This is a genomic window from Enterobacter sp. JMULE2, from assembly GCF_013337145.1.
Classification (GTDB): Bacteria; Pseudomonadota; Gammaproteobacteria; order Enterobacterales; family Enterobacteriaceae; genus Enterobacter; species Enterobacter mori.
Genome location: NZ_SGWD01000013.1, coordinates 516,903 through 574,573 on the forward strand (window position 1 = coordinate 516,903; position 57,671 = coordinate 574,573).

General features: G+C 55.9%; 53 protein-coding genes and 3 pseudogenes (3 of these 56 running past the window's edge). 40 read left to right on the forward strand and 16 right to left on the reverse strand.

The genetic code is table 11. The features are described from left to right. A protein-coding gene (gene aceK / locus EXW94_RS14715) for a bifunctional isocitrate dehydrogenase kinase/phosphatase (RefSeq protein WP_375336645.1) crosses the window boundary here: on the forward strand, positions 1 to 11 show its 3' portion. 1,855 nt of this gene lie to the left of the window's left edge; only the last 11 of its 1,866 coding nucleotides appear in the window; the start codon falls outside the window, past its left edge; the stop codon is at positions 9 to 11. Here aceK and iclR read toward each other — a convergent pair. Then, positions 1 to 746 carry the 5' portion of a glyoxylate bypass operon transcriptional repressor IclR gene (gene iclR / locus EXW94_RS14720; RefSeq protein ID WP_074136400.1) on the reverse strand. The gene continues 82 nt to the left of window position 1, outside the view, so 746 of the gene's 828 nt are visible here — the first part of the coding sequence; it begins with the start codon at positions 744 to 746; its stop codon lies beyond the left edge, outside the window. The genes aceK and iclR overlap by 93 nt on opposite strands. 193 nt (positions 747 to 939) lie before the next feature. Between iclR and metH the strand changes: the two genes are divergently transcribed. The 5 genes from metH to rluF all read left to right on the forward strand — a co-directional run bounded on the left by metH (position 940) and on the right by rluF (position 7,944). Next, positions 940 to 4,623, forward strand: a complete 3,684-nt coding sequence (gene metH / locus EXW94_RS14725; protein WP_174340392.1) for a methionine synthase — start codon at positions 940 to 942, stop codon at positions 4,621 to 4,623. 201 nt (positions 4,624 to 4,824) lie between these two features. Next, positions 4,825 to 6,456, forward strand: coding sequence for a Na/Pi cotransporter family protein (locus EXW94_RS14730; RefSeq protein WP_126817309.1), 1,632 nt, complete (start codon positions 4,825 to 4,827; stop codon positions 6,454 to 6,456). A gap of 95 nt (positions 6,457 to 6,551) precedes the next feature. Continuing rightward, positions 6,552 to 6,845 (forward strand): type II toxin-antitoxin system CcdA family antitoxin, encoded by a 294-nt coding sequence (locus tag EXW94_RS14735; RefSeq protein ID WP_032666560.1) that lies wholly within the window; start codon positions 6,552 to 6,554, stop codon positions 6,843 to 6,845. Beyond that, the gene (locus EXW94_RS14740) at positions 6,845 to 7,018 is read left to right on the forward strand and encodes a CcdB family protein (RefSeq protein WP_023334123.1); all 174 of its coding nucleotides are present in this window, start codon (positions 6,845 to 6,847) and stop codon (positions 7,016 to 7,018) included. The genes EXW94_RS14735 and EXW94_RS14740 overlap by 1 nt, the downstream gene beginning before the upstream one ends. A 53-nt stretch (positions 7,019 to 7,071) precedes the next feature. After that, on the forward strand, positions 7,072 to 7,944 hold the full coding sequence (gene rluF / locus EXW94_RS14745; RefSeq protein ID WP_042715618.1) for a 23S rRNA pseudouridine(2604) synthase RluF: 873 nt from the start codon (positions 7,072 to 7,074) through the stop codon (positions 7,942 to 7,944). On the opposite strand, the gene EXW94_RS14750 is transcribed toward rluF, so the two are convergent. The 3 genes from EXW94_RS14750 to lysC all read right to left on the reverse strand — a co-directional run bounded on the left by EXW94_RS14750 (position 7,945) and on the right by lysC (position 10,654). After that, positions 7,945 to 8,217, reverse strand: a complete 273-nt coding sequence (locus tag EXW94_RS14750) for a DUF3811 domain-containing protein (RefSeq protein WP_174340393.1) — start codon at positions 8,215 to 8,217, stop codon at positions 7,945 to 7,947. 50 nt (positions 8,218 to 8,267) lie between these two features. Further along, on the reverse strand, positions 8,268 to 9,212 hold the full coding sequence (gene panS, locus EXW94_RS14755; protein WP_174340394.1) for a ketopantoate/pantoate/pantothenate transporter PanS: 945 nt from the start codon (positions 9,210 to 9,212) through the stop codon (positions 8,268 to 8,270). 92 nt (positions 9,213 to 9,304) lie between these two features. Continuing rightward, positions 9,305 to 10,654, reverse strand: coding sequence for a lysine-sensitive aspartokinase 3 (gene lysC / locus EXW94_RS14760; RefSeq protein WP_108418104.1), 1,350 nt, complete (start codon positions 10,652 to 10,654; stop codon positions 9,305 to 9,307). 374 nt (positions 10,655 to 11,028) lie between these two features. Between lysC and pgi the strand changes: the two genes are divergently transcribed. From pgi to psiE, 6 genes are all read left to right on the forward strand, one after another. Further along, positions 11,029 to 12,678, forward strand: coding sequence for a glucose-6-phosphate isomerase (pgi, locus tag EXW94_RS14765; RefSeq protein ID WP_148401249.1), 1,650 nt, complete (start codon positions 11,029 to 11,031; stop codon positions 12,676 to 12,678). Positions 12,679 to 13,044: 366 nt separating this feature from the next. Then, positions 13,045 to 13,287 (forward strand): exopolysaccharide production protein YjbE, encoded by a 243-nt coding sequence (yjbE, locus tag EXW94_RS14770; protein ID WP_126817313.1) that lies wholly within the window; start codon positions 13,045 to 13,047, stop codon positions 13,285 to 13,287. Positions 13,288 to 13,350: 63 nt separating this feature from the next. Beyond that, a complete protein-coding gene (locus tag EXW94_RS14775; RefSeq protein ID WP_089598600.1) occupies positions 13,351 to 13,989 on the forward strand; it encodes a YjbF family lipoprotein in 639 nt (212 codons plus the stop codon). Next, on the forward strand, positions 13,986 to 14,723 hold the full coding sequence (locus EXW94_RS14780; RefSeq protein WP_120159797.1) for a capsule biosynthesis GfcC D2 domain-containing protein: 738 nt from the start codon (positions 13,986 to 13,988) through the stop codon (positions 14,721 to 14,723). Before EXW94_RS14775 ends, EXW94_RS14780 begins: the two co-directional genes overlap by 4 nt. Beyond that, a complete protein-coding gene (locus EXW94_RS14785; protein WP_148401248.1) occupies positions 14,723 to 16,819 on the forward strand; it encodes a YjbH domain-containing protein in 2,097 nt (698 codons plus the stop codon). The genes EXW94_RS14780 and EXW94_RS14785 overlap by 1 nt, the downstream gene beginning before the upstream one ends. A gap of 122 nt (positions 16,820 to 16,941) precedes the next feature. After that, the gene (psiE, locus tag EXW94_RS14790) at positions 16,942 to 17,352 is read left to right on the forward strand and encodes a phosphate-starvation-inducible protein PsiE (RefSeq protein ID WP_000202963.1); all 411 of its coding nucleotides are present in this window, start codon (positions 16,942 to 16,944) and stop codon (positions 17,350 to 17,352) included. Between the two features lie 96 nt (positions 17,353 to 17,448). Here the strand turns inward: psiE and malG are convergent, their stop codons facing one another. The 3 genes from malG to malE all read right to left on the reverse strand — a co-directional run bounded on the left by malG (position 17,449) and on the right by malE (position 21,210). Further along, positions 17,449 to 18,339: a maltose ABC transporter permease MalG gene (gene malG, locus EXW94_RS14795; protein ID WP_042716434.1), complete on the reverse strand. Its 891-nt coding sequence runs from the start codon at positions 18,337 to 18,339 to the stop codon at positions 17,449 to 17,451. 14 nt (positions 18,340 to 18,353) lie between these two features. Continuing rightward, entirely contained in the window at positions 18,354 to 19,898 is a 1,545-nt protein-coding gene (gene malF, locus EXW94_RS14800) for a maltose ABC transporter permease MalF (RefSeq protein WP_174340395.1), read from the reverse strand. A 121-nt stretch (positions 19,899 to 20,019) separates the two neighbouring features. Further along, positions 20,020 to 21,210 carry a maltose/maltodextrin ABC transporter substrate-binding protein MalE gene (gene malE, locus EXW94_RS14805; RefSeq protein ID WP_089598604.1) on the reverse strand — a complete coding sequence of 397 codons (1,191 nt, stop codon included), beginning with the start codon at positions 21,208 to 21,210 and terminating at the stop codon, positions 20,020 to 20,022. Positions 21,211 to 21,582: 372 nt separating this feature from the next. Between malE and malK the strand changes: the two genes are divergently transcribed. The 5 genes from malK (at position 21,583) to ubiA (ending at position 26,735) form a co-directional block, all read left to right on the forward strand. Continuing rightward, entirely contained in the window at positions 21,583 to 22,692 is a 1,110-nt protein-coding gene (malK, locus tag EXW94_RS14810; protein WP_174340396.1) for a maltose/maltodextrin ABC transporter ATP-binding protein MalK, read from the forward strand. Between the two features lie 71 nt (positions 22,693 to 22,763). Continuing rightward, entirely contained in the window at positions 22,764 to 24,107 is a 1,344-nt protein-coding gene (locus EXW94_RS14815; RefSeq protein WP_120159799.1) for a maltoporin, read from the forward strand. 114 nt (positions 24,108 to 24,221) lie between these two features. Next, a complete protein-coding gene (gene malM, locus EXW94_RS14820; protein WP_120159800.1) occupies positions 24,222 to 25,175 on the forward strand; it encodes a maltose operon protein MalM in 954 nt (317 codons plus the stop codon). Positions 25,176 to 25,355: 180 nt separating this feature from the next. After that, positions 25,356 to 25,853: a chorismate lyase gene (ubiC, locus tag EXW94_RS14825; protein WP_089598607.1), complete on the forward strand. Its 498-nt coding sequence runs from the start codon at positions 25,356 to 25,358 to the stop codon at positions 25,851 to 25,853. A gap of 12 nt (positions 25,854 to 25,865) precedes the next feature. Then, complete coding sequence (gene ubiA / locus EXW94_RS14830; RefSeq protein WP_174340397.1) at positions 25,866 to 26,735, forward strand: 4-hydroxybenzoate octaprenyltransferase; 870 nt, start codon at positions 25,866 to 25,868, stop codon at positions 26,733 to 26,735. Between the two features lie 92 nt (positions 26,736 to 26,827). On the opposite strand, the gene plsB is transcribed toward ubiA, so the two are convergent. After that, complete coding sequence (gene plsB / locus EXW94_RS14835; protein WP_174340398.1) at positions 26,828 to 29,248, reverse strand: glycerol-3-phosphate 1-O-acyltransferase PlsB; 2,421 nt, start codon at positions 29,246 to 29,248, stop codon at positions 26,828 to 26,830. Between the two features lie 154 nt (positions 29,249 to 29,402). Between plsB and EXW94_RS14840 the strand changes: the two genes are divergently transcribed. From EXW94_RS14840 to EXW94_RS14855, 5 genes and pseudogenes are all read left to right on the forward strand, one after another. Then, a complete protein-coding gene (locus EXW94_RS14840; RefSeq protein WP_014830281.1) occupies positions 29,403 to 29,771 on the forward strand; it encodes a diacylglycerol kinase in 369 nt (122 codons plus the stop codon). 108 nt (positions 29,772 to 29,879) lie between these two features. Next, positions 29,880 to 30,488 (forward strand): transcriptional repressor LexA, encoded by a 609-nt coding sequence (gene lexA / locus EXW94_RS14845; protein WP_089598610.1) that lies wholly within the window; start codon positions 29,880 to 29,882, stop codon positions 30,486 to 30,488. A 62-nt stretch (positions 30,489 to 30,550) separates the two neighbouring features. Then, entirely contained in the window at positions 30,551 to 31,888 is a 1,338-nt protein-coding gene (dinF, locus tag EXW94_RS14850) for an MATE family efflux transporter DinF (protein ID WP_148401245.1), read from the forward strand. Next, positions 31,885 to 31,959, forward strand: a pseudogene (locus EXW94_RS28515) (hypothetical protein); the annotation flags it as partial. The gene dinF and the pseudogene EXW94_RS28515, both read left to right, overlap by 4 nt. Positions 31,960 to 32,008: 49 nt before the next feature. Beyond that, positions 32,009 to 32,218: a CsbD family protein gene (locus EXW94_RS14855; RefSeq protein ID WP_014830284.1), complete on the forward strand. Its 210-nt coding sequence runs from the start codon at positions 32,009 to 32,011 to the stop codon at positions 32,216 to 32,218. 69 nt (positions 32,219 to 32,287) lie between these two features. Here the strand turns inward: EXW94_RS14855 and zur are convergent, their stop codons facing one another. Further along, a complete protein-coding gene (gene zur / locus EXW94_RS14860; RefSeq protein WP_089598612.1) occupies positions 32,288 to 32,800 on the reverse strand; it encodes a zinc uptake transcriptional repressor Zur in 513 nt (170 codons plus the stop codon). Between the two features lie 114 nt (positions 32,801 to 32,914). Here zur and EXW94_RS14865 point away from each other — a divergent pair, with 114 nt between their 5' ends. The 4 genes from EXW94_RS14865 to pspG all read left to right on the forward strand — a co-directional run bounded on the left by EXW94_RS14865 (position 32,915) and on the right by pspG (position 36,280). Continuing rightward, entirely contained in the window at positions 32,915 to 33,403 is a 489-nt protein-coding gene (locus EXW94_RS14865) for a cupin domain-containing protein (protein WP_089598613.1), read from the forward strand. A gap of 173 nt (positions 33,404 to 33,576) precedes the next feature. Next, entirely contained in the window at positions 33,577 to 34,824 is a 1,248-nt protein-coding gene (gene traF, locus EXW94_RS14870) for a conjugal transfer protein TraF (RefSeq protein WP_148401244.1), read from the forward strand. Positions 34,825 to 34,906: 82 nt separating this feature from the next. Continuing rightward, the gene (gene dusA / locus EXW94_RS14875) at positions 34,907 to 35,902 is read left to right on the forward strand and encodes a tRNA dihydrouridine(20/20a) synthase DusA (protein WP_120159807.1); all 996 of its coding nucleotides are present in this window, start codon (positions 34,907 to 34,909) and stop codon (positions 35,900 to 35,902) included. Positions 35,903 to 36,037: 135 nt separating this feature from the next. After that, positions 36,038 to 36,280, forward strand: coding sequence for an envelope stress response protein PspG (gene pspG, locus EXW94_RS14880; protein WP_148401243.1), 243 nt, complete (start codon positions 36,038 to 36,040; stop codon positions 36,278 to 36,280). Positions 36,281 to 36,464: 184 nt separating this feature from the next. Here the strand turns inward: pspG and EXW94_RS14885 are convergent, their stop codons facing one another. Next, positions 36,465 to 37,448, reverse strand: coding sequence for a quinone oxidoreductase (locus EXW94_RS14885; protein ID WP_120159808.1), 984 nt, complete (start codon positions 37,446 to 37,448; stop codon positions 36,465 to 36,467). A 66-nt stretch (positions 37,449 to 37,514) separates the two neighbouring features. On the opposite strand from EXW94_RS14885, the gene dnaB reads away from it, so the two are divergent. From dnaB to EXW94_RS14910, 5 genes are all read left to right on the forward strand, one after another. Next, positions 37,515 to 38,927, forward strand: coding sequence for a replicative DNA helicase (gene dnaB, locus EXW94_RS14890; protein WP_042718383.1), 1,413 nt, complete (start codon positions 37,515 to 37,517; stop codon positions 38,925 to 38,927). A gap of 9 nt (positions 38,928 to 38,936) precedes the next feature. Next, complete coding sequence (gene alr / locus EXW94_RS14895) at positions 38,937 to 40,016, forward strand: alanine racemase (RefSeq protein ID WP_126546116.1); 1,080 nt, start codon at positions 38,937 to 38,939, stop codon at positions 40,014 to 40,016. 119 nt (positions 40,017 to 40,135) lie between these two features. Then, positions 40,136 to 41,329 (forward strand): aromatic amino acid transaminase, encoded by a 1,194-nt coding sequence (gene tyrB, locus EXW94_RS14900; RefSeq protein ID WP_174340399.1) that lies wholly within the window; start codon positions 40,136 to 40,138, stop codon positions 41,327 to 41,329. A 307-nt stretch (positions 41,330 to 41,636) separates the two neighbouring features. Beyond that, positions 41,637 to 42,350 carry an acid phosphatase AphA gene (aphA, locus tag EXW94_RS14905; protein WP_174340400.1) on the forward strand — a complete coding sequence of 238 codons (714 nt, stop codon included), beginning with the start codon at positions 41,637 to 41,639 and terminating at the stop codon, positions 42,348 to 42,350. Positions 42,351 to 42,466: 116 nt separating this feature from the next. Next, the gene (locus tag EXW94_RS14910; RefSeq protein WP_023310053.1) at positions 42,467 to 42,820 is read left to right on the forward strand and encodes an MmcQ/YjbR family DNA-binding protein; all 354 of its coding nucleotides are present in this window, start codon (positions 42,467 to 42,469) and stop codon (positions 42,818 to 42,820) included. A gap of 3 nt (positions 42,821 to 42,823) precedes the next feature. Here the strand turns inward: EXW94_RS14910 and uvrA are convergent, their stop codons facing one another. Continuing rightward, positions 42,824 to 45,646, reverse strand: a complete 2,823-nt coding sequence (gene uvrA / locus EXW94_RS14915; RefSeq protein ID WP_108418088.1) for an excinuclease ABC subunit UvrA — start codon at positions 45,644 to 45,646, stop codon at positions 42,824 to 42,826. A 250-nt stretch (positions 45,647 to 45,896) separates the two neighbouring features. Here uvrA and ssb1 point away from each other — a divergent pair, with 250 nt between their 5' ends. Continuing rightward, positions 45,897 to 46,427 (forward strand): single-stranded DNA-binding protein SSB1, encoded by a 531-nt coding sequence (gene ssb1, locus EXW94_RS14920; RefSeq protein WP_023310055.1) that lies wholly within the window; start codon positions 45,897 to 45,899, stop codon positions 46,425 to 46,427. Between the two features lie 59 nt (positions 46,428 to 46,486). Here ssb1 and EXW94_RS14925 read toward each other — a convergent pair whose 3' ends face one another. Further along, entirely contained in the window at positions 46,487 to 46,768 is a 282-nt protein-coding gene (locus EXW94_RS14925) for a YjcB family protein (RefSeq protein WP_003860282.1), read from the reverse strand. 648 nt (positions 46,769 to 47,416) lie between these two features. Here EXW94_RS14925 and EXW94_RS14930 point away from each other — a divergent pair. Next, positions 47,417 to 48,772: pseudogene (locus EXW94_RS14930) on the forward strand (EAL domain-containing protein); the annotation flags it as partial. Positions 48,773 to 48,776: 4 nt separating this feature from the next. On the opposite strand, the gene EXW94_RS14935 reads toward EXW94_RS14930, so the two are convergent. After that, positions 48,777 to 49,582 (reverse strand): IS5 family transposase gene (locus EXW94_RS14935; protein ID WP_174339605.1). Its coding sequence is split into 2 segments (ribosomal slippage): positions 48,777 to 49,229 and positions 49,232 to 49,582, totalling 804 coding nucleotides; the frame shifts between segments, so codons are not numbered across the junction. Positions 49,583 to 49,642: 60 nt separating this feature from the next. Between EXW94_RS14935 and EXW94_RS14940 the strand changes: the two are divergent. Then, positions 49,643 to 49,855 (forward strand): annotated as a pseudogene (locus tag EXW94_RS14940) (EAL domain-containing protein); the annotation flags it as partial. A gap of 6 nt (positions 49,856 to 49,861) precedes the next feature. Here the strand turns inward: EXW94_RS14940 and soxS are convergent. Continuing rightward, complete coding sequence (gene soxS, locus EXW94_RS14945; RefSeq protein WP_013095071.1) at positions 49,862 to 50,188, reverse strand: superoxide response transcriptional regulator SoxS; 327 nt, start codon at positions 50,186 to 50,188, stop codon at positions 49,862 to 49,864. Between the two features lie 98 nt (positions 50,189 to 50,286). On the opposite strand from soxS, the gene soxR reads away from it, so the two are divergent. From soxR to EXW94_RS14965, 4 genes are all read left to right on the forward strand, one after another. Then, on the forward strand, positions 50,287 to 50,745 hold the full coding sequence (gene soxR / locus EXW94_RS14950; protein WP_089598624.1) for a redox-sensitive transcriptional activator SoxR: 459 nt from the start codon (positions 50,287 to 50,289) through the stop codon (positions 50,743 to 50,745). 367 nt (positions 50,746 to 51,112) lie between these two features. After that, positions 51,113 to 51,784, forward strand: coding sequence for a glutathione S-transferase family protein (locus EXW94_RS14955; RefSeq protein WP_109492559.1), 672 nt, complete (start codon positions 51,113 to 51,115; stop codon positions 51,782 to 51,784). Between the two features lie 298 nt (positions 51,785 to 52,082). Next, positions 52,083 to 53,432: a guanine/hypoxanthine transporter GhxP gene (gene ghxP / locus EXW94_RS14960; protein WP_042719170.1), complete on the forward strand. Its 1,350-nt coding sequence runs from the start codon at positions 52,083 to 52,085 to the stop codon at positions 53,430 to 53,432. Between the two features lie 152 nt (positions 53,433 to 53,584). Further along, entirely contained in the window at positions 53,585 to 55,231 is a 1,647-nt protein-coding gene (locus tag EXW94_RS14965) for a Na+/H+ antiporter (protein ID WP_042719168.1), read from the forward strand. Positions 55,232 to 55,306: 75 nt separating this feature from the next. On the opposite strand, the gene EXW94_RS14970 is transcribed toward EXW94_RS14965, so the two are convergent. Continuing rightward, entirely contained in the window at positions 55,307 to 56,194 is an 888-nt protein-coding gene (locus EXW94_RS14970) for a LysR family transcriptional regulator (protein ID WP_063624408.1), read from the reverse strand. Positions 56,195 to 56,296: 102 nt separating this feature from the next. Here EXW94_RS14970 and EXW94_RS14975 point away from each other — a divergent pair, with 102 nt between their 5' ends. Both EXW94_RS14975 and EXW94_RS14980 read left to right on the forward strand, forming a co-directional pair. Then, positions 56,297 to 56,707 (forward strand): CidA/LrgA family protein, encoded by a 411-nt coding sequence (locus EXW94_RS14975; protein WP_059312929.1) that lies wholly within the window; start codon positions 56,297 to 56,299, stop codon positions 56,705 to 56,707. Then, positions 56,700 to 57,389 carry an LrgB family protein gene (locus EXW94_RS14980; protein WP_063624407.1) on the forward strand — a complete coding sequence of 230 codons (690 nt, stop codon included), beginning with the start codon at positions 56,700 to 56,702 and terminating at the stop codon, positions 57,387 to 57,389. Before EXW94_RS14975 ends, EXW94_RS14980 begins: the two co-directional genes overlap by 8 nt. A gap of 32 nt (positions 57,390 to 57,421) precedes the next feature. Here EXW94_RS14980 and actP read toward each other — a convergent pair whose 3' ends face one another. After that, positions 57,422 to 57,671, reverse strand: the 3' portion of a protein-coding gene (actP, locus tag EXW94_RS14985) for a cation/acetate symporter ActP (protein WP_063624406.1). 1,400 nt of this gene lie beyond the right edge of the window; the window shows 250 of its 1,650 coding nt (coding positions 1,401–1,650); its start codon lies off the right edge, out of view; its stop codon occupies positions 57,422 to 57,424.

A 57,671-nucleotide genomic window follows, 5' to 3' on the forward strand; every position in this document is an offset into this window, starting at 1 on the left:
GTCATGCGTGAAATGGGGCCGGAGATGGAGATGGCGGCAAACGGCTCGCGGTGCTCGTCAAAAATACAGGATGCCAGGCAGCGCAGGCCCAGCGCATGCTCCTCATCATCAAACGAGTAGCCGCGCTTGCGGGTCAGGGCCAGATCTTCTTTCAGATGCACGGGCGACACCAGCGTGGCGTGGGTATAGGCGTGCAGACCTTTACGGTGCAGCAGCCCCGTCACCTGCTCCTCGCTCAGCTGCGAGAGAAACGCTTTCCCCGCCCCAGAGGCGTGCATCGGCAGCTTGCCGCCAATCGGTGCGGACATGCGCATCAGCTGCGTGCACTGCACCTGGTCGATGATAATCGCCTGGTGGTCGCTCTGGTCCAGCACCGCCAGGTTGACCGTCTCGCCGGAGTCTTCCATCAGCTTGCGCAGAATCGGGTGCACAATCGCCAGCAGGTTGCGGCTCTGCAGGAAGCTGCTGCCGACGATAAACGCATGCGCGCCCACCGCCCAGTGCCCCAGCTCGCCGACCTGGCGGACAAACCCCAGCTGCTGCATGGTGGTTAGCAGGCGGTGCGTCGTGGAGTTCGGCAGACCAGCCTGCTGGGCCAACTCGGTCAGGGCCACGCTGCCGTGCGACTCGGCTATCCACTCCAGCAGCTTCAGACCGCGCGTGAGCGATTGAACCTGTCCGCCGGGTTGTGCAGCGGTGGTGGCAGCAGGCTTTCTGCCGCGTTTGGCGGGAACGGTCGTGACCATGACGATCTCCTTTTTCTGTATCGTGGAAATCATTTTCGTTTTATTTGGTGATTTTGCAACCGCTTTCATGACTGATCGGAGGAGTGATGGTGAACATGTCTCATGTTACCGCTGTGTGACTTTTCCACCCTGCGAGATTGTGCCAGTATGGAACCCAGCCTTTTGGCCTTGTTGAGCGTTGTCGGGAGCAAGTGTGAGCAGCAAAGTAGAGCAACTGCGTGCGCAGTTAAATGAACGAATTCTGGTGCTGGACGGCGGCATGGGCACCATGATCCAGGGCTATCGTCTGAGTGAAGACGATTTCCGCGGCGAGCGCTTCGCAGACTGGCCCTGCGACCTGAAGGGGAACAACGACCTGCTGGTGCTCAGCAAGCCGTCGGTTATTAAAGATATCCACAACGCCTACTTTGAAGCGGGTGCGGATATCGTTGAGACCAATACCTTCAACTCGACAACCATCGCCATGGCGGATTACCAGATGGAATCCCTGTCGGCGGAGATCAACTTTGAAGCCGCAAAGCTTGCACGCGCCTGCGCCGACGAGTGGACGGCCCGCACGCCGGACAAACCGCGCTATGTTGCCGGGGTGCTTGGCCCGACGAACCGCACCGCGTCGATTTCACCGGACGTCAACGACCCGGCGTTTCGTAATATCACCTTTGACCAACTGGTTGCCGCCTACCGTGAATCGACCAGAGCGCTGGTGGAAGGTGGTTCCGACCTGATCCTGATTGAAACCGTATTCGACACCCTCAACGCCAAAGCTGCGATTTACGCGGTGAAAGAGGAGTTCGAGGCGCTGGGCGTTGACCTGCCGATCATGATTTCCGGCACCATCACCGACGCCTCCGGCCGCACCCTGTCCGGCCAGACAACCGAAGCGTTTTATAACTCCCTGCGCCACGCCGAAGCGCTCTCCTTTGGCCTCAACTGTGCGCTGGGGCCGGATGAACTGCGCCAGTACGTGCAGGAGCTTTCCCGTATCGCGGAATGCTACGTCACCGCCCACCCGAACGCCGGTCTGCCGAACGCGTTCGGTGAATACGATCTCGATGCTGACACCATGGCGGCGCAAATCCGCGAGTGGGCCGAGTCTGGCTTCCTGAACATCGTCGGCGGCTGCTGCGGCACCACGCCGGAGCACATCGCGGCCATGAGCAACGCCGTCGCCGGTCTGCCGCCGCGCAAGCTGCCCGAGCTACCGGTTGCCTGTCGCCTTTCCGGCCTTGAGCCGTTGACCATCGGCGACGACAGCCTGTTTGTGAACGTGGGTGAGCGTACTAACGTTACCGGTTCGGCAAAGTTCAAGCGCCTGATCAAAGAAGAGAAGTACAGCGAAGCGCTGGACGTTGCCCGCCAGCAGGTGGAAAGCGGCGCGCAGATTATCGATATCAACATGGACGAGGGGATGCTCGACGCCGAAGCGGCGATGGTGCGTTTCCTCAACCTGATTGCCGGTGAGCCGGACATCGCCCGCGTGCCGATCATGATCGACTCCTCCAAATGGGAAGTCATTGAAAAAGGGCTGAAGTGCATCCAGGGCAAAGGCATCGTTAACTCCATCTCGATGAAGGAGGGTGTTGATATCTTTATCCACCACGCGAAGATGGTGCGCCGCTACGGTGCCGCCGTGGTGGTGATGGCCTTCGACGAAGTGGGCCAGGCGGATACCCGCGAGCGCAAAATCGAGATATGCCGCCGCGCGTACAAGATTTTGACCGAAGAGGTGGGCTTCCCGCCGGAAGATATTATCTTCGACCCGAACATCTTCGCCGTCGCGACCGGGATTGAAGAGCACAACAACTACGCCCAGGACTTTATCGGGGCGTGTGAAGACATCAAGCGCGAACTGCCGCATGCGCTGATCTCCGGCGGCGTGTCGAACGTGTCGTTCTCGTTCCGCGGCAACGACCCGGTGCGTGAAGCGATCCACGCCGTGTTCCTCTACTACGCCATCCGCAACGGCATGGACATGGGGATCGTTAACGCCGGGCAGCTGGCAATTTACGACGACCTCCCTGCCGAGCTGCGCGATGCCGTCGAGGACGTGATCCTTAACCGCCGTGACGACGCCACCGAGCGCATGCTGGACCTGGCGGAGAAATACCGCGGCAGCAAATCGGATGAGGCGGCAAACGTACAGCAGGCCGAGTGGCGTTCCTGGGACGTGAAAAAGCGTCTGGAATATTCGCTGGTCAAAGGCATTACCGAATTTATTGAACTCGACACTGAAGAAGCACGTCAGCAGGCCGCCCGTCCAATCGAAGTGATCGAAGGCCCGCTGATGGACGGCATGAACGTGGTCGGCGATCTGTTCGGTGAGGGCAAAATGTTCCTGCCGCAGGTGGTGAAATCCGCCCGCGTGATGAAGCAGGCGGTGGCGTATCTCGAGCCCTACATCGAAGCCAGCAAAGAGAAAGGCTCCAGCAACGGCAAGATGGTGATTGCCACCGTGAAGGGCGACGTGCACGACATCGGCAAGAATATCGTCGGCGTAGTGCTGCAGTGTAATAACTACGAAATTATCGACCTCGGCGTGATGGTCCCGGCGGACAAAATCCTCAAGACCGCGCGCGAGGTGAATGCCGACCTGATTGGCCTTTCCGGGCTGATTACCCCGTCCCTGGACGAGATGGTCAACGTGGCGAAAGAGATGGAGCGTCAGGGCTTTACCATCCCGCTGCTGATTGGCGGAGCGACCACCTCGAAAGCGCACACGGCGGTGAAAATCGAGCAGAACTACAGCGGCCCGACGGTTTACGTGCAAAACGCCTCGCGCACCGTGGGCGTGGTCTCCGCGCTGCTCTCCGACACCCAGCGCGACGATTTTGTGGCGCGCACCCGCAAAGAGTACGAAACCGTTCGCATCCAGCACGGCCGTAAGAAGCCGCGCACCCCGCCTGTTTCACTTCAGGCGGCGCGCGACAACGATCTGGCCTTTGACTGGTCCAGCTATACGCCGCCGGTCGCACACCGTCTGGGCGTGCAGGACGTAACGGCAAGCATCGAGACGCTGCGCAACTACATTGACTGGACGCCGTTCTTTATGACCTGGTCACTGGCGGGCAAATATCCGCGCATCCTGGAGGATGAGGTGGTCGGCGAGGAGGCGAAGCGCCTGTTTAAAGATGCCAACGACATGCTCGACACGCTGAGCGCAGAGAAAACCCTCAACCCGCGCGGCGTGGTGGGCCTGTTCCCGGCGAACCGCGTGGGCGACGACGTGGAAATTTATCGCGATGAAACCCGCACCCACGTGCTGGCGGTCAGCCGCCATCTGCGCCAGCAAACGGAGAAAGTGGGCTTTGCCAACTACTGCCTGGCCGATTTCGTCGCGCCGAAGCTGAGTGGCAAAGCCGATTATATCGGTGCCTTTGCGGTAACCGGCGGTCTGGAAGAAGACGCGCTGGCGGATGCGTTCGAAGCGAAGCACGATGATTACAACAAAATCATGGTGAAAGCGATTGCTGACCGTCTGGCGGAAGCCTTCGCCGAGTACCTCCACGAGCGCGTGCGTAAGGTGCACTGGGGCTACGCGGCGAACGAAAACCTCAGCAACGAGGAACTGATCCGCGAAAATTACCAGGGCATTCGTCCGGCGCCGGGCTACCCGGCCTGCCCGGAGCACACCGAAAAAGGCACCATCTGGAAACTGCTGGACGTGGAAACCCATACCGGCATGAAGCTCACCGAGTCGTTCGCCATGTGGCCAGGTGCGTCAGTCTCAGGCTGGTACTTCAGCCATCCGGACAGCAAGTACTTCGCCGTGGCGCAGCTGCAGCGGGATCAGATCGAAGATTATGCCCTGCGTAAAGGGATGAGCGTGTCTGAAGTGGAACGCTGGCTGGCACCGAATCTGGGCTACGACGCCGACTAAAATCACTTTTCCTTACAACAAACAGGGCGCTCATGGGGCGCCCTGTCTCTTTCTTACGTTTAAACCCTTATACTCAAATAAGGTTCTAACCTTATTGCCCGGTGGCGCTGCGCTTATCGGGCCAACGCGTAGCCGCTATTCAGCAAGGCAACGCGCAGCGAACCTCAGGAAAATAGATAACGATAAGGAGGAACACCTTCCGTGTTGACGTTGTTACACCTGCTCTCTGCAGTCGCACTGCTCGTATGGGGTACCCATATCGTCCGTACCGGCGTGATGCGCGTGTTCGGCGCGCGATTACGTACCGTCCTCAGCGGCAGCGTTGAGAAGAAGCCGCTCGCGTTCTGCGCGGGCATCGGCGTTACGGCGCTGGTGCAAAGCAGCAACGCCACCACCATGCTCGTCACCTCGTTTGTGGCGCAGGATCTGGTCGCACTCGCCCCGGCGCTGGTGATCGTTCTGGGAGCCGACGTTGGTACCGCGCTGATGGCGCGTGTTCTGACCTTCGATCTTTCCTGGCTGTCGCCGCTGCTGATTTTCCTCGGCGTGATCTTCTTCCTTGGCCGTAAGCAGACGCGTGCCGGACAGCTTGGCCGCGTGGGGATTGGCCTCGGGTTGATCCTGCTGGCGCTGGAGCTGATTGTTCAGGCGGTTACCCCTATCACCGAAGCCAACGGCGTGCAGGTCATCTTCGCCTCGCTGACCGGGGATATCATGCTGGATGCGCTGATCGGTGCGGTGTTTGCTATCGTCAGCTACTCCAGCCTGGCGGCAGTTCTGCTGACGGCCACGCTCACCGCTGCAGGCGCGATCTCCTTCCCGGTGGCGCTGTGTCTGGTGATCGGGGCCAACCTAGGCTCCGGCCTGCTGGCGATGCTCAATAACAGCGCCGCCAATGCCGCCGCCCGCCGCGTGGCGCTGGGCAGCCTGCTGTTTAAGCTGGTGGGCAGCCTGATTATTCTGCCGTTCGTTCACCCGCTGGCGAACCTGATGGACAACCTTCCGCTGCCGAAGGCGGAGCTGGTGATCTACTTCCACGTCTTCTACAACCTGGTGCGCTGTCTGGCGATGGTGCCGTTCGCTGCGCCGATGGCCCGCTTCTGCGAGCGCCTCATCCGCGATGAACCAGAGCTGGATGCGCGCCTCAAACCGAAGCATCTGGACACCTCGGTGCTGGATACCCCGGCGCTGGCTATCGCCAATGCCGCCCGTGAAACGCTGCGCATGGGCGATGCGATGGAAACCATGCTCGAAGGGCTGCAGAAGGTGATGCACGGCGAGCCGCGCGAAGAGAAAGAGCTGCGCAGGCTGGCAGACGACATCAACGTGCTGTACACCGCCATCAAGCTCTATCTGGCGCGCCTCCCGCAGGACGAGCTGGCGGAAGAGGAGTCCCGACGCTGGGCGGAAATTATCGAGATGTCGCTCAACCTTGAGCAGGCGTCGGATATCGTTGAACGTATGGGCAGCGAGATCGCCGACAAATCCCTGGCCGCGCGTCGAGCGTTCTCGGGCGAAGGGCTGAAGGAGCTGGAAGCGCTGCACGAACAGCTGGTCAGCAACCTGAAGCTGGCGATGTCGGTCTTCTTCTCAAGCGACGTACCGAGCGCGCGCCGCCTGCGCCGCAACAAGCACCGTTTCCGCATCCTCAACCGCCGCTACTCGCACGCCCACGTCGAGCGTCTGCACCAGCAGAACGTGCAGAGTATCGAAACCAGCTCGCTCCACCTGGGGCTGCTGGGCGATATGAAACGTCTGAACTCATTGTTCTGCGCGGTGGCGTACAGCGTGATGGAACAGCCGGATGAAGACGACGAGCGGGATGAGTATTAATCGCTGAAAGCGCCTCGCAAAACGGTTTTGTGAGGCGTGACTCCCCATAAAGAGCAATTTATTCTTCAACCCTTACATTTTTAAGGGAATAGGAAGTGCTCAATTATTACGCTACACTTCGCCAATTCATGCGCATTCCAATGGGGGTTCTCATGCGCGGTGCTAATAGCATTAAAAAATCAGTGAATGTTTCCCTGTCGCCCGACATCCTTGAAGAGGCGCGAAGGCTTAAACTTAACCTTTCTGCCGTGCTAACGGCGGCTTTGCAGGAGCAATTTCGTGAACATCGGCGCGCAGAGTGGCTTGAAGAAAATAAAGCTTCGATTGACGCCATTAACCAGTGGGTTGATGAAAACGGCTCCTTTAGTGACTTTCAGAGGTCGTTCTGATGAAGCATGTACTGGTCGCTCCCGCCGTTGAGGTCGCGGGAAAACCCTGCGTGGTCATGATGCACATGATGGCAGGCATATCGCCAAAAGAGTTAGGCGAACGTGTTGCCGATCTTACGCAAAACCGGGCTTCGCTGCGGGATGCACTCGATTTTTTGATCAACGGCTACTAACACTTTTTTGTCAGCCTCAAGGTAAGGTATATTTCGCCTTCACAGGAGAAACTATGCTGCCAACTCAATCAACCCGATTAAACAAATACATTAGCGAGAGCGGGATCTGCTCACGTCGCGAGGCGGACCGTTACATTGAACAGGGTAACGTGTTCCTCAACGGCAAGCGCGCCACCATCGGCGACCAGGTGGTGCCTGGCGATGTGGTTAAAGTGAATGGTCAGGTCATCGAGCCTCGTGATGCTGAAGACCTGGTGTTTATCGCGTTGAATAAACCGGTTGGGATTGTCAGCACCACGGAAGACGGTGAACGGGACAACATCGTTGATTTCGTGAACCACAGCAGCCGTATCTTCCCGATTGGCCGTCTGGATAAAGACTCTCAGGGGCTGATTTTCCTTACCAACCACGGTGACCTGGTCAACAAAATTCTGCGTGCCGGTAACGACCACGAGAAAGAGTACATTGTCACGGTGAACAAGCCGGTGACGGACGAATTTATTCGTGGCATGGGCGCGGGCGTGCCGATCCTCGGTACCGTCACGAAAAAGTGTAAGGTCAAGAAAGAAGCACCGTTCGCGTTCCGCATTACGCTGGTGCAGGGCTTAAACCGTCAGATCCGCCGCATGTGCGAGCACTTCGGCTACGAGGTGACGAAGCTGGAACGCACGCGCATTATGAACGTCAGCCTGTCGGGCATTCCGCTCGGTGAGTGGCGTGATTTAACCGGAGACGAGCTGATCGAGCTGTTCAAGCTTATCGAGAACTCATCCTCCGAAGCGAAGCCGAAAGCTAAAGCGAAACCGAAAACGCAGGCCATTAAGCGCCCGGTGGTGAAGGCGCCGCAGGCGGAAGAGAAAGGTCGAGGCAAACCGGCCAACGGAAAACGCTTTGCCCAGCCTGGCCGCAAAAAGAAAGGGCGCTAATTAGCGCCGTCCACGGGTAGAGGTATTGGCCGACCAGGAAAAGGTCGTCTCGGTATCCGGCTTATAAGCCTGCTGCTTTTTCAGTTTGCGGGCTTTTTTCTCCTCGGCGTCACGTTGCGCCATCAGTTTATCGATGTACTCTTTCTTAACCTGATTGGTTTCGGTGTTCGTCAGCGTGCGGCCATGGGCGATGCGGGCGCGGTCGAGAAGCGTTTTCAGTTCGCGCTGCTCGGCTTCCGTCATGTCTTTCTGGGTCAATCGTGGTGTAGCCATTGCTGAAGCCTCCTGAGAGAGAGGCTTCAGTGTAAAGCAAGCGTGGCAAATTAACCCTGTTTCACCGCATCTTTTTTCGCTTGTTCATCAATCGGTTTGCCGGACCAGTAGCCCGCCAGCAGCGAGCCGGAAAGGTTGTGCCAGACGGAGAACAGCGCTCCCGGCAGTGCCGCCAGCGGCGAGAAGTAGATTTTACCGAGCGCCGCCGCCAGGCCGGAGTTCTGCATGCCCACTTCGATTGCCAGCGTACGGCAGGTCGATTCGTCAAAGCCAAACAGCTTCCCGCCCCAGTAGCCGCCCAGCAGGCCGATAGTGTTATGCAGCACCACCGCGACGATCACCACAAAGCCTACGGAAGCAATGTGCGACGCGGAACCCGCCACCACGGCGCTGATGATGGCCAGAATACAGACCATCGAAAACGCAGGCAGATACGGCTCAACCGCTTTCACCACGCGAGGGAAAAGATGGTGAATCACCAGGCCCAGCGCAATCGGGATCACCACGATTTGCAGAATGCTCAGCAGCATGCCCATCACGTCCACCTGAATATGCGCATCAACGTACAGGCGGGTTAGTAGGGGCGTGGCAACCACGCCCACCAGTGTGGAAACGGACGAGATGGTGACGGAGAGCGCCACATCGCCTTTTGCCAGGTAGATCATCACGTTGGATGCCGTGCCGCTGGCGACGCTGCCCACGAGCACCATCCCGGCAGAGAGATCCGGCGGCATCTTAAAGGCCATTGCCAGCAGCCACGCCGCAAGCGGCATCACCAGGTAGTGGAGGAAGATCCCTGCAGCAACCGGAGCCGGGCGGGACAGCACGCGCTTAAAGTCGTCGATTTTCAGATGCACGCCCATACCGAGCATAATCAGCATCAGCAGCGTGGTGACCCACGGGCCAATACCGGTGAATGTGGTGGGGGTATAATACGCGAGTACGGAGAGCAGCAGCGCCCATAACGGGAACAGCCGCGTGATGGCGGATAACATAGGTATTCCTTGCGATTGTGTTGTGTTGTTTAGTTATGAAAAAGCCGGGTCTGTGCCCGGCTTATAGGTATTGTTTATCGTGCTAACGAATTTTATTCAAACAAATTCTGATGAAGTTTCTGCACCACCTGCTCGGCCTGATCGGCAGGCACCAGGAAGCAGAGGTTATAGCTGGATGCGCCGTAGCAAATCATGCGGATGCTGAACGGGTCGAGCACGCCGAACACTTCTTTGCCCACGCCGCAGGCGCGCGACAGCTTGTTGCCAATGATGGCAACAAGCGCCAGGTCTTCTTCTACTTCCACGCGGCACAGCTCGGACAGCTCAATCAGCAGCGACTGGGTCAGCAGGGTATCACCCTTGGACGTTGAGCCGGTCGTATCCAGCGTCAGCGCAATGCTCACTTCTGACGTGGTGATCAGATCGACGGAGATGTTGTGGCGCGCCAGGATGCCAAATACTTCTGCCAGGAAGCCGCGGGAGTGCAGCATGTTATGGCTGTGCAGTGTGACCAGCGTCTGCTTGCGACGCAGGGCCAGCGCGCGGAACAGCGGCGGGCTTTCGGTTCTCTTACACACCATCGTGCCGCCTGCTTTCGGCTCTTTACTGGAGCCGACGAAGACCGGAATATCGCTGCGCACGGCAGGCAGCAGGGTTGCCGGATGCAGCACCTTCGCGCCAAAGGTGGCCATCTCCGCCGCTTCTTCAAACGCAATCACGTCAATACGTTTTGCCGTAGAGACTACGCGAGGGTCAGTGGTGTAAATGCCCGGCACGTCCGTCCAGATATCCACGCGCGTGGCATGCAGCGCTTCGCCCAGCAGGGCTGCGGTGTAATCACTGCCGCCTCGGCCAAGCGTCGTGGTGCGGCCTTTGGCTTCGCTGCCGATAAAGCCCTGGGTGATCACAATACTCTCTTCCAGGCGTGGTGCCAGCTGTTGGCTGGTCAGCTCGGCCAGCGCTTCAACATCCGGCTCGGCACGGCCAAAGCGATCGCTAGTGCGCATCACTTTACGCACGTCAAACCACTGCGCCTGAATATTACGCTCGCGCATAATCTCAACAAACAGCAGGGTAGACATCAGCTCGCCGTGGCTGACCAGTTCATCCGTCAGGGCCGAGGAGTTTGCCAGAGACGCCGCTTCTGCCAGGGTGGTGATATTTTCCAGCAGGCGTTCTATTTCCTCGCGGATCACATTCGGATTCTGAAGGCACTCAAGGATGTCGAACTGAATTTTGCGCAGCGCGTCCAGCTTCACGAAACGTTCTGTCGCTTCAAGTCCTTCAGACAGAGAAACCAGCAGGTTCGTCACGCCAGCGGATGCAGAAAGCACCACCAGGCGGGTATTCGGATCGGCCAGCACCACATCGGCGCTGCGGTTCATGGCAGCGTAATCTGCCACACTGGTGCCGCCAAACTTGGCGACCACAAAACTCGTCATAACAACCTCGTGTCAGGGAATGAATAAGCGACCATGGCACAAGAATGAAATGAAAACAGGTGCAGGCGCAAAATACGGCCCTATAAATAAAATGCGGGGGAGGTCCTGTCAATGCTGGGATTATGCGGATTTTTCATGGGGGGGTACCCCTGAGAAACAGGACTTATAACAGGGCCATATTTTATGCTCCGTTTTACCCTGTTTTGGGCGACATTTCGCCGCCGCAGGAGGCCACTTCAGCAGCTATACTTTTCGGGTCTTTTCACCTGCGTTTGATGCAGGCCAGGGCAATGGCATAAAAACCATCACAATTTTTATTTGCAGGCGCTACAATCGACCGCAGTCACAATTCTCAAATCAGAAGAGTATTGCTAATGAAAAACATCAACCCAACGCAGACCGCTGCCTGGCAGGCACTCCAGAAACATTTTGATGAAATGAAAGACGTTACCATCGCGGATCTGTTCGCGAAAGATGCCGATCGTTTCTCTAAGTTCTCCGCGACCTTCGACGACCTGATGCTGGTGGATTTCTCCAAAAACCGCATTACCGAAGAGACGCTGGCAAAACTGCAGGATCTGGCGAAAGAGACTGAGCTGGCCGACGCCATCAAATCCATGTTCTCCGGTGAGAAGATCAACCGTACCGAAGACCGCGCCGTGCTGCACGTGGCCCTGCGTAACCGTAGCAATACGCCAATCATCGTTGACGGCAAAGACGTCATGCCGGAAGTGAACGCGGTGCTGGAAAAGATGAAAGCCTTCTCTGAAGCGATCATCTCCGGTAGCTGGAAAGGCTACACCGGCAAGGCTATCACCGACGTGGTGAACATCGGTATCGGCGGTTCTGACCTCGGCCCATTCATGGTGACCGAAGCGCTGCGTCCGTACAAAAACCACCTCAACATGCATTTCGTATCTAACGTTGATGGTACCCATATCGCCGAAGTACTGAAGAAAGTGAACCCGGAAACCACCCTGTTCCTGGTCGCGTCCAAAACCTTCACCACCCAGGAAACCATGACCAACGCCCACAGCGCGCGCGACTGGTTCCTGAAAACGGCTGGCGACAACAAACACGTGGCGAAACACTTCGCGGCGCTGTCTACCAACGGTAAAGCGGTGGGCGAGTTCGGTATTGATACCGCGAACATGTTCGAGTTCTGGGACTGGGTTGGCGGCCGCTACTCTCTGTGGTCTGCAATCGGTCTGTCCATCATCCTGTCCGTGGGCTTCGACAACTTCGTTGAGCTGCTCTCCGGCGCGCACGCGATGGATAAACACTTCTCCACCACCGCGCCTGAGAAAAACCTGCCGGTGCTGCTGGCGCTGATCGGTATCTGGTACAACAACTTCTTCGGCGCTGAAACCGAAGCGATCCTGCCGTACGACCAGTACATGCACCGCTTTGCGGCCTACTTCCAGCAGGGCAACATGGAATCCAACGGTAAATACGTTGACCGTAACGGCAATGCGGTGGATTACCAGACTGGCCCAATCATCTGGGGCGAGCCAGGCACCAACGGCCAGCATGCGTTCTACCAGCTGATTCACCAGGGTACCAAAATGGTACCGTGCGACTTCATCGCGCCGGCTATCACGCACAACGCATTGTCTGACCACCATCCGAAGCTGCTGTCCAACTTCTTCGCGCAGACTGAGGCGCTGGCGTTCGGTAAATCTCGCGAGGTGGTTGAGCAGGAATACCGTGACCAGGGTAAAGATCCGGCAACCCTGGACCACGTTGTGCCGTTCAAGGTATTCGAAGGCAACCGTCCAACCAACTCCATCCTGCTGCGCGAAATCACCCCGTTCAGCCTGGGCGCGCTGATTGCCCTGTACGAGCACAAGATCTTCACTCAGGGCGCTATCCTGAACATCTTCACCTTTGACCAGTGGGGCGTTGAGCTGGGCAAACAGCTGGCAAACCGAATTCTGCCAGAGTTGGGTGACGATAAAGCAATCGACAGCCACGACAGCTCTACAAACGGCCTGATTAACCGTTATAAAGCATGGCGTGCGTAATAAATATGTCATGAAAAATGCCGGCGATATGCCGGCATTTTTTTATCGGATAATTCCTGATGTCTGTTAGTTAACTCAAATTATGGTTCTGAGTTTTATCTGAAAAAGCCCGTTAACCCGTTAATCACTGCGGTTTATTTTAGGAAAATCCGGATAATTAAATTATTAGTGATTAATTATATGTTATTGATTTTTAATCATAATATATTTTAGTCATTCGTCTTATGTTTCGTTTTTATCCATTAGTCTGAAAACTCCCTCCCTATTTATCCGTACGGCAATCCCGCTGCTTTAGTTGTGTATACTCGAATCCGCCTGAATTTCTTTTCGGGCAAATCTCCATTCATTCATTGAAGGGAAATTGTTATGAAAAAAGTACTGTATGGCATTTTTGCCATATCTGCGCTTGCGGCGACATCTGTTTATGCAGCTCCGGTTCCGGTCGGGGAAGCAGCAGGGTCGGCTGCGACGTCTGCGTCTGCGGGAAGTTCAACCGCAGCCAGCGCCAGCACCGTAAGTTCAGCCGTGGGTGTCGCGCTGGCGGCAACCGGTGGCGGTGATGGCTCCAATACCGGAACCACGACCACCACGACGACCAGCACCCAGTAATAGCGGGTGTTTTAATCATAACCACACTTCGGTGTGGTTATTTCGCCCCTTCGGAGAAGAGTCGTGAAGCGACCTGCAATCATTATGATTTGCCTGCTGTTGCAGGCGTGCTCAGCCACTACCAAAGGGCTGGGAAATTCCCTGTGGGACAGCCTGTTCGGTACGCCGGGCGTGCATCTGACCGATGACGAACTGCAGAACATGCCGTATGCCAGCCAGTACATGCAGCTAAACGATGGCCCGCAACTGTTTGTGGTGCTCGCTTTCGATGAAAACGGGCAGCAGAAATGGGTGACGCAGGATCAGGCCACCATCGTGACGCAGCATGGTCGTATCGTGAAAACGCTGCTTGGTGGTGACAATCTGCTTGAGGTAAACAACCTCGCCGACGATCCGCTGATCAAACCTAACCAGATTACCGACGGCGCAAGCTGGACGCGCACAATGGGTTGGACCGAACACCGGCAGGTGCGCTACGCCACGGCGCGTTCTACCTTCCGCTGGGACGGCACCGACAGTGTCAACGTCGGTAGCGACGAAACGCAGACTCGCGTGCTGGATGAAGAGGTCACGACCGACCAGGCGACCTGGCATAACCGTTACTGGATAGATGAAGAAGGGCAAATTCGCCAGTCCTTGCAGTATCTCGGTGCCGGTTTCTTCCCGGTGAAAACAACCCTGATCAAGGCGGCGAAATCATGAAAACGCTCATCCACGTTGCGCTTCTCGCCAGTCTTGCCACGCCGCTGGCATGGTCTGCGGGAACCGTGAAAGTCTACACGCCGGACAACGCGCAACCCAAAACCTTAACTAACGCAGAGCATCTGCTCGATCTCGTTGGACAGCCAAGGCTGGCTAACAGCTGGTGGCCGGGGGCGGTTATCAGCGAGCGTCAGGCAACGGTAGCGGCGGAACAACAACACCATGCCCTGCTGGCTCGCCTGACGGGTTTAGCGGAGCAGGAAGACGGCGATGATGCCGCCGCTATCAACAACGTTCGCCAGCAGCTTCAGGCACTGAAGGTAACAGGCCGCCAGAAGGTGAACCTTGATCCAGATGAAGTGCGCGTCGCGGAAAAGGGTAACCCCACGCTTGAAGGGGAGTACACGCTCTGGCTGCCGGTGAAGCCGACGACGGTGACCGTGATGGGGCTCATCAGCAGCCCGGGCAAAAAGCCCTTTACCCCCGGTCGCGATGTGGCGAGCTATCTCGACGAACAAAGCCTGCTGAGCGGCGCGGATAACAGCTACGCCTGGATTGTTTATCCCGACGGGCATACGCAAAAAGCACCCGTAGCATACTGGAATAAGCGACATATCGAACCCATGCCCGGCAGCGTGATTTTTGTCGGCTTTGCCGACCATTTCTGGACGAAGGCGTATGACGGGCTTAATGCCGATATCCTTCATTCCCTGACGCAGCGGATACCGGATTAATGAAAAGAACCTATCTCTACAGCATGCTGGCGCTGTGCGTAAGCGCTGCCTGCCATGCGGAAACGTATCCGGCGCCCATTGGGCCGTCGCAATCAGACTTCGGCGGCGTCGGTTTACTGCAAACCCCTACCGCGCGTATGGCACGCGAGGGGGAGATCAGCCTCAACTACCGCGACAACGACCAGTATCGCTACTACTCCGCCTCCGTACAGTTGTTCCCGTGGCTCGAAACCACGCTGCGCTATACAGACGTGCGAACGAAACAGTACAGCAGCGTCGACGCGTTCTCCGGCGATCAGACCTATAAGGACAAGGCCTTCGACGTCAAGCTGCGACTCTGGGAAGAGAGCTACTGGATGCCGCAGGTTTCCGTAGGCGCGAAAGATATCGGCGGGACCGGCCTGTTTGATGCGGAATACGTCGTGGCCAGCAAAGCCTGGGGGCCGTTTGACTTCTCTCTGGGGCTTGGCTGGGGCTATCTGGGTACCAGCGGTAACGTCAAAAACCCGTTCTGTACCTACAGCGATAAATACTGCTACCGCGATAACAGCTACCAGAAAGCGGGCTCCATCAACGGGGATCAGATGTTTCATGGTCCGGCCTCGTTGTTTGGCGGCGTGGAGTATCAAACGCCCTGGCAGCCATTACGCCTGAAGCTGGAGTATGAAGGGAATGATTACTCGCAGGACTTCGCCGGGAAAATTGAGCAGAAGAGCAAGTTTAACGTCGGCGCCATTTACCGCGTCACCGATTGGGCCGACGTTAACCTCAGCTACGAGCGTGGCAATACTCTGATGTTTGGCTTCACGCTGCGCACCAACTTTAACGATATGCGTCCGCACTATAACGACAATGCGCGGCCTGCGTATCAGCCGGAGCCGCAGGATGCGATCCTCCAGCACTCCGTGGTCGCCAATCAGCTGACGTTACTGAAATACAACGCCGGTCTGGCCGATCCGAAAATTCAAACCAAGGGCGACACGCTGTACGTCACCGGCGAGCAGGTGAAATACCGCGACTCGCGCGAAGGGATCGAGCGGGCCAACCGGATCGTGATGAACGATCTGCCGGAGGGGATCCGCACGATCCGCGTGACGGAAAACCGCCTCAACATGCCGCAGGTGACGACCGAAACGGACGTCGCCAGCCTCAAGCGCCATCTGGAGGGTGAGCCGCTCGGGCATGAAACCGAGCTGGTGCAAAAACGCATCGAGCCCGTGGTGCCAGACACCACCGAGCAGGGCTGGTATATCGATAAATCCCGCTTTGATTTCCATATCGACCCGGTGTTGAACCAGTCCGTCGGCGGGCCTGAAAACTTCTATATGTACCAGCTGGGCGTGATGGCGACGGCGGATCTGTGGGTTACCGACCACCTGCTGACCACCGGCAGCCTGTTTGGCAACGTCGCTAACAACTACGACAAGTTCAACTACACCAACCCACCAAACGACTCGAAGCTGCCGCGCGTGCGTACCCGCGTGCGTGAGTATGTGCAGAACAACGCTTACGTGAACAACCTGCAGGCCAACTACTTCCAGTACTTCGGCAACGGCTTCTACGGCCAGGTGTACGGCGGGTATCTGGAAACCATGTTCGGCGGTGCGGGGGCGGAAGTGCTTTATCGTCCGGTTGACAGCAACTGGGCGTTCGGGGTTGATGCCAACTACGTCAAGCAGCGCGACTGGCGCAGCGCGCAGGACATGATGAAGTTCACCGACTACAGCGTCAAAACGGGTCACCTGACCGCCTACTGGACGCCGTCGTTCGCGCAGGACGTGCTGGTGAAAGCCAGCGTCGGCCAGTATCTGGCGGGCGATAAGGGCGGTACGCTGGATATCTCCAAACACTTCGACAGCGGCGTCGTGGTGGGCGGCTATGCCACCATCACCAACGTCTCGCCGGACGAATACGGGGAAGGGGACTTCACCAAAGGGGTCTATGTGTCGATTCCGCTGGATCTGTTCTCGTCAGGCCCAACCCGCAGCCGTGCGGCGATTGGCTGGACGCCGCTGACGCGCGACGGCGGCCAGCAGCTTGGACGTAAGTTCCAGCTGTATGACATGACCAGCGATAAGAACGTTAACTTCCGCTAATGCTTCTTTGCCCGGTGGCGCTGCGCTTACCGGGCGAATGCGCCAAACATAAACAAAAAATATAGATCCCCGTCACATTTTTGCGTTATACAGGAACCTCGCCCTGGAGAATGAGGTGCTGTATGACATCCCTGACGCGTCCGCGCGTTGAGTTTATCTCAACGATCCTCCAGACCGTGCTGAACCTCGGTCTGCTGAGCCTTGGCCTGATACTGGTCGTCTTTCTCGGCAAAGAGACGGTGCATCTGGCGGATGTACTGTTCGCCCCTGAACAAACCAGCAAATATGCGCTGGTGGAAGGACTGGTGGTCTACTTTCTCTACTTCGAATTTATCGCCCTGATTGTGAAATACTTTCAGTCCGGCTTTCACTTCCCGCTGCGTTACTTTGTCTACATTGGGATCACCGCGATAGTGCGGCTGATCATCGTCGATCATAAATCCCCGCTCGACGTGCTGATCTACTCGGCGGCGATCCTGCTGCTGGTGATCACCCTCTGGCTGTGCAACTCGAAGCGGCTGAAGCGCGAATAAAAAAATGGCGGCCCGGAGGCCGCCTAACAACAGTCACAAGTTGGGTCAATACAATACGTCTAAAGTTGAGGGTTGCAGTGGCATAACAAATGAAACTTAACCTTTCACACCGCCCGCCGTCAGGCCATTCACCAGCCAGCGCTGGGCCAGCAGGAACACCACGGTAATCGGGATGGCAGAAAGTACGGCCGCCGCGGCAAAGTCGCCCCACAGGTAGTTTTGCGGGTTGAGGTATTGCTGCATACCGACGGCCAGGGTGTAGCTGTTCACATCACGCAGTAACAGTGAGGCAACCGGTACTTCGGTGATCGCAGCGATAAACGACAGAATAAACACCACCGCCAGAATCGGCACCGACAGCGGCAACAGCACCAGACGGAACGCCTGCCACGGGGTTGCGCCATCCAGCGCGGCCGCTTCTTCCAGCGAGCCGTCGATGGTTTCGAAATAGCCTTTGATGGTCCACACATGCAGTGCGATACCGCCAAGGTAGGCGAAGATCACGCCGCCGTGGGTGTTCAGACCGATAAACGGCACGTACTGGCCCAGACGGTCAAACAAGGCATACAACGCCACCAGCGACAGTACGGCCGGGAACATCTGGAAAATCAGCATCCCTTTCAACAGCGTCGCTTTGCCCGGGAAGCGCATGCGGGCGAAGGCGTAAGCGCAGGTCGTGGAGAGCGTCACGATGCCGATCGCGGTGATGGTCGCAACCTTCACCGAGTTCCACAGCCAGAGCAGCACCGGGAACGGCGGCGGCGTGACGCGGCCATCCGCGTGTTCAACGCTGAAGCCCAGTGCGAGCTTCCAGTGCTCCCAGGAGATTTCATCCGGGATCAGGCTCCCTGTCGCGAAGTTACCCGAACGCAGGGAGATGGCGATAACCATCAGCAGCGGGAACATGATCGCCGCGATGAAAATCAGCAGGCCTAAGTGCGTCGCGAGGAGGCGCAGCTTCTGTGATTTGGGTTGGACCATAGACATAATCAGTGCCCTCCTTAGTCGAATTTCATACGTGTAGCTTTCAGGTTCACAATCGCCAGTGCGCCTACCAGCAGGAAGATCAGGGTGGCAATCGCTGCCGCCAGGCCGAAGTCCTGACCGCCGCCGCCTTCGAAGGCGATGCGGTAGGTGTAGCTCACGAGCAGGTCGGTATAGCCTGCTGGCGTAGTCGTACCGAGACGGTCCGGACCACCGTTGGTCAACAGCTGAATCAGCACGAAGTTGTTAAAGTTAAAGGCGAAGCTGGCAATCATCAGCGGCGTCAGCGGCTTGATGAGCAGCGGCAGCGTAATTTTGAAGAAGTTCTGGAACGGGCCCGCGCCGTCCATCGCCGAGGCTTCGTACAGATCGTCCGGGATAGCCTTCAGCAGCCCCATGCACAGGATCATCATGTACGGATAACCGAGCCAGGTATTCACGATGATAATCATCGAGCGGGCGGTGGTTGGGTCGCTGAACCAGGCCGGTTTGATACCGAACAGCGCGCTCAGCATCATGTTGATTTCACCGAAGCTCTGGTTAAACAACCCTTTGAAAATCAGAATTGAGATAAACGACGGTACGGCGTACGGCAGAATCAACAGCACGCGGTAAATCGCTTTGCCCTTCAGTGATTCCCACTGGACGAGACAGGCCAATATCATGCCGACGGCGACGGTCAGGATCACGGTCAGGACCGAGAAAACGACCGTCCAGACGAAGATGGCGAAGAATGGTTTCTGGATGCCTTCGTCGGTAAACACGCGGGTAAAGTTGTCCCAGCCGATGGTGACGGTATAGCCCGGGCTGAGCTTGTCATCACCCCATTTGCCGTCGGCAGTAATGGACTGATAGAAACCAATGTCGTTATTCGGACGATATTTCACGCCGCTCTGGTTGTTGGTCAGGGTGCCGTCATCCGCAAGTGTATACAGCGGCTGCGTGCCGGAGAACTGGCGCAGCGAGCTCATGGTCACTTTGCTTTCGTCTGGCAGCACGGCGGTGATCTGGGTCAGCGCCTGACGGTTTTGCGTAATCACGCGCAGATTGGCTCGTTCACCTTCCGGCAGGGCCGCAGCCTCTTTTAAGGCCAGCTTTTGCTCACCACCAAATTTGAAGGCGTCGGAGATATAGTTTTTGCCGCTCTCTCCGTCAGTAAGTGCTAACTTCCACTCGTCACCCGCAGGATACAGGCCGAAGTTGAAGGTTTTACCCGCCTGATAAGAGCGGTCCAGAAGCACCTGCGTTGCGCGTTCTTGCGCGAGCTGGTTAGTGCTGCTGTAGTTGGTGAACGCAATGGCGATGGTACAGATCAGCGGGAAGAGAACAAACAGCCCCATTCCGGCCACGCCAGGGTAGACATAGCGCCAGGCGTAGGCTTTACGGTTGGCGAAAATATACAGGCCAGCAGAGCTTAAAAGCAGCGTCATGATGGCAAACAGATATTCCCCTTGTACGTACATTAAAACAACAAGGTAACCCACCAGCAGGCACAGCAGACCTATCACTGACCACTTCAGCGCGTCGCTTTGCCACCAGTGTTTCTTTTTAATGACATCCATGGGGTTCTTCCTCTACAACGGTGGAAACTTATCGTCAGGTGGCGCTGCGCTTACCTGACCTACGGATCGTGCCGTAGTCGTAGGGCGGGTAAGCGCACGCGCCACCCGCCGTTTTTCAGACTTACTTAGTAATACGACCCTGAGCATCTTTCAGCGCGGCATCAACGGTCTGGCGACCGCTTGCAGCGTTGATCACTGCAGTACGGGTGGCGTACCAGAACGCGGCCATCTGTGGGATGTTCGGCATGATTTCGCCTTTCTGGGCGTTATCCATGGTGGCCGCGATGCGTGGATCTTTCGCCAGCTGATCCTGGAAGGATTTCAGCGCAACGGCACCCAGCGGTTTGTCCTTGTTCACTTCATCCAGACCCTGATCGGTCAGCAGGTAGTTTTCCAGGAACTCTTTCGCCAGCTCTTTGTTCGGGCTGGCGGCGTTGATGCCTGCGCTCAGCACGCCCACGAACGGTTTAGACGGCTTGCCGTTGAAGGTTGGCAGCAGCGTCACGCCGTAGTTGATTTTGCTCTTGTCGATGTTGGTCCAGGCCCACGGACCGTTGATGGTCATCGCGGTTTCGCCTTTGTTGAACGCCGCTTCCGCGATGGAGTAGTCGGTATCTGCGTTCATGTGTTTGTTCTTGATGAGGTCAACCAGGAAGGTCAGACCCGCTTTCGCGCCTGCGTTGTCCACGCCCACGTCTTTCACGTCATATTTGCCGTTTTCAAACTTGAACGCATAACCGCCGTCGGCAGCAATCAGCGGCCAGGTGAAGTACGGCTCTTGCAGGTTGAACATCAGGGCGGATTTACCTTTCGCCTTCAGCTCTTTATCCAGGGCAGGGATCTCTTCCCAGGTCTTCGGCGGGTTTGGAACCAGGTCTTTGTTGTAAATCAGAGACAGCGCTTCAACCGCGATTGGGTAAGCGATCAGCTTGCCGTTATAGCGAACGGCGTCCCAGGTGAACGGGAACAGCTTGTCCTGGAAGGCTTTATCTGGGGTCACTTCAGCCAGCAGACCAGACTGTGCGTAACCACCGAAACGGTCATGCGCCCAGAAGATGATGTCCGGGCCATCGCCGGTCGCCGCAACCTGCGGGAATTTCTCTTCCAGCTTGTCCGGGTGTTCGATGGTGACTTTGATGCCCGTATCTTTTTCGAATTTCTTACCCACTTCGGCCAGGCCGTTATAGCCTTTATCGCCGTTAATCCAGATAACCAGCTTACCTTCTTCAATTTTGGCGAGAGCCGGTGCGGAAATCATCATTGCTGCCAGGGCGGACAATGCGAAAACGCGTGCGCCAGTCTTGATCTTCATATCTGCCATCCTTTTTTGGTGATGTGCTCGTGGATACACTGAGGTGGTTCAACGTGACTCAGTCTCCTTATTTGACATCCTCTTTCCATCCTCCCAGCCCCTACGCCCCACCCCCCATTTGTGTGATCCCGGTTGCATAAATTTAAGTTATGAGTGCTGGCGCACATAAAAACCCACCGAATTTTGCAGGTGGCTTCACGAATTTTGCCTCAGCCCCCCAGCCGCGGTCGCAGAGCCTGCTCTCTCATCCTCCCGCCTCCTCCCCCATAAAAAAGGCGGGAGGTGGAGGATTCGTGAAAGTAATGGATACCCCATAGTGAACTTATCTTGAATGTTTCTGTCGGTGACAGGTTGTAACGAAGGGAGAAGGGCATGGCGAGCGTACAGCTGCGTAATGTAACGAAAGCCTGGGGCGACGTAGTGGTGTCTAAAGACATCAATCTGGACATCACTGAAGGCGAGTTCGTGGTGTTTGTTGGCCCATCCGGCTGTGGTAAATCTACTCTGCTGCGTATGATTGCCGGTCTTGAAACCATCACCAGCGGCGATCTGCTGATCGGTGATACCCGCATGAACGACATCCCGCCTGCTGAACGTGGCGTCGGCATGGTGTTCCAGTCTTATGCACTTTATCCCCACCTTTCCGTTGCGGAAAACATGTCCTTTGGCCTGAAGCTGGCCGGCGCGAAGAAAGATGTCATTAACCAGCGCGTGACGCAGGTAGCGGAAGTGCTGCAGCTGGCTCACCTGCTGGAGCGTAAGCCGAAAGCGCTTTCCGGCGGTCAGCGTCAGCGTGTGGCAATCGGCCGTACGCTGGTGGCAGAGCCGCGCGTGTTCCTGCTCGATGAACCTCTCTCTAACCTGGATGCCGCCCTGCGCGTCCAGATGCGTATCGAAATCTCCCGTCTGCACAAGCGTCTTGGCCGCACGATGATTTACGTCACCCACGATCAGGTCGAAGCGATGACCCTGGCGGACAAAATCGTGGTGCTGGATGCTGGCCGCGTGGCGCAGGTGGGTAAACCGCTGGAGCTGTACCACTACCCGGCAGACCGCTTTGTTGCGGGCTTCATTGGCTCGCCAAAGATGAACTTCCTGCCCGTTAAAGTGACCGCGACAGCCATTGAACAGGTACAGGTGGAGCTGCCAAACCGTCAGCAGGTCTGGCTGCCGGTCGACAGCGTCAACGTACAGGTTGGGGCAAACATGTCCCTGGGTATCCGCCCAGAGCATTTACTGCCAAGCCACATCGCCGATGTGACGCTGGAAGGTGACGTTCAGGTCGTCGAACAGCTTGGTCACGAAACACAGATTCATATCCAGATCCCCGCCATCCGTCAGAACCTGGTCTACCGCCAGAATGACGTGGTGTTGGTAGAAGAGGGTGCCAAATTCGCTATCGGCTTGCCGCCAGAGCGTTGTCATCTGTTCCGTGAGGATGGCACTGCATGTCGTCGGTTGCATAAAGAGCCAGGCGTTTAAGCATTCCCAAAAGAAGACACGAAACCGACAGGTGAAGTGTTCAAAGAAAAGCAATGATCTCAGGAGATAGAATGATGATTACTCTGCGCAAACTTCCTCTGGCAGTTGCCGTCGCAGCGGGCGTAATGTCTGCTCAGGCACTGGCTGTGGATTTCCATGGTTATGCTCGTTCCGGTATCGGCTGGACGGGTAGTGGCGGTGAACAACAATGTTTCCAGGCAACAGGTGCACAAAGTAAATACCGTCTCGGTAACGAATGTGAAACCTACGCCGAACTGAAACTGGGCCAGGAAGTGTGGAAAGAAGGCGATAAGAGCTTCTATTTCGACACTAACGTAGCGTATTCCGTTGCACAGCAGAACGACTGGGAAGGTACCGATCCGGCGTTCCGCGAAGCTAACGTGCAGGGTAAAAACCTGATTGAATGGCTGCCAGGCTCCACCATCTGGGCCGGTAAGCGTTTCTATCAGCGTCATGACGTTCACATGATCGACTTCTACTACTGGGATATATCTGGTCCTGGTGCGGGTCTGGAAAACATCGATGTCGGTTTTGGTAAGCTCTCTCTGGCAGCAACCCGTTCTTCCGAAGCGGGTGGTTCATCCTCTTTCGCCAGCAACAGTATTTATGATTACACCACTCGTACAGCGAACGATGTCTTTGACGTGCGCTTAGCACAGATGGAAATCAACCCAGGCGGCACTCTGGAACTGGGTGTTGATTATGGTCGTGCTAACCCGCGTGATGATTATCGTCTGGTTGATGGTGCTTCAAAAGATGGTTGGATGTTCACCGCTGAACACACCCAGAGCATGCTGAAGGGCTATAACAAGTTTGTGGTTCAGTATGCTACTGACTCAATGACGTCTCAGGGTAAAGGCTTGTCTCAAGGTTCTGGTGTAGGCATCGATTCTAACTCGGGTTACGCCTACGACATTAACAACAACGGTAGCCTGCTGCGTATTCTCGACCACGGTGCAATATCTCTGGGCGATCGCTGGGACCTGATGTACGTCGGTATGTACCAGGACATCGACTGGGATAACAACAACGGGACCAAGTGGTGGACCGTAGGTGTACGTCCGATGTTCAAATGGACGCCTATCATGAGCACCTTGCTGGAAGTGGGTTACGACAACGTGAAATCGCAAAGCGCTGACGAAACCAACAACCAGTACAAAATCACCCTGGCGCAACAGTGGCAGGCAGGCGATAGCATCTGGTCTCGCCCGGCTATCCGTGTGTTCGCAACCTACGCCAAGTGGGATGAGAAGTGGGGTTATGATTACAGCGGTAACCCATCTAACAACGCTAACTACGGTAAAGCGTTCAAAGATGGTTTCAATGGAAGCTCCTTCGGTCGTGGCGACAACGACGAGTGGTCCTTCGGCGCCCAGATGGAAATCTGGTGGTAATCCCTTCTTAATCTGACGTAATGACCAAACTGAGGGGCGAAAGCCCCTCAATCCTTCAGGACGGCGCGCTATTGCCTGGCTACCGCTGAGCCTGTGCTTGATGAGGTGATAACAATGAAAATGAACAAAACTCTCCTTGCCCTTTGCTTATCCGCAGGGCTGCTGGCGAGCGCGCCTGCAGTTACGCTCGCGAATGTCAATTTCGTCCCCCAGAATACGACATCCGCTCCGTCCATCCCAACGGCGGCATTACAACAACTGACCTGGACTCCGGTGGATCAGTCCAAAACGCAGACGACCCAGCTTTCAACGGGTGGACAGCATCTGAATGTGGCGGGTATTACAGGCCCGGTTGCAGCTTATAGCGTTCCGGCTAACATTGGGGAACTGGCAATTACGCTAACCAGCGAAGTGAACAAACAAACGAGTGTATTTGCGCCGAATGTGCTGATTCTTGATCAGAATATGACGCCATCTGCATTTTTCCCGAGTGAATATTTCTCTTATCAGGAACCGGGTGTAATGAGCGCTGACCGTCTGGAAGGGGTGATGCGCATTACACCTGCACTGGGTCAGCAAAAACTTTATGTACTGGTCTTCACCACTGAGCAAGATCTTCAGAAAACCACGACATTGCTTGATCCTGCCAAGGCCTATGCGAAAGGTACCGGCAATGCAATCCCTGATATTCCTGATCCTATTGCGCGTCATGTCACCGATGGAACATTAAAACTGAAAGTGAAAACGAATAGCGGTTCCAGCGTACTGGTTGGCCCACTGTTTGGTTCTTCCAGTAACGGCCCTGTGACGGTAGGAAACACCGCAGCACCAGTCTATGCCGCGCCTGCTGCTGCCGCGCCTGTGGCTGCATCGGCCCCTGCTCCAGCACCAACGAAGCCATCTGAGCCGGTACTGAATGACACCGAAACGTACTTCAACAATGCCATTAAGCAGGCAGTGAAGCGCGGCGATGTCGACAAAGCGCTGAAGCTGCTTGATGAAGCCGAACGTTTAGGTTCAACCACTGCCCGTTCCACCTTTATCAGCAGTGTAAAAGGCAAGGGGTAACCGTCTCCCCGCAGTGCTGATTTGTTAGTAGTTTAGTGCGCCTGAGTGGGCGCACTTTTTTTGGTTCTCTTCGCGCTGTTGCGCCATTGTTGCGATAGTGATCGCTAAATAACGTTTGACCGCCCTCAATCCGCGTTTCTGCGATACAATGCCATTACGTTATGTATCGGAGAGTCTGGCATGTCACACCCCGCGCTAACGCAACTGCGTGCGCTGCGCTATTTCGACCAAATACCCGCGCTTGACCCGGAGCAACTGGACTGGTTGCTGCTGGAAGATTCCATGACGAAACGTTTTGAGCAACAGGGCAAAACGGTCACGGTGACGATGATTCAGGAAGGGTTTGTCTCTGCCGATGACATCGCCAGCGAGCTGCCGCTGCTGCCAAAAGAAGATCGCTACTGGCTGCGTGAAATTTTACTCTGTGCTGACGGCGAGCCGTGGCTTGCCGGGCGAACAGTGGTGCCTGAGTCCACCCTTTCCGGGCCAGAACTTGCCCTGCAACGATTGGGGAAAACGCCGCTGGGGCGATATCTTTTCACCTCGTCTGAACTTACCCGAGATTTTATTGAGATTGGTCGTGATGCCGACCTGTGGGGGCGTCGTTCCCGCCTGCGTCTGAGTGGTAAACCGTTAATACTGACAGAGCTTTTTTTACCGGCATCGCCGTTGTACTGAGAGGAAGACAAAATGGAGTGGAGCCTGACGCAAAACAAGCTGCTGGCCTATCACCGCTTAATGCGAACGGATAAACCGATTGGCGCATTGCTGCTGCTGTGGCCAACGTTATGGGCGCTGTGGGTGGCGACGCCAGGCGTGCCGCCGCTTTGGATCCTGGCGGTGTTTGTTACCGGTGTCTGGCTGATGCGTGCTGCAGGCTGTGTAGTAAATGACTACGCAGACCGGAAATTTGACGGACATGTAAAGCGAACGGCTAATCGTCCGCTGCCCAGCGGCCAGGTGACGGAAAAAGAGGCGCGCACGCTGTTTGTGGTGCTGGTGCTGCTCTCCTTCCTGCTGGTGCTAACGCTTAACACCATGACGATCCTGCTGTCTGTCGCCGCGCTGGCGCTGGCCTGGGTCTACCCGTTTATGAAGCGCTACACCCATCTGCCGCAGGTGGTGCTGGGCGCGGCATTTGGCTGGTCGATTCCAATGGCGTTTGCCGCGGTTAGCGAATCTGTCCCGCTCAGCTGCTGGCTGATGTTCCTGGCGAATATTCTTTGGGCAGTGGCGTACGATACGCAGTACGCGATGGTCGACCGCGATGACGATCTCAAGATTGGCATCAAGTCGACGGCGATCCTGTTTGGCCGTCAGGACAAACTGATTATCGGCATATTGCAGGTGGCGGTGCTGGCGCTGATGGTGGCGATTGGTCGCCTGAACGGGCTGAACTGGGAATTTTACTGGTCCGTGCTGGTGGCGGGACTGCTGTTCGCGTATCAGCAGAAGCTGATTGCGAAGCGCGAGCGTGAAGCCTGCTTCAAAGCATTTTTAAATAATAACTACGTCGGTCTGGTGCTGTTTTTAGGGCTGGCGATGAGTTACTTTGGCTAAAAAGAAGCCCGGTGGCGCTAGCGCTTACCGGGCCTACATGTCATGCAGGATCGTAGGCCGGGTAAGCGCTAGCGCCACCCGGCTTTTTTACATCACTCGTCCTGCGTCGCGCTCTCAATCGTCAAACGCACGTCCGAGGTAATCAGCTCGGCCAGCATCTGGTAAATCTTGAGCGTCTCTTCCGGTTCAGCATCGCCCGTATCGCTGATAAACCCTTCATCACGCAGCGTCAGCACCAGTGAGCTGAATACCGCTTTGTCGAAGAACTCCGGTGCGTTAATGCCGTGTAGAACAGACAGGCGCTGTGCCAGCGTCCGGCTCTCTTTTTCCAGCGTACCACGGTTGATCGACGGGTTCGCGCTGAGCAGCCAGAAGGTAATGGCGTAGCGCTGCAGCGTTTCACGCGCACCGGCGGCCAGCAGCTGCAGGGTGCGGGAACGCGACGGGTTGATATGCAGCTCGTTATTAGTCAGGGTAATTAGCCCCTGACGGCGCATCTCTTCCGTCATTTTATCCAGCTCTACCGCCAGCTCATCTTTACTCCAGCGCAGGAACAGCTCCGCTTTCAGCATCGGGTAGATGGCTTCAAGATGGCGCAACAGTTCCTGACGCGAAATGCGGCGATGCTGGGTAATAATGGCCGCCATCAGCGACGGCAACATCAGCATATGCGTGATGTTGTTGCGGTAGTACGTCATCAGCACGGCCTGCTCGCGCGGCAGGATGATGATGTCACCGATGGTGTCTTTCTCGACTTCGAACTTGTTCATCTGCAGCGCGTGGTCGATAAGCTCGCTCGCGGTCGCAGAAGGCACGGTCGAATCAACCGAGTACGGCACGTTGCGCATAATGTTCAGGTAGCAATCAAGCTGCTCGGTCAACTGTTCACGGGTCAGTGAACGCTGGCGAGAGGCCAGAAGCGCGGTACAGCACAGGTTCATGGCGTTCGCCGCACCTGCGTTGTTGATGCGCACCATCAGCTCTGCAGCAATACCGTTCACCGTAGGTGTCAGCCACGCCGGACGTACCGCTTCGATAGGGTCGATAGACTCGCGCCACTCCGGAACATGGTTGTTCAGATACGTCATCAGCGGCATCGGTTCGCCAAAGTTCACGTAGCCCTGGCCAAGATTGCGCAGCTTGCTCAGGCCGCGCAGCATCTGCGGCAGGCTCTCTTTCTCTTTGGTCGCACCGCGCAGCTCTTTGGCGTAAGTGCCCACTTCCATCACGTGCTCATAGCCAATGTAGATAGGCACCAGCGTGATTGGACGGGTTCCTCCGCGCAGCATCGCCTGAATGGTCATCGACAGCGTGCCGGTCTTCGGATCGAGCAGACGTCCGGTACGGGAACGACCGCCTTCCACGAAGTATTCGACGGAATAGCCGCGGCTGAACAGCTCGCCGAGATATTCACGGAATACGGTGGAATAGAGCTTGTTACCCTTAAAGGTACGGCGAATAAAGAACGCACCCAGACGGCGGAAGATCGGGCCTGCTGGCCAGAAGTTCAGGTTGATACCCGCCGCAATGTGCGGTGGCACCAGCCCCTGGTGATACAACACATAGGAGAGCAGCAGGTAGTCCATGTGGCTGCGGTGGCAGGGCACATAGACAATTTCATGACCGTCATGGGCCAGCTGGCGTACGCGCTCGGCGTTGTGGACGTTAATGCCCTGATAGAGACGGTTCCAGGTGAAACTCAGGATACGGTCGGAGAGACGAATCATCTCATAGGAGAAGTTCGCCGCGATCTCTTCCATCAGTGCAATGGCGTTTTGCTGTGCTTTCTCGTGGGAAATCTTCTTGCTGCGCGCTTCGTCTTCAACTGCGCGGGCAATCGCTTTGGAGGCCAGCAGCTTGTTGAACAGATCCTGACGCGCCGGGAGACGAGGCCCAACGGCAGCCAGACGCTGGCGTGCGAAGTGCATACGCGCCACGCGCGCCAGTTTTTGCGCGATGATCTTATCTGTGCCGTGTTCGTCCGCCATACGGCGCAGCGAAACGGAAGGGGAGAAGCGCACAAAGCTGTCGCGTCCCAGCCAGGAGACTGCGAAGAACTTCTGGATGCCGTTGAGCATGCGCAGCGGCGGATTCTCTTCGCCTTTTTCGCGCCCCGGACGGCGACCAAACATCACTGAGACCGGCACCATCTGCACATCCAGATCGGGATTGCTGCGGTGCAGGTCGAGATAGTCATGGAACAGCTTGATGGACTCTTCTTTCGGCGTGTAATAGGTAAACACGCGCGGCCCGCCGTGAATAAACACGTAGCGCGGCAGCAGAGTGCCATCAACTTCAAGCGGTTCAAGTGGGTCAGGTAAATCATGCGCCAGGCATTGGGCGCGAAGCGTCAGCAGGTCTGCCTTCGAGTTATAAGGCAAAACGTACATAATAGGGCGCGACGTATCGAGCCCTAATTCCAGCGCAGGTTCTGCTGGGATAGACTTACTTTTTACCAGGACGCTTAATGGTAAATTAAGTAATTTGTAGTAAATTCGTGGCCAGCCGGACATAAACGATGTAAAGCCTCTGGTTAATAATGCAATTGCGGCGCAAGGATAACAGAAAGCGCGCAAAATTTCTGTTGTTACCCGTCATACTTCAGGCTACAGCGAAACGCGCTGCTGCCAGAGTTACTGACGCTATTTCCAATAAAAGGTTCTATTAATGGCCAATAATACCACTGGGTTAACTCGAATCATCAAAGCTGCCGGCTATTCATGGAAAGGTTTCCGTGCCGCATGGGTCAATGAAGCCGCGTTTCGCCAGGAGGGCGTTGCCGCTATCGTCGCGGTTATCATCGCCTGTTTCCTTGATGTTGATGCTATTACCCGCGTGCTTCTCATCGGCTCTGTTCTTTTGGTGATGATAGTGGAAATTCTCAATAGCGCTATTGAGGCGGTTGTGGACCGTATCGGTTCAGATTTCCACGAACTTTCTGGCCGTGCGAAAGACATGGGGTCTGCCGCTGTGCTGTTGGCGATTATCACGGCAGCGATCACCTGGGTCACGTTGCTTTGGTCACATTTCCGATGAGCCTCGAGGAATAATTAAGTCCCTGGTTTTTTGTGCAGTTTTTGGTTCCAAAATCGCCTTTGACTGTATATACTCACAGCATAACTGTATATACACCCAGGGGGCGGAATGAAAGCGTTAACGACCAGGCAGCAAGAGGTGTTTGATCTCATCCGGGATCATATCGGCCAGACGGGTATGCCACCCACGCGTGCGGAAATCGCTCAGCGTCTGGGCTTCCGTTCTCCAAATGCGGCCGAGGAACACCTGAAAGCGCTGGCGCGCAAAGGTGTGATTGAAATTGTGTCTGGCGCGTCTCGCGGCATTCGTCTGCTGGTGGAAGAAGAGACAGGTATTCCGCTGATTGGTCGTGTCGCCGCAGGTGAACCTCTGTTGGCCCAGCAGCATATTGAAGGTCACTATCAGGTCGATCCTGGTATGTTCAAGCCGAGTGCGGATTTCCTGCTGCGCGTCAGCGGGATGTCCATGAAAGATATCGGCATTCTTGACGGCGATCTGCTGGCCGTTCACAAAACGCAGGATGTACGTAACGGTCAGGTTGTGGTCGCGCGTATTGATGATGAAGTGACCGTCAAACGACTGAAAAAACAGGGCAACACCGTACAGCTGCTGCCCGAAAATAACGAATTCTCCCCGATTGTGGTGGATCTGCGCGAACAGAACTTTTCCATTGAAGGTCTGGCCGTTGGTGTTATCCGCAACGGTGAATGGCTGTAACTTCTTCCTGACAGGCTACGGGTCTCCGTAGCCTGGATCATCTTCCATTCCCGGTATTTTTCATGTCACTGCTGACAGCTTCTGATAAGGCATTGTGGCGTCTTGCACTGCCGATGATTTTTTCCAATATCACCGTTCCCCTGCTTGGCCTGGTGGACACCGCGGTGATTGGTCATCTGGATTCTCCCGTTTATCTGGGCGGCGTGGCGATTGGCGCAACGGCGACCAGTTTTCTCTTTATGCTCCTGCTCTTCTTACGCATGAGTACCACGGGGCTGACGGCACAAGCCTATGGCGCGAAAGATCCGCTGCGACTGGCGCGGGCGCTGGTTCAGCCACTCATTCTGGCGCTTGGGGCAGGCGCGTTAATCGTTCTGTTTCGCACGCCGCTGATCGATCTGGCGCTGCACATTGTGGGCGGCAGCGAGGCGGTGCTGGAGCAGGCGCGTCGCTTCCTTGAAATCCGCTGGCTCAGCGCGCCCGCATCGCTGGCAAACCTGGTTCTGCTGGGCTGGCTGCTGGGCGTGCAGTACGCTCGTGCGCCGGTCATCCTGCTGGTGGTGGGAAACCTTTTGAACATCGTGCTCGACCTCTGGCTGGTGATGGGCCTGCACATGAACGTACGGGGCGCGGCGCTGGCAACCGCAGTCGCAGAATACGGCACGTTTCTCATCGGACTGTGGATGGTCTGGCGCGTACTGGCCATGCGTGGGATCTCCCTCGTCATGCTGAAAACCGCGTGGCGCGGCAACATTCGCAAGCTGCTGGCGCTGAACCGGGACATCATGCTGCGCTCGCTCCTGCTGCAACTCTGTTTTGGTGCGTTAACGGTTTTTGGTGCCCGTCTTGGGCCTGAGATCGTTGCGGTAAATGCGGTGCTGATGACATTGCTGACGTTTACCGCGTATGCGCTGGACGGCTTTGCTTACGCCGTGGAGGCGCACTCCGGGCAGGCATACGGTGCGCGTGAAAGTGGCCAGCTCCGCGAGGTGTGGCGGGCGGCCTGCCGTCAGTCAGGTCTGGTCGCGCTGGCATTCGCACTGATGTATGCCTGTTTCGGCAGCGACATTATCGCGTTTCTCACGTCCTTACCGGCATTACGCGAACTGGCGGGGCACTATCTCATCTGGCAGGTGATCTTACCGGTGGTGGGCGTCTGGTGTTATCTGCTGGACGGCATGTTTATTGGCGCAACGCGCGGCGCGGAGATGCGTAACAGCATGGCGGTCGCGGCTGCAGGTTTTGGCCTCACGCTGCTGACCTTACCGTATTTGGGCAACCATGGTTTATGGCTGGCACTGGCGGTTTTCCTGTCGCTGCGCGGATTGTCGCTGGCGTTCATCTGGCACCGCCACTGGCAAAACAATACCTGGCTCCCTTCCCGTCACGATATATCGTGACGGTTAAAGATTCCGAATATGAAATCAACCGCCGAATCCTTAACTACAATTATTATCACGTCCAGCAGAAAAGAACGTAACGGACGTTACGACCCAACGCTTAACTAAGAGGACACGATGATGAATAAAGACGAAATCGGCGGCAACTGGAAGCAGTTTAAAGGTAAAGCGAAAGAACAGTGGGGTAAGCTGACGGATGACGATATGACCGTCATTGAAGGTAAACGCGATCAGCTTGTCGGTAAAATCCAGGAGCGTTACGGCTACGCAAAAGACCAAGCGGAAAAAGAAGTGGGCGACTGGGAAAAACGCAACGACTACCGCTGGTAACCGGGCTATACCCGAAAGTACAAGGAAGTACGCCCTGAGGGCGGCTCTAAGCCGCCTTTTCTTTTGCCGTTAACGCGGCTTTTTCTTCACGAGAATGGAGTGATCGTGTTGGCATTCATCCTGATGGCGACAGGATTCCACCTCCACACACGCCGAGCACAGCCCGTGTGCTTCAATCACGTTATGACGCAGGGCGAAGCCCATTTTAGCCGCCAGCGTATGCATAATATCTTCAACGCCTTCCGCACACTCTTCCTTCACCGCGCCGCAGCGGTCGCAGATAAACATGGCTGAGGTATGGGTTGGCTGATCGAACAGATGGCACAGTACATAGCTGTTGGTCGACTCAACTTTGTGCACAAATCCTTGTTCCAGCAGGAAATCCAGCGCACGATAAACCGTAGGCGGTTTTGCCTGCGGCTCGCTTGCACGCAGCAAATCCAGCAGGTCATATGCGCTGATGGCACCCTGTTGCAGGCTCATCAGGCGCAATACCTCGAGGCGCTGCGGAGTCAGGCGCACATTGCGTTGCGCACACAGCTTTTCGGCCTGCGCTAACAGCTCTTTTGTGGACTTATCCATTTAGCACCTCGGATGTATAGGATGGAAAACCCTCACTTTATCATGTTCTGGTAAAAACACCGAGATCCACCAGGCTGTGCTATACCTGACGCATCGCAATTCGGGGAATTAACCATGAAAAGACCTGACTGTATTAAGCACTGGCAAGATGTGGAAGGTGCTGACGATTCGACCTATCCCGACAGTAACGAACTTTTTTCCATCGGCGCGCCCCTTGCTCGCAGGCTGGGCTTAGGCCGCATCGGTATTCATCATGAGCGTTTGCCGCCAGGGCGTCGTACGTCTTATCCGCATGCGGAAAGCGACGAAGAAGAGTTTATTTATGTGCTTGAAGGGCATCCGGAGGCCTGGATAAACGGCTACCTGTGGAAGCTTGAGCCAGGAGACAGCGTTGGGTTCCCCGCCGGGACGGGCGTTTGCCATACCTTTATTAACAATACCGACGAAGAGGTGCGGTTGCTGGTTGTTGGCGAGGCCAACAAAAAGCAAAACCGTATCTACTATCCGCTGAACCCGGTTTATGCCGCGACGCGTGAGGACCGCTGGGTAGATCATCCTCCTCAATTTTTTGGGCCGCACAATGGAAAACCCGAGCGGAAATAATTTTCCTCTTCTATAAATATTGAGGGCCGTCACAAATTACAACAGGCCGTAAGGGAATTTTACTTAGGGAAAGAAATAGCGGGTCTTTTACTTCTTATTCACAGCAATAGTTCGTTCCTGTTTGGGTGATAACAGACAGGGGTTATTTCATAACAGACTATAACGGGCATACTGTGAAAAAATATTTTAAATTTTCGGTGGTTAGCATTGCTGTCTCCTTTTTTATGGCAAATCAGGCGGGAGCAGCCAATACCTGGACAGAAGCGCGCAGTGACGCGATGGGGGGAACGGGCGTTGCGGCAGGGACCTACGGCAGCGGCACATTAATCAACCCGGCATTACTGGCGAAAGCGAAACCTGACGATGGCATCACGGTGATCCTGCCATCCATCGGCGCGCAGATTTCAGACAAAGATAACCTGCGGGATAAAATCGATGACATCAGCGACGATGTAAGCCGCTATCGCAGCACGCTGGACAACATCAACCTTATCGATCTCTTAAATCCGCTTAGCCCTGCCTCTCAGCAGGTCTCTTCCGCTGCGGGCGATCTTGCCGATCAGCTGGATTCCCTGAAAGGGAAAACCGCCAGCGGTAAAGCGGGTGGGGGGATCGCCGTCAGTATTCCTAATGACGTGCTCTCCGTCGCCTTTGTGGCCAAAGCGAATGCGCGTGCACGTGTGAGCTCTTATATTGATCAGGGCGATATCGACATATTGCGCGGTGTTGAGGCTGTTCCCGCGACCGCGCTCACGGTTAACCCCAATAATCTTAAATCAAAAGGCTTTGGCCGCGCGGCAATCGTTTCGGACTATGGCGTGACGGTCGCGCGTCAGTTTGATATCAGCGGTGTGCCGGTTTCATTGGGTATCACGCCGAAGCTGCAAAAGACCTGGCTCTATAACTACACCGTCTCGATTTACAACTTCGACAGTGGCGACATCAACAGCAGCCGTTACCGTAATGATGATACTGGCTTTAACGTTGATGCTGGTCTTGCGGCGGACTTCGGGGAAAACTGGACGGTCGGCCTGACCGGACAAAACCTTTTCTCGCGAGATATCGACACCAAAGAGGTGGGCGGGGTGCGTGATACCTATCAAATCAGCCCTGTTGTCACGGCGGGTGCGGCGTGGCATACCGATCTTGTGACCCTGACGGCTGATGGCGATCTGACCGAAACCAAGGGCTTTAAAAGCGAAGATACCTCGCAATATGTTGGCGTCGGTGCCGAGGTGACGCCGCTCAGTTGGCTCGCCGTGCGTGCCGGTTATCGGGCGGATATGAAAGGCAACGACAGCAATGTCTTTACCGGCGGTGTTGGCTTTGCACCATTTAACACCGTCCACGTTGACCTGATGGGCCTGTACGGCGAGGACGAAACCTGGGGCGCAGGAGCACAGCTGAGCATGACGTTTTAACGTGAACCGGAGGCGCTGCGCCTCCGGCTTTTCTTTGTGCTATAGTAGCGCCCCTTTTCCACCAGATGCTTAAAACTTCGCCATGTCGTCAGAATTACAGACTGCTTTCCCCGCACACCGTTTCTCCATTGCGCCGATGCTCGACTGGACGGACAGACACTGCCGTTACTTCCTGCGTCAGCTCTCCCGCCATACGCTGCTGTATACCGAAATGGTGACCACCGGGGCAATTATTCACGGCAAGGGCGACTATCTGGCCTATAGCGAAGAAGAGCATCCGGTTGCGCTGCAGCTGGGCGGCAGCGATCCGGCTGCGCTGGCGCAGTGTGCGAAGCTGGCCGAAGAGCGCGGCTATGACGAAATAAACCTGAACGTGGGTTGCCCGTCCGATCGCGTGCAGAACGGCATGTTTGGCGCGTGCCTGATGGGCAACGCGCAGCTGGTGGCGGACTGCATCAAAGCCATGCGTGACGTCGTCTCTATCCCGGTGACGGTCAAAACCCGTATCGGCATTGATGACCAGGACAGCTACGAATTTCTGTGCGATTTCATCAATACCGTTGCCGGAAAGGGCGAGTGCGAGATTTTCATCATCCACGCGCGTAAAGCCTGGCTTTCCGGCCTCAGCCCGAAAGAGAATCGCGAAATCCCACCGCTGGACTACCCGCGCGTATACCAGCTGAAGCGCGATTTCCCGCACCTGACGATGTCGATTAACGGCGGCATCAAGTCTCTGGAAGAGGCGAAAACGCATCTGGCGCATATGGATGGCGTGATGGTCGGGCGTGAGGCGTATCAGAACCCCGGTATCCTGGCGACGGTCGATCGTGAGATCTTTGGTGTTAAAGATGCAGATACCGATCCGGTGGCGGTCGTGCGTGCCATGTATCCGTATATTGAGCGTGAACTGAGCAACGGCACCTACCTTGGCCATATCACCCGCCATATGCTTGGCCTGTTCCAGGGGATTCCGGGCGCGCGCCAGTGGCGTCGTTACCTGAGCGAGAACGCGCACAAAGCCGGAGCCGATATTGAAGTGCTCGAGCATGCGCTGCGCCTGGTGGCAGATAAGCGATAAATTTCACTAAAAGATCGTCAAATTCACCACGCCCCGCCCAACGTTGCGGGGCGTTTTGCTTTCAGAACAATACGTTACGTTTGGCATGATTCTTGTAATGCTTTCTGCAACATTCGGGGCTCGTGGGAGAACACCATGCTGGAACTACTTTTTGTGATTGGCTTTTTTGTGATGCTGATGGTGACGGGCATTTCGCTGCTCGGCATTCTCGCGGCGATCGTTGTGGCGACGGTGGTGATGTTTATCGGCGGGTTATTTGCGTTGATGCTCAAACTGTTACCGTGGTTGCTGCTGGCTGTCGCGGTGGTATGGGTGATGCGGGCGATTAAATCGCCAAAAGTGCCCAGTTATCAGCGCAATAACCGCTTCCGTTACTAAGGTATTGAGGGGTTCGTCACATACTTGTAACTTTTCCGGCAGCATGCCTTAGAACAGAATAGGATTTACTTATCGAATCTGTCACTATGACTGCCGCTAAAGAATTCATCGAGCTGTACCCTACATACAGCCGAACTAAAAAAAGAAAGGGCTTCCCACGGGAAGCCCAATTTCTTTTTAGGGCCTAGGGGATCAGCAGGCTTGAGCCCTGCGTCGCCCGGCTTTCCAGCACCTCATGCGCGCGCTGCGCATCGGTCAGCGCGTATTTCTGCGCATCCGCCACGTCCACTTTGATCACACCGCTGGCGATCAGCGAGAACAGTTCGTTGCTGGCTTCCTCCAGTTCTTCCCGGTTGGTGATGTATCCTTGCAGGGAAGGGCGGGTCACATACAGAGAACCCTTCTGGTTCAGAATGCCCAGGTTAACGCCGGTTACCGCGCCTGACGCATTCCCGAAGCTCACCATCAGACCACGGCGCTGCAGGCAGTCCAGCGAGGCTTCCCAGGTATCTTTCCCCACCGAGTCATACACGACCCGCACTTTTTGACCGTGCGTGATCTCTTTTAGCCGTTCAGCAATGCTCTCTTCACGGTAGTTGATGACCTGCCATGCACCGGCCTGCAGCGCACGCTGTGCTTTCTGCGCGCTGCCGACGGTGCCGATAAGCTTCGCGCCCAGCGCCTTCGCCCACTGGCAGGCGATCAGCCCCACGCCACCCGCAGCGGCATGGAACAGGAACTGCTCGTCGGGTTTGATTTCATAGGTTTTGCGCAGCAGGTAAAAGACGGTCAGTCCTTTCAGGAATGAGGCGGCAGCCTGTTCAAAAGAGATGGCATTAGGCAGAAGGGCGGCTTTGTCCGCCGGAACGTTATGAACGGAGCTGTAAGCCCCCAGGGTAGACTGCGCATACACTACGCGGTCGCCCTCTTTGATATGTTTAACGGCGCTGCCAACTTTGATGACCACACCAGCCGCCTCCGTTCCCAGCCCGCTTGGCATCGACGGAGGTGGGTAGAGACCGCCGCGAATGTAGGTGTCGATGTAGTTAATGCCAATCGCTTTGTTTTCAACCTGAATTTCATTTTCGCCAGGTGCGGCGGGGGTAAACTCCACCGCTTTAAGCACCTCTGGTCCACCGTGTTTCTGGAATTCAATGCGCGTTGCCATGCTCCCTCCGTAAGAAAAATATGGTAATCTTTCGACCCACTCTTTATCTCGGTAACTCCATTCACTATGGCAGGAAACAAACCCTTCAACAAACAGACTGAACCCCGCGAACGTGATTTCCAGGTCGCCGGGTTAAAAGTCCCGCCGCACTCGATTGAAGCGGAACAGTCGGTGTTGGGCGGTTTAATGCTGGATAACGAACGCTGGGACGACGTCGCCGAGCGCGTCGTGGCGGAAGATTTCTACACCCGTCCGCATCGCCATATCTTTACCGAAATGGCGCGCCTGCAGGAGTCAGGTAGCCCGATCGACCTGATCACGCTCGCAGAATCGCTTGAGCGACTGGGGCAGCTTGATAGCTGTGGCGGGTTCGCCTACCTGGCAGAACTGTCAAAAAATACGCCAAGTGCCGCGAACATTAGCGCTTACGCCGACATCGTGCGTGAACGCGCCGTTGTGCGCGAAATGATCTCGGTAGCGAACGAAATCGCCGAAGCCGGTTTTGACCCGCAGGGCCGCTCCAGCGAAGATCTGCTCGACCTTGCCGAATCCCGCGTCTTTAAAATTGCCGAAAGCCGTGCAAATAAAGACGAAGGCCCAAAAAACATTGCCGATGTGCTCGACGCTACCGTTGCGCGTATCGAACAGTTGTTCCAGCAACCGCACGATGGCGTAACCGGCGTAAACACCGGCTATGACGACCTCAATAAGAAAACCGCCGGTCTGCAGCCGTCGGATTTGATTATCGTCGCCGCGCGTCCGTCGATGGGTAAAACTACTTTTGCAATGAACCTCGTTGAAAACGCGGCGATGTTGCAGGATAAGCCGGTGCTGATCTTCAGTCTTGAAATGCCCTCCGAACAGATCATGATGCGTTCCCTGGCGTCGCTGTCGCGCGTGGATCAGACCCGCATTCGTACCGGTCAGCTCGACGATGAGGACTGGGCGCGGATTTCCGGCACCATGGGCATTCTGCTGGAAAAACGGAACATCTATATCGATGATTCCTCCGGCCTGACGCCGACGGAAGTGCGCTCCCGCGCCCGTCGTATCGCCCGCGAACACGGCGGCATCGGCCTTATCATGATCGACTACCTTCAGCTGATGCGCGTCCCGTCGCTCTCCGACAACCGTACGCTGGAAATTGCAGAGATTTCCCGCTCGCTCAAGGCGTTAGCCAAAGAGCTGCACGTGCCGGTGGTGGCGCTGTCGCAGCTTAACCGCTCGCTGGAACAACGTGCCGACAAGCGCCCGGTCAACTCCGACCTGCGTGAATCCGGCTCCATCGAGCAGGATGCCGACTTAATCATGTTCATCTACCGTGATGAGGTTTATCACGAGAACAGCGACCTGAAAGGGATTGCTGAAATTATCATTGGTAAGCAACGTAACGGCCCCATCGGTACGGTACGTCTGACCTTTAACGGACAATGGTCGCGCTTTGATAACTATGCGGGACCGCAGTACGACGACGAATAAGGATTTTACATGCAAGCGGCAACTGTAGTGATTAACCGCCGCGCTCTGCGACACAACCTGCAACGTCTGCGCGAACTGGCACCCGCCAGCAAGCTCGTTGCAGTCGTGAAAGCGAACGCTTACGGACACGGTCTTCTCGAGACCGCGCGAACGCTTCCCGATGCCGACGCCTTTGGCGTCGCCCGTCTTGAAGAAGCTCTCCGCCTGCGCGCGGGCGGCATTACCCAACCGATTCTGCTCCTCGAAGGCTTTTTTGAAGCATCGGACCTGCCAACCATTGCCGACCAGCATCTGCACACGGCGGTACACAATGAAGAACAGCTTGCGGCACTCGAAACCGCCGAGCTGAGCGAGCCGGTGACCGTGTGGATGAAGCTCGACACGGGCATGCACCGTCTGGGCGTGCGCCCGGAAAACGCGGAAGCGTTTTATCATCGCCTGTGTCAGTGCAAAAACGTGCGCCAGCCGGTGAATATCGTCAGCCATTTTGCTCGCGCCGATGAACCAGAGTGTGGTGCGACAGAGAAGCAGCTCGATATCTTCAACACCTTCTGCGAAGGCAAACCGGGGATGCGTTCCATTGCGGCATCCGGCGGCATTCTGCTGTGGCCGCAGTCGCACTTCGACTGGGCTCGCCCGGGCATTATCCTTTACGGTGTGTCGCCGCTGGAGGGCAAACCCTGGGGGCCAGATTTCGGTTTCCAGCCGGTGATGTCCCTTGTCTCTAACCTGATTGCCGTGCGCGAGCATAAAGCCGGTGAGCCGGTGGGTTACGGCGGCACATGGACCAGTGAACGAGATACGCGCCTGGGCGTAGTGGCGATGGGGTATGGTGATGGTTATCCGCGGGCCGCACCGACGGGTACGCCGGTTCTGGTCAATGGTCGTGAAGTGAAAATTGTTGGTCGCGTGGCGATGGACATGATCTGTGTTGACCTCGGGCCGGAAGCGCAGGACAAAGCAGGCGATGCAGTGGTGATGTGGGGAGAGGGTTTACCCGTTGAACGCATTGCTGAATTAACGAAAGTGAGTGCTTACGAACTTATCACGCGCCTGACGTCAAGGGTAGCGATGAAGTACATTGATTGAACCGCCAGTGGAGTGAGGGATTTAACCTCACTCCAACTTTATTAACATCCTCTCGACCTTCTCCCACTTCCGGTTTATTGTTGAAATTCCTGCCTCATCGATTTCCGGAGAACCATCGCGTGTTTCAGACAGTTGACGCCTATGCCGGCGACCCTATTCTCTCCTTAATGGAGCGTTTCAAAGAAGATCCTCGCAGCGACAAAGTGAACCTCAGTATTGGTCTGTATTACAACGAGGATGGCATCATTCCTCAGTTGAAGGCCGTTGCTGAAGCGGAAGCGCGTCTGAACGCTGTTCCGCACGGTGCCTCTCTTTATCTGCCGATGGAAGGGCTAAATGCCTACCGCAATACCATCGCGCCGCTGCTGTTTGGTGCCGATCACGCGGTGCTCGCGCAAAAACGCGTGGCGACCATCCAGACGCTGGGCGGCTCGGGTGCGCTCAAAGTGGGGGCCGACTTCCTGAAAAAATATTTCCCGGATTCAGGCGTATGGGTCAGTGACCCGACGTGGGAAAACCACGTCGCGATCTTCGAGGGTGCAGGCTTCAAAGTGGCGACCTATCCATGGTTCGACAGCGAAACCAACGGCGTGCGCGTTGAAGCACTGCTGGAAAAACTGAACACGCTGCCTGAGCGCAGTATTGTTCTGCTGCATCCGTGCTGCCATAACCCGACCGGGGCGGATCTCACCCATGCCCAGTGGGATGCGGTCATTGAGGTACTGAAAGCCCGCAACCTGATCCCGTTCCTCGACATTGCCTATCAGGGCTTTGGTGCGGGCATGGAAGACGATGCTTACGCCATCCGCGCCGTGGCCAGCGCCGGGCTGCCAACGCTGGTTAGCAACTCCTTCTCCAAAATCTTCTCGCTTTACGGCGAGCGCGTGGGCGGTCTGTCCGTGGTGTGTGAAGACGCCGAAGCGGCGGGTCGCGTGCTGGGTCAGCTCAAAGCAACGGTGCGCCGCATCTACTCCAGCCCGCCAAACTTTGGTGCGCAGGTGGTGGCGACGGTTCTCGGTGACGAAAAGCTGAAAGCGTCCTGGCTTGCTGAAGTGGAAGCAATGCGTAAGCGCATTCTGTCGATGCGTCAGGAGCTGGTTAACGTCCTGAAAGAGGCCGTGCCGGGGCATAACTTCGACTACCTGCTCAAGCAGCGCGGAATGTTCAGCTACACAGGACTGAGCGCGGCGCAGGTCGATCGCCTGCGCGAAGAGTTCGGCGTCTACCTGATCGCCAGCGGTCGTATGTGCGTGGCGGGTCTGAATGCCAGCAATGTCCAGCGCGTAGCGCAGGCGTTTGCCGCTGTAATGTAAGTACTCACTTACAATCCCTCTCCCTCAGGGAGAAGGGTGGAGCAGGCCGCCGTGCAGCCTAATCGCCCGGTGGCGCTTTGCTTACCGGGCCTACGGGCTGGGTGGTTCTCCCTCTCCCTGGGGGAGAGGGTTGGGTGAGGGCATCAGGCTGCTCAGGTCGATGTCTCGCTTTGTGATCGTCTTCTTTTTATTCAGCCTCATAAGCAAAAACTCCTTCCCTTCACTTCCCGCTGGGGTTATGGTCGGATAGTTTTTTGACCATCCGCTCAAATTAAAACGATAACAAACTGAATATTCAGGGGAAAATATGCGCAAGATCACACTGGCGCTCAGCGCCGCCTGCTTATTGTTCTCGCTTAATAGCGCCGTCGTCGCGCGTGCTTCTGCACCGACGCCACTTTACACCGGTACCACCGCCGCCATTCTTGCCGAGCAGGCACCCATTCACTGGGTCTCTGTGGCACAAATCGAAAACAGTCTGGTAGGCCGTCCGCCGATGGCCGTTGGCTTCGACATTGACGATACCGTCCTCTTCTCGAGTCCGGGCTTCTGGCGAGGCAAAAAAACCTGGTCGCCAGACAGCGAAGCGTATCTGAAGAACCCGGAGTTCTGGGAAAAAATGAACAACGGCTGGGACGAATTCAGCATCCCGAAAGAGGTGGCTCGCTCGCTGATCGCCATGCACGTTAAGCGCGGCGACAGCATTTACTTTGTCACCGGACGGAGCCAGACCAAAACGGAAACCGTTTCAAAGACGCTCCAGGATGATTTCATGATCCCGGCTGCCAGCATGAACCCGGTAATTTTTGCGGGTGATAAAGAAGGGCAAAACACCAAAACCCAGTGGTTGGAACAGAAAAATATCAAAGTGTTTTATGGTGATTCTGATAACGACATCACCGCCGCGCACGATGCAGGAGCCAGAGGGATCAGGGTATTACGCGCCTCTAACTCGACCTATCGGCCGCTGCCGATGGCCGGGAAATTTGGCGAAGAGGTGATTGTTAATTCCGAATACTGAGTTATGCTGGTTTTTTGAACAAATCAGGCCTGCCGGGTTTACCTTTTGTCGTCTTGCTACACACTTAAAGAGGCAGATACTCAATTCGCGTTTAACCCATTCACAGGGGAGCAAAGATGACAATTTCGGAGATACTTCAGTACTGCATGAGCAAGCCGGGCGCAGAGCAAAGCGTCCACAGCGACTGGAAAGCCACGCAGATTAAGGTGGGTGATGTGCTGTTTGCGATGGTGAAAGAGGTGGAAGGCCGTCCGGCGGCGTCACTGAAAACCAGCCCGGAGCTGGCCGATTTATTGCGTCAGCAGCACGATGATGTCAGGCCAAGCAAGCATCTGAATAAAGCGCACTGGAGCACGGTGTATCTCGACGGTTCCATTCCCGGGTCGCAAATTTACTACCTGGTGGACGCGTCCTATCAGCAGGCGGTTGAGCTGCTGCCGGAAACGACCCGACAGCAGCTCTCCGTGTGACGATTACAGCAACGGCTTAAGGAAGCGTGCGGTGTGCGAGGCTTCGCACTCTGCAACGGTCTCTGGCGTGCCGGAGACGAGAATTTCACCGCCGCCGCTGCCGCCTTCCGGGCCGAGATCGACAATCCAGTCCGCGGTTTTAATCACGTCCAGGTTGTGCTCAATCACCACGATAGTGTTGCCCTGATCGCGCAACTGATGCAGCACCTCAAGCAGCTGCTGAATGTCGGCAAAGTGCAGACCGGTAGTCGGCTCATCAAGAATGTACAGCGTCTGACCGGTGCCGCGTTTTGACAGCTCACGCGCCAGCTTCACGCGCTGCGCTTCACCACCGGAAAGCGTTGTCGCCGACTGCCCCAGACGAATGTAGGTCAGGCCTACGTCCATCAGCGTTTGCAGCTTACGCGCCAGCGCAGGGACGGCGTCAAAGAACTCGCGCGCCTCTTCGATGGTCATATCCAGCACTTCGTGAATGGTCTTGCCTTTGTACTTAATCTCCAGCGTTTCGCGGTTATAGCGTTTGCCTTTGCACTGGTCGCACGGCACGTAGATATCCGGCAGGAAGTGCATCTCAACCTTGATCACGCCGTCGCCCTGGCACGCTTCACAGCGACCGCCGCGCACGTTAAAGCTGAAACGTCCTGGCGTATACCCGCGCGAACGTGATTCCGGCACGCCCGCGAAGAGTTCACGTACGGGCGTAAAGACGCCGGTATAGGTCGCCGGGTTAGAGCGCGGGGTACGGCCAATCGGGCTCTGGTCGATGTCGATAACCTTATCGAAATGCTCCAGCCCCTGAATGTCGCGGTATGGCGCAGGCTCGGCCAGCGTCGCGCCGTTCAGCGCCGTCTGCGCAATCGGGAACAGCGTATCGTTGATCAGCGTCGATTTACCGGAACCGGACACGCCGGTGATACAGGTAAACAGGCCAACCGGCAGCGTCAGGGTGACGTCTTTCAGGTTGTTACCGCGCGCGCCGGTCAGCTTCAGCACTTTTTCCGGATCTGCCGCTACGCGCTGTTTCGGCACTTCAATTTTGCGCTTGCCGCTCATGAACTGGCCAGTCAGCGACTCGGGCACCGCCATAATATCCTTCAGCGTCCCTTCTGCCACCACCTGTCCGCCGTGCACGCCAGCGCCCGGGCCGATGTCGATGACGTGATCAGCCGCTCGGATCGCATCTTCGTCGTGCTCGACCACGATGACCGTGTTGCCGAGGTTGCGCAGGTGAACCAGGGTGCCGAGCAGACGCTCGTTGTCGCGCTGGTGAAGGCCGATGGACGGCTCATCCAGCACGTACATCACGCCTACCAGACCTGCGCCAATCTGGCTCGCCAGACGGATACGCTGGGCTTCACCGCCGGAGAGCGTTTCTGCCGAGCGGGAAAGCGTCAGGTAGTTCAGGCCGACGTTCACGAGGAACTTCAGGCGATCGCCAATCTCTTTCAGCACTTTTTCGGCAATTTTCGCACGCTGGCCGGAGAGCTTCAGGTTGTTGAAGAAGTCCATCGCGTGGCCGATGCTCATGTCTGAGATGGTCGGCAGCGCCGTGTTTTCAACAAACACGTGGCGTGCTTCGCGACGCAGACGCGTGCCCTCACAGGTGGCGCAGGAGCGGTTGCTGATGAACTTCGCCAGCTCTTCACGCACCGCGCTGGATTCGGTCTCTTTGTAGCGGCGCTCCATATTGTGCAGCACCCCTTCGAACGGGTGGCGACGCACGGAGGTATCGCCGCGATCGTTCATGTACTTGAACTCGATGTTCTCTTTACCGGAACCGAACAGGATCACTTTGTGCACGTTCGGGCTCAGGCTCGCCCACGGGGCTTCAACGTCGAACTTGTAGTGCTCTGCCAGCGATTTCAGCATCTGGAAATAGTAGAAGTTACGCTTGTCCCAGCCGCGAATGGCACCGCCCGCCAGCGACAGCTCCGGGTTTTGGATCACGCGGTCCGGGTCGAAATACTGCTGTACGCCCAGGCCGTCACACGTCGGGCAGGCACCGGCCGGGTTGTTGAAGGAGAACAGACGCGGTTCCAGCTCGCGCATGCTGTAGCCGCAAATCGGGCAGGCAAAGTTGGCGGAGAAGAGCAGCTCTTCCGCTTTCGGGTCGTCCATGTCGGAGACCACGGCCGTGCCGCCAGAGAGTTCCAGCGCCGTTTCAAAGGACTCCGCGAGACGCGTGGCGAGATCGTCACGCACCTTAAAGCGATCAATGACCACTTCGATGGTGTGCTTCTTCTGCAGTTCCAGCTTGGGTGGATCGGACAGGTCACACACTTCGCCGTCGATACGGGCGCGGATATAGCCCTGGCTTGCCAGGTTCTCCAGCGTTTTGGTGTGCTCGCCCTTACGCTCTTTAATGATCGGTGCCAGCAGCATCAGGCGTTTGCCTTCCGGCTGCGACAGCACGTTATCCACCATCTGGCTTACGGTCTGGGCCGCCAGCGGGACGTCGTGGTCCGGGCAGCGCGGCTCGCCTACGCGCGCATACAGCAGACGCAGGTAGTCGTGAATTTCGGTAATGGTACCGACCGTGGAACGCGGGTTATGCGAGGTGGACTTCTGCTCAATAGAGATAGCAGGGGACAACCCTTCAATATGGTCGACATCCGGTTTTTCCATCAGCGACAGGAACTGACGCGCGTACGCGGAGAGTGATTCAACGTAACGACGCTGTCCTTCGGCATACAAAGTGTCGAAAGCCAGTGAGGATTTGCCAGACCCCGAAAGCCCGGTCACGACGATGAGTTTGTCGCGAGGGATTATGAGGTTGATATTCTTGAGATTGTGGGTGCGGGCGCCCCGAACTTCGATCTTATCCATTCACCTTTCCCGGTTGGAACACGGATTGCCTGATTTGTTTGAAGGACAAACGGCTGTCAGAAACGGCTAATTATGACACAATTTAACCTGTTTGAATATACAGTATTGGAATGCATTTTCTGATTGGCTGTGTAACAATGTCGAGTTGCGAGAGAACTCTGGAACGTGCTACGCAACTATCAAAGTGCAGCATGGAAATGGTACACTCGCGCGTTTACACTATTAAGAAACGTATTCAGGAGACACGAACATGGCCAGCAGAGGCGTAAACAAGGTGATTCTCGTCGGTAATCTGGGCCAGGACCCGGAAGTACGCTACATGCCGAGTGGTGGCGCAGTTGCCAACATTACGCTGGCTACTTCCGAATCCTGGCGTGATAAAGCGACCGGTGAGATGAAAGAGCAGACCGAATGGCACCGCGTTGTGCTGTTTGGCAAACTGGCCGAAGTGGCCGGTGAGTATCTGCGTAAAGGTTCTCAGGTCTATATCGAAGGCCAGCTGCGTACCCGCAAATGGACCGATCAGTCCGGCGCTGAGAAGTACACCACGGAAGTCGTGGTGAACGTGGGCGGCACCATGCAGATGCTGGGTGGCCGTCAGGGCGGTGGCGCACCGGCAGGTGGCGGACAGAGCCAGCAGCAGGGCGGTTGGGGTCAGCCTCAGCAGCCGCAGGGCGGCAACCAGTTCAGCGGCGGCGCGCAGTCTCGTCCGCAGCAGCAGTCTGCTCCGGCCCCGTCTAACGAACCGCCAATGGATTTCGACGACGACATTCCATTCTGATCAACGGATGTGAAAACAAAAAACCCAGACATCGTCTGGGTTTTTTATTGATGAAGGGATCAGGTAATCACCATCGGCCAGTCTGGCGGCGTGTGGCTCATGGCTTCCACCATTACCACTTTTATATTTTCCCAAACGGCAGCGATATCCACCAGGGTAATGCCAAGCAGGCCCGTTGCAAACCAGCAGGCTGCGCCCAGCCCCAGCAGGGTGCTGATCACCGCAAGGCCAGCGTAGTCAGATTTACGAAACTGAATGTTCAGCGTGCTGGCTAAAAACATCAAAACCGCACTTAACAATGGCCAGCGAAGGAGAACCATGCTGGTGGTAATGGTCGCCATAAACCCATCCTCGACAAAACAGACGAACTGAAATGAAACAATGTTTCTCGTTACACAAGATGTGTGAACTATATCACATTTGCTGTTTTATTCGCCAGTCTCACGGCGTGGAAAAATGGGCGATTTATCACCATGGAGAATATATCTCTGTCAGCGAGGCTGACGCCTCAACGCAACGCCTGCCTGGGCAAGTGCGGCGAGAGCGTGACTCGGGCAAGAGACATGTCTGGTCAGCCATTTTACTGGCGAAGTGAAGCGTTATTTTTACGCCCGTCATAAAAATATGCTGGTTGCGTTTGATTATTAATAAATCAAACGACAAAGCAGAGGGGAACAATTATCACGAAATTTCATGTTCATCTTGTTCTTTTTTCGTGCGGCCAGAATTTTGGTTTAATCAGCTATCCGCTGTTGTGCTATCTAAAACTACCCGTCTGTAGTGGATAATTATTTTCCTTAATTGAAACGGAACGAATACTTTCAGTTTAGCTTACGGGAAAATATTATCGTCATAAGCAATTTTAAGATTTTTAATACTAAAAGTCGGTTGCTAACTTCGCATGATTCATGCAACGTAATCATCTGTTTATCAAAGCATCCGGCCTTCATTACTACAGGCGTACAACATGCAGGGATATAGGGCGGGAAATGAATCGTAGCGCGCGGCGCAAGATGCTCAGGGTGGTAGGGATCATCATGGTAGTTATGCTACCGGTGATGCTTGCGCTATGGTTTGCCCAGCTCAGAGCCGTGTCGGAAACAAGCGCCCAACTACGCACATTTGCTGGACTTGCGTTAGACAAAACAGAACTTGTCATTCAACAGGTTGATTTAGCACGCGATGGCGCTGAACAATATCAGGGTAAACTGTGTACACCTGAGCACCGGCAATATATGTTGAATGTGGTTCGTGGTCGTCTTTTCGTCGCCGATTTAATTTATGCACAAGGCCAACGTTTTCTTTGTTCAACCGTTTTTACCCCCGACCAGCCCTATCTGATTTCTGTCGCCAATTACAAACGTAAACCCGACATTGCCATCTATTATTATCGCGATACGCCATTTTTTACTGGCTATAAAATGACATACATGCAGCGCGGAAATTATGTTGTGGTGGTCAATCCGCTTTCTTACAGTGAAGTGATGTCAGCCGATCATTCTCTGTCGTGGGGGGTATACGACACGGTAACTAATGCATTCTTTTCCGTCAGCCAGCAGGCCAATATTACATTATTGAATGCGCTAATCCGGGATAAGGAATCGACATTTCAAAAAGATGACCGTTTTTATACCATCGTTAAATCCGATAAACGTCCTATCGCAGCCATCGTTTCCACATCGAATACACGCTTTTATGAAACGCTTTATCACCAGGCCACACTGACGCTGCCGCTGGGGATGATCTGCAGCATTATTATTCTGCTGATGTGGTCACGCACCCACCGTGAACTCAACTCCCCGGGCCGTTTGCTGCACCGTGCGCTGAATAAGCGCCAGCTTTGCGTCCATTATCAGCCAATTATTGATATTAAAAATAATCGGTGCGTGGGGGCAGAAGCGTTACTGCGCTGGCCTGGCTTTAACGGACAGGTGATGAGTCCGGTGGAATTTATCCCGCTGGCGGAAAAAGAGGGCATGAGCGAACGTATTACGGATTACGTCGTCGAAGAGGTGTTCAGCGATCTGGGGCATTTCCTGGCGACGCATCCCGATCTCTATATTTCCATTAACCTGTCGGCGACTGATTTCCACTCTTCGCGCCTGATTGCGATGATCTCAGACAAGGCCAGACACTATGCGGTGCGCGCGCAGCAGATAAAGATTGAAGTGACGGAACGCGGGTTTATCGATGTTCCTAAAACCACACCCGTTATTCAGGCTTTCCGTCAGGCGGGCTATGAAGTGGCCATCGATGATTTCGGGACCGGTTACTCCAACCTGCATAACCTTTATTCGCTGAACGTCGATATCCTGAAAATCGATAAATCCTTTATCGATACCTTAGAGCCTATCTCAATAGGACTTTATTCCAGACAATAAGACCACAGGCAAAATGCAACATGGCCTCGTAATTTTCAGTCTTCTTTTCCCATCGTGTCAGAACCCGGCGAAAGCGATTCATCCAGCTATGAGTTCTTTCGACAACCCAGCGATGGGCTTTGAAGTCCGTGTTTTTACTGGCATCTGACTCTTCTTTACGGGACTGGATATGCGGCTCGTAGCGGCGGCTCTGCAGATATGTTTTCAGCCAGCCTGCATCGTAACCTTTGTCCAGGCAGAGTCTGAGTTTTTGCCCCGGACGACCCGTCTGAAGGGCATCGAGCGTATCCGCAACCAGTTTGATGTCGTGCGTGTTCGCTGCTGAGACAACCAGCGACAGAGGAAGCCCGCAGGCGTCCGTCAAAAGGCTGCGCTTTACGCCTTGTTTCCCTCTGTCAGTGGGGTTACGGCCTGTTTTTTTGTTCCTGACAGCGGCGATTTGGTGATACAGCCGTCCATTGACAGCCAGGACCAGTCAATGCTGTCCAGATGCCCGCAGGCAAGCAAACCGTTCTGCCAGAAGCGCTCGAAGACTCCGGCATCGCGCCATTCCTGAAAGCGCCGGTGTGCAGAACTCGATGAACATATCCCGGTGGCGTTCAGGGCGTTCCACTGGCAACCGGTCCTGAGGACGAAGAATATGGCGTCCATGGCAGCGCGGTTATCAACGCGTTTCCGGTGCGTACCGAGTGGATGGCAGGTTTTGTGCTCAGGGATAAGCGGTGCCATTTTTTCCCAAAGTTCATCGCTGATCCGCCATTTGCTGCCTGTCATCTTTTCACCTTCAGAAATTATCAGTTACGACATTCTGACAATCCCTTCTGGGATAGGTTCTTAACCACCAACAGCACCAGCCACCTGATTGCCGAGCACATCATCGAGATGGCGCAAAGTTTGCGTCTTAAAACGATTGCGGAAGGTGTGGAAACGGCAGAGCAGGTCAGCTGGCTGTTGAAGCGTGGCGTGCAGTATTGTCAGGGATGGCACTTCGCGAAAGCGATGCCGCCCCAGGAATTTATGGCCTGGCAGCAGCAACCTTTGCACTGATACACATTAATTCAACTGGTGGCGGTAATCGCTCGGCGTGCGGTCAAATTCACGGCGAAACACGCGGGAAAAGGTTTGTTGCGAGACATAACCCAGATCCATCGCGATATCAAAAATAGGCCGCTGCGTCGAACGTAGCGCCTGCGCTGCCAGCAGCAGTCTGCGCTGGCGAATGTACTCACCCAGCGTCTGATGCATGACGGTGCGGAACATTCTCTGTAAATACCATTTCGAATAGCCCGATTTTTTAGCGACCACATCAATGTTCAACGGTTGGTCGATATGTTCATCAATCCATTCAATAAGCGTCTGAATAATTTGCTGATGCGACATAAGGTTGCCCCTCTGTAGATACATCTATCCTGGTGGATTCGTCGTTTTCTCTGCGGGGGAGTATAATTCCTCAAGTTAACTTGAGGTAAAGAGGTTTTATGGAAAAGAGATTGCCGCGAATTAAAGCGCTCTTAACCCCCGGTGAAGTGGCAAAGCGCAGCGGCGTTGCGGTGTCGGCGCTCCACTTCTATGAAAGCAAAGGGTTAATTAAGAGTATCCGTAATGCCGGAAACCAGCGGCGTTACACCCGCGACGTGCTCCGCTATGTGGCGATTATCAAAATTGCGCAACGAATCGGAATCCCCCTGGCCACCATCGGCGATGCGTTCGGCGTGCTGCCGGAAGGACACACGCTTAGCCCGAAAGAGTGGAAAGAGCTGTCGTCCCAGTGGCGTGAAGAGCTGGACCGACGCATTCACACACTGGTCGTGCTGCGTGACGAACTGGATGGCTGTATTGGCTGTGGGTGTTTATCGCGCAGCGACTGCCCGTTGCGTAACCCCGGCGACAGGCTGGGCGAGCAGGGAACGGGCGCGCGGTTGCTGGAGGAGGATTGAGTATGTGCGGACGGTTTGCCGGGTGGCGGCTGCGCCTTACCCGGCCTACAAAACCGAGAACGTAGGCCGGGTAAGCGAAGCGTCACCCGGCAAAAAGCATAATAAAGAACTAAAGCGCCACAAAGGGCGCTTTAGTTTTTCCCGGTCTTTGTCTTTCTCTCTATCCCGCTGGTTCACGGGAGGGTTTCCCCCGACATCAGCACCCCTCATGTCGAGCAAGTTGGGGAGGTTCCGGTTTGTGCTGACACTTTAATTCTATGCAAGACCCCGATTTTCGCCAGCGTGGAGGGTTTCTTTTTAGCCAAAATTTTTTCGCGATGTTGTTCGATTTTCTATAGTTAGAAAGTATGAATTATAGGAGACAATCATGCTCACGGTACATCACCTTAACCAGTCACGCTCGCACCGCGTGATCTGGGCGCTGGAAGAACTTGCCCTGCCTTATGAGATTGTTCATTACCAGCGTGAAAAAACCATGCTGGCGCCTGAGTCTCTCAAAAAAGTGCATCCGCTGGGCAAATCACCGGTCATTGAAGACAATGGGCTGATCCTTGCCGAGTCCGGTGCCATTCTGGAATATCTCCAGGAAACCTACGACGCAGAATCGCACCTTAAACCGCGGGATCCTGCCCACAAGGTGCAATATCGTTTCTGGCTGCACTACGCAGAAGGTTCGCTTATGCCATTGCTGTTAATGAAGCTGGTTTTTAACAGCCTGGGCAAACCTCCCGTGCCGTTTGGGATGCGCACGCTGGGGAAAGCGCTGGGGCAGGGAGTACAAAAAGCTTACCTCAACCGCCAGCTGGAAACCCATGCGCGTTATATCGAATCGCACCTTTCAGAGAACAGTTGGTTTGCCGGTGACACGCTCAGCATGGCCGATATTCAGATGAGTTTCCCGATCTTTGCCCTGCTGGCGCGCGGTGGCGTCGACAACCTCCCGCATACCCATGCCTGGAAGAAAAAGGTCGAAAATCGTCCCGGCTGGCAAAAAACACTGGAACAGGGCGGGCCGCTCACTATCCCTGGCGAAGGGTGAAATGTAACTAAATTGCGCATAGACGATAACGTTTGCGCATCGTCTGTTTATTTCTTCATCGTCATAAGGGAATTTTAGCGAAAAACGAGAAAGTTCAGTTGAAAAGGGCGGGGATTAGGCTAGATAATCGTTTGCCTTAATTTGACCACCCGTTTCGTAAGCGCGGAGCTAAACGTTTGCTTTTTTTGTGACGCCCCTTTTGTCGCAAACGCAAGATATGGATTTGACGTTATAGCTGGCAGTGGCGTCTCCACCACGCTTATGGACGTTCTATAAAAACTCTCAGGGGATGTTTTCTATGTCTACGCCATCTGCGCGTACCGGCGGTTCGCTTGACGCCATCTTTAAAATTTCTGCTCGCGGCAGCACCGTGCGTCAGGAAGTCGTTGCGGGTCTGACGACGTTTCTGGCGATGGTGTACTCCGTCATCGTTGTACCGGGCATGTTGGGCAAAGCGGGCTTCCCGCCTGCGGCTGTCTTTGTTGCCACCTGTCTCGTGGCCGGTGTTGGCTCTATCGTGATGGGCCTGTGGGCGAACCTGCCGCTGGCAATCGGCTGTGCCATCTCTCTGACCGCGTTTACCGCGTTCAGCCTGGTGCTGGGTCAGCACATCAGCGTGCCCGTTGCGCTCGGTGCCGTGTTCCTGATGGGCGTGCTGTTTACCGTGATTTCCGCAACCGGCATCCGTAGCTGGATTTTGCGCAACCTGCCGCAGGGCGTGGCGCACGGTACGGGTATCGGTATCGGCCTGTTCCTGTTGCTGATCGCCGCGAACGGCGTGGGCCTGGTGATCAAAAACCCGCTGGACGGCCTGCCGGTGGCGCTGGGTCACTTCGCCAGCTTCCCGGTGATCATGTCCCTGATTGGTCTGGCGGTGATTATCGGTCTGGAAAAACTGAAAGTGCCGGGCGGCATTCTGCTGACCATTATCGGCGTTTCTATTGTTGGCCTGATCTTCGACCCGACCGTGCACTTCTCCGGTATCTTTGCCATGCCGTCCCTGAGCGATGACAAAGGCAACTCCCTGATTGGCAGCCTGGATATTGTCGGCGCGCTGAACCCGGTGATCCTGCCAAGCGTGCTGGCGCTGGTGATGACAGCCGTGTTTGACGCGACCGGTACCATCCGCGCGGTGGCCGGTCAGGCAAACCTGCTGGATAAAGACGGTCAGATTATCGACGGTGGCAAAGCGCTGACGACCGACTCCCTGAGCAGCGTTTTCTCTGGTCTGGTGGGCGCGGCGCCTGCGGCGGTGTACATCGAGTCCGCAGCGGGTACGGCGGCAGGCGGTAAAACCGGTCTGACGGCAATCACCGTCGGCGTGCTGTTCTTGCTGATCCTGTTCCTCTCTCCGCTCTCTTATCTGGTCCCAGCTTATGCGACCGCACCTGCGCTGATGTACGTCGGCCTGCTGATGCTGAGCAACGTGGCGAAAATCGATTTTGCAGACTTCGTGGACGCGATGTCCGGCCTGATCACCGCAGTCTTTATCGTGCTGACCTGCAACATCGTGACCGGCATTATGATTGGTTTCGCCTCGCTGGTGATTGGTCGTCTGGTCTCGGGTGAATGGCGCAAGCTGAACATCGGCACCGTCGTTATCGCTATCGCACTGGTAGCGTTCTACGCGGGCGGCTGGGCAATCTAAGTTGTCCATTGATGCGAAAACGGGTGGCTCAGGCCGCCCGTTTTTATTTTCAGGACTCATCCCGTTGCCTTTTGCGTTACTCTGGAGAAGATAGAATAAAAGGCACGACGCCTTAGGTTTGGCTTATAAGCAACACAGCAAACAGGGAACGCATGGAAATCTTCTTCACAATACTCATCATGACCCTTGTGGTCTCGCTATCCGGGGTGGTTACACGCGTACTGCCCTTTCAAATTCCCCTGCCATTAATGCAAATTGCCATCGGTGCGCTGCTGGCGTGGCCGACGTTTGGCCTGCACGTTGAGTTCGATCCGGAACTGTTCCTCGTGCTGTTTATCCCGCCGCTGCTGTTTGCCGATGGCTGGAAAACCCCCACGCGCGAATTCCTCGAACACGGGCGAGAGATCTTCGGTCTGGCGCTGGCGCTGGTGGTCGTTACCGTGGTCGGGATTGGTTTCCTGATCTACTGGATGGTGCCGGGCATTCCGTTAATCCCTGCCTTTGCGCTGGCCGCCGTGCTGTCGCCAACCGATGCCGTGGCGCTTTCCGGCATTGTGGGCGAAGGCCGTATTCCGAAGAAAATCATGGGCATTTTGCAGGGCGAGGCGCTGATGAACGACGCCTCCGGCCTGGTGGCCCTGAAGTTTGCCGTGGCGGTAGCCATGGGCACCATGGTCTTTACCGTTGGCGGTGCGACCCTGGAGTTCTTTAAGGTGGCGATTGGCGGCATTCTGGCTGGTTTCGTGGTGAGCTGGCTGTACGGTCGCTCCTTGCGCTTCCTCAGCCGCTGGGGCGGTGATGAACCTGCAACGCAAATCGTTCTGCTGTTCCTGCTGCCGTTTGCTTCCTACCTGATTGCTGAACACATCGGCGTGTCGGGCATTCTGGCGGCAGTGGCGGCAGGGATGACCATCACCCGCTCCGGCGTGATGCGCCGCGCGCCGCTGGCGATGCGCCTGCGCGCCAACAGCACCTGGGCGATGCTCGAATTCGTGTTTAACGGCATGGTATTTCTGCTGTTGGGCCTGCAGTTGCCCGGCATTCTGGAGACCTCGCTGGTGGCGGCTGAGGCCGATCCGAATGTTGAAACCTGGCTGCTGTTCACCGATATCGTGCTGATCTACATGGCGCTGATGCTGGTGCGTTTTGGCTGGCTGTGGACGATGAAGAAGTTCAGCGTGCGCTTCCTGACCAAAAAGCCGATGGAGTTCGGTTCATGGTCAACGCGTGAGCTGCTGATTGCCTCGTTTGCGGGCGTGCGCGGGGCGATCACCCTTGCTGGTGTGCTCTCTATTCCACTGCTGTTACCGACGGGAGATGTTTTCCCGGCACGTTACGAGCTGGTATTCCTGGCGGCAGGCGTCATTCTGTTCTCACTGTTTGTCGGCGTGATTATGCTGCCGATTTTACTCCAGCATATTGATGTCGGCGATTCGACCCAGCAGCATAAAGAAGAACGTATTGCGCGGGCGGCTACCGCTGAAGTGGCAATTGTCGCCATCCAGAAAATGGAAGAACGCCTGGCCGCGGATGCGGAAGAGAACATCGATAATCAGCTGCTGACGGAAGTGAGTTCCCGCGTGATTGGTAACCTGCGTCGTCGGGCCGACGGGCGTAACGACGTGGAAAGCTCGCTGCAGGAGGAGAACCTGGAGCGCCGGTTCCGCCTGGCGGCGCTGCGCTCAGAGCGTGCCGAGCTTTATCACCTGCGCGCCACGCGGCAGATCAGCAACGAAACGCTGCAAAAGCTGCTGCACGATCTGGACCTGCTGGAAGCGCTGTTGATAGAGAATCAGTAGCGCTGTTTTTGCCCGGTGGCGCTGCGCTTACCGGGCCTACGTGCTCGATCGGTTCCCTCTCCCTGTGGGAGAGGGTTAGGGTGAGGGCACCCAAAACCCCTCACAACACTGCAGCCACGCCTGCGCGCTGTGAGACAAATACACCCCTTCACGCCAGATCATCCCTAGCTGCCAGTGCAGGTCGCTCTCCAGCGGGATCCAGCGTAGCGTGTTTTTATCCAGCCGCTCGCAGATAGGCTGCGGCAGAATGGCAATCCCCACGCCTGCCTGTACCATCGCCGCCAGGAAATCCCACTGGCCGCTGCGCACCGCAATGCGGGGCTTGACGTTGTGTTGAGTAAACAGCGCCATCAGCTGGCGGCTGAGGGCGAAATCTTCGTTGTAAATCAGCAGAGGGTGCTCGCCGAGCAACTCGGGCTTTACCGAGTCTATCTTCAGCCATTCACCGGATCGTGGCACCAGCACGCACAGCGGGTGGCTAAAGAGCGGCAGCGTCGCCAGTCCGCTCTCCTCCTCAACGGGAAGGGCGGTCATCGCCACGTCCAAATCGCCGTTGGTGACCGCCTGCTGAACGGTTAAGCCGCCAAATTCTGAAATTTTCAGCTCAACGCCGGGATAACGCTGGCGGAACAGGCTAATCGGCCCGGCCATCATCATCCCCACCATCGGTGGAATGCCGAGGCGCAGCACCCCTTTCGTCAGGTGGTTGATGTCGCCCAGCTCCGCCTCCAGCTGGCGGAACTCAGCCAGAATTGCCAGCCCGCGCTCGAATACCACGCGTCCGGTGTCGGTCAGCAACAGCTTGCGCCCGTCGCGGATCAGCAGAGTACAGTTCAGCTCGTCTTCGAGGTTTTTCAGCATCTTGCTGATGGTAGGCTGGGTAACGAACAACTTCTCCGCTGCGCGGGTAAAACTTTGCTGGCGAACCACTTCGACAAAATAGCGCAGCGTTCTTATGTCCATGATTATTCCTCGAAACTATACCTTCGATGATTTTAATTCATTTCAGTCCACACCGTGCGGTCTCTATACTGGCGCCTCGTCTCATTTTTGAGGAAACCCTCCATGGCCGTGGCGTTAAGCCGTGTTACGCCTGCCGTTGTGCAACGACTCCAGGTCCCGGTTCAGGTACTGCTTTACGCGGGACTGTTTGTTTTCGCTGAATATCTCGTCGGCTGGCTGCATCTGCCGCTGCCTGCGAATCTTGTCGGTATGCTGCTGATGCTGACGCTTATTCTCTGTCGCGTGATCCCCCTTAACTGGGTACGCGCCGGGGCGCGCTGGCTGCTGGCGGAGATGTTGCTGTTCTTTGTCCCTGCCGTAGTAGCGGTAGTGAACTACGCGCAGCTGCTGATGGTCGACGGATGGCGCATCTTTGCGGTCATCGCGTTAAGCACGCTGATGGTGCTGGGGGCGACCGCCTGGGTGGTGGATAAAGTGTATCGCTTTGAAATCAGCAGGCAGAAGCATGACTAACTTTCAGATTAGCGTGCTGTGCCTGGTCGCCACGCTAATTATCTACTTTGCCAATAAGCGACTGTACCGCCGCTTTCACGCCCTGCCGCTGATGCCGCTGGTCTTCACGCCGATCCTGCTGGTACTGATGCTGGTCTTCGGCCATATCTCCTGGCAGAACTACATTGGTGAATCCCACTGGCTGTTGTGGCTGCTTGGCCCGGCGACCATCGCTTTTGCCGTCCCCGTTTACGACAACCTGGCGATTATCAAACGTCACTGGATGTCGCTCAGCGCAGGTGTGATCACCGCCACGGTGGTAGCAGTGTGCAGCTCCGTCTGGCTGGCGCGGCTGTTTACCTTGTCCGATGAAATTCAGCGCAGCCTCGCCGTGCGCTCGGTGACCACGCCGTTTGCGCTGGCGGCGGCCAAACCGCTCGGCGGGCAGCCGGATCTGGTGGCGCTGTTTGTGGTGGTGACGGGCGTGTTTGGCATGGCGGTGGGCGATGTGCTGTTCCTGCGGCTTTCCATTCGCGAAGGCATGGCGAAAGGGGCAGGGTTTGGCGCGGCGTCGCACGGCGCGGGAACGGCACGTTCGTATGAGCTTGGGCAGCAGGAGGGCGTTGTCGCGAGCCTGGTGATGATGCTGTCGGGCGTGGTGATGGTGCTGATTGCGCCGCTGGTGGCGTGGATGATGTTTTAAGCTCCCCGGCCAGAATGACCGGGGAGAAAGGCTTAGTGCGCGCGGCCCTGCTCGACGCCGAGACCGGTTTGTGAGCGGATAAACTGGGCGCGGAATTTCTCACGCTCCAGATTACCCTCCGGCGAATTGTCGGTAGCGGAGAAGAACCAGATCCCGATAAACGCCACGGCAATGGAGAACAGCGCCGGGTATTCATACGGGAAGATGGCGCTTGCGTGACCGAGGATCTGCACCCAGATGGTTGGACCGAGAACCATCAGGATCACCGCCGTCAGCAGCCCC

Coding starts and splice junctions, on each gene's coding strand:
- EXW94_RS14740 (WP_023334123.1), top strand. CDS start 6,845: ATGAAGCATGTACTGGTCGCTCCCGCCGTTGAGGTCGCGGGAAAACCC.
- rluF (WP_042715618.1), top strand. CDS start 7,072: ATGCTGCCAACTCAATCAACCCGATTAAACAAATACATTAGCGAGAGC.
- EXW94_RS14750 (WP_174340393.1), bottom strand. CDS start 8,217: ATGGCTACACCACGATTGACCCAGAAAGACATGACGGAAGCCGAGCAG.
- panS (WP_174340394.1), bottom strand. CDS start 9,212: ATGTTATCCGCCATCACGCGGCTGTTCCCGTTATGGGCGCTGCTGCTC.
- lysC (WP_108418104.1), bottom strand. CDS start 10,654: ATGACGAGTTTTGTGGTCGCCAAGTTTGGCGGCACCAGTGTGGCAGAT.
- pgi (WP_148401249.1), top strand. CDS start 11,029: ATGAAAAACATCAACCCAACGCAGACCGCTGCCTGGCAGGCACTCCAG.
- yjbE (WP_126817313.1), top strand. CDS start 13,045: ATGAAAAAAGTACTGTATGGCATTTTTGCCATATCTGCGCTTGCGGCG.
- EXW94_RS14780 (WP_120159797.1), top strand. CDS start 13,986: ATGAAAACGCTCATCCACGTTGCGCTTCTCGCCAGTCTTGCCACGCCG.
- EXW94_RS14785 (WP_148401248.1), top strand. CDS start 14,723: ATGAAAAGAACCTATCTCTACAGCATGCTGGCGCTGTGCGTAAGCGCT.
- psiE (WP_000202963.1), top strand. CDS start 16,942: ATGACATCCCTGACGCGTCCGCGCGTTGAGTTTATCTCAACGATCCTC.
- malG (WP_042716434.1), bottom strand. CDS start 18,339: ATGTCTATGGTCCAACCCAAATCACAGAAGCTGCGCCTCCTCGCGACG.
- malF (WP_174340395.1), bottom strand. CDS start 19,898: ATGGATGTCATTAAAAAGAAACACTGGTGGCAAAGCGACGCGCTGAAG.
- malE (WP_089598604.1), bottom strand. CDS start 21,210: ATGAAGATCAAGACTGGCGCACGCGTTTTCGCATTGTCCGCCCTGGCA.
- malK (WP_174340396.1), top strand. CDS start 21,583: ATGGCGAGCGTACAGCTGCGTAATGTAACGAAAGCCTGGGGCGACGTA.
- EXW94_RS14815 (WP_120159799.1), top strand. CDS start 22,764: ATGATGATTACTCTGCGCAAACTTCCTCTGGCAGTTGCCGTCGCAGCG.
- malM (WP_120159800.1), top strand. CDS start 24,222: ATGAAAATGAACAAAACTCTCCTTGCCCTTTGCTTATCCGCAGGGCTG.
- ubiC (WP_089598607.1), top strand. CDS start 25,356: ATGTCACACCCCGCGCTAACGCAACTGCGTGCGCTGCGCTATTTCGAC.
- ubiA (WP_174340397.1), top strand. CDS start 25,866: ATGGAGTGGAGCCTGACGCAAAACAAGCTGCTGGCCTATCACCGCTTA.
- plsB (WP_174340398.1), bottom strand. CDS start 29,248: ATGTCCGGCTGGCCACGAATTTACTACAAATTACTTAATTTACCATTA.
- EXW94_RS14840 (WP_014830281.1), top strand. CDS start 29,403: ATGGCCAATAATACCACTGGGTTAACTCGAATCATCAAAGCTGCCGGC.
- lexA (WP_089598610.1), top strand. CDS start 29,880: ATGAAAGCGTTAACGACCAGGCAGCAAGAGGTGTTTGATCTCATCCGG.
- dinF (WP_148401245.1), top strand. CDS start 30,551: ATGTCACTGCTGACAGCTTCTGATAAGGCATTGTGGCGTCTTGCACTG.
- EXW94_RS14855 (WP_014830284.1), top strand. CDS start 32,009: ATGAATAAAGACGAAATCGGCGGCAACTGGAAGCAGTTTAAAGGTAAA.
- zur (WP_089598612.1), bottom strand. CDS start 32,800: ATGGATAAGTCCACAAAAGAGCTGTTAGCGCAGGCCGAAAAGCTGTGT.
- EXW94_RS14865 (WP_089598613.1), top strand. CDS start 32,915: ATGAAAAGACCTGACTGTATTAAGCACTGGCAAGATGTGGAAGGTGCT.
- dusA (WP_120159807.1), top strand. CDS start 34,907: ATGTCGTCAGAATTACAGACTGCTTTCCCCGCACACCGTTTCTCCATT.
- pspG (WP_148401243.1), top strand. CDS start 36,038: ATGCTGGAACTACTTTTTGTGATTGGCTTTTTTGTGATGCTGATGGTG.
- EXW94_RS14885 (WP_120159808.1), bottom strand. CDS start 37,448: ATGGCAACGCGCATTGAATTCCAGAAACACGGTGGACCAGAGGTGCTT.
- dnaB (WP_042718383.1), top strand. CDS start 37,515: ATGGCAGGAAACAAACCCTTCAACAAACAGACTGAACCCCGCGAACGT.
- alr (WP_126546116.1), top strand. CDS start 38,937: ATGCAAGCGGCAACTGTAGTGATTAACCGCCGCGCTCTGCGACACAAC.
- aphA (WP_174340400.1), top strand. CDS start 41,637: ATGCGCAAGATCACACTGGCGCTCAGCGCCGCCTGCTTATTGTTCTCG.
- EXW94_RS14910 (WP_023310053.1), top strand. CDS start 42,467: ATGACAATTTCGGAGATACTTCAGTACTGCATGAGCAAGCCGGGCGCA.
- uvrA (WP_108418088.1), bottom strand. CDS start 45,646: ATGGATAAGATCGAAGTTCGGGGCGCCCGCACCCACAATCTCAAGAAT.
- ssb1 (WP_023310055.1), top strand. CDS start 45,897: ATGGCCAGCAGAGGCGTAAACAAGGTGATTCTCGTCGGTAATCTGGGC.
- EXW94_RS14925 (WP_003860282.1), bottom strand. CDS start 46,768: ATGGCGACCATTACCACCAGCATGGTTCTCCTTCGCTGGCCATTGTTA.
- soxS (WP_013095071.1), bottom strand. CDS start 50,188: ATGTCGCATCAGCAAATTATTCAGACGCTTATTGAATGGATTGATGAA.
- soxR (WP_089598624.1), top strand. CDS start 50,287: ATGGAAAAGAGATTGCCGCGAATTAAAGCGCTCTTAACCCCCGGTGAA.
- EXW94_RS14955 (WP_109492559.1), top strand. CDS start 51,113: ATGCTCACGGTACATCACCTTAACCAGTCACGCTCGCACCGCGTGATC.
- ghxP (WP_042719170.1), top strand. CDS start 52,083: ATGTCTACGCCATCTGCGCGTACCGGCGGTTCGCTTGACGCCATCTTT.
- EXW94_RS14965 (WP_042719168.1), top strand. CDS start 53,585: ATGGAAATCTTCTTCACAATACTCATCATGACCCTTGTGGTCTCGCTA.
- EXW94_RS14970 (WP_063624408.1), bottom strand. CDS start 56,194: ATGGACATAAGAACGCTGCGCTATTTTGTCGAAGTGGTTCGCCAGCAA.
- EXW94_RS14975 (WP_059312929.1), top strand. CDS start 56,297: ATGGCCGTGGCGTTAAGCCGTGTTACGCCTGCCGTTGTGCAACGACTC.
- EXW94_RS14980 (WP_063624407.1), top strand. CDS start 56,700: ATGACTAACTTTCAGATTAGCGTGCTGTGCCTGGTCGCCACGCTAATT.